The organism is Bartonella sp. AP21QHHD (assembly GCF_042196205.1).
In the GTDB taxonomy this organism is placed as follows: domain Bacteria; phylum Pseudomonadota; class Alphaproteobacteria; order Rhizobiales; family Rhizobiaceae; genus Bartonella.
On sequence record NZ_JBHIPT010000100.1, the window covers coordinates 1 to 57,671 of the forward strand.

General features: G+C 37.2%; 48 protein-coding genes (1 of these 48 running past the window's edge). 34 read left to right on the plus strand and 14 right to left on the minus strand.

Annotation, left to right across the window (positions count from 1 at the left end):
- From ACFIMC_RS05905 to ACFIMC_RS05980, 16 genes are all read left to right on the plus strand, one after another.
- Positions 1–1,027: Vomp family autotransporter (locus ACFIMC_RS05905; protein ID WP_375685710.1), on the plus strand; the 1,027-nt coding region annotated here is incomplete at its 5' end.
- Entirely contained in the window at positions 1,024–1,626 is a 603-nt protein-coding gene (locus ACFIMC_RS05910) for an invasion associated locus B family protein (protein ID WP_375680806.1), read from the plus strand. The genes ACFIMC_RS05905 and ACFIMC_RS05910, both read left to right, overlap by 4 nt.
- A gap of 909 nt (positions 1,627–2,535) precedes the next feature.
- Positions 2,536–3,846, plus strand: coding sequence for a Ppx/GppA phosphatase family protein (locus ACFIMC_RS05915; RefSeq protein WP_375671907.1), 1,311 nt, complete (start codon positions 2,536–2,538; stop codon positions 3,844–3,846).
- Between the two features lie 29 nt (positions 3,847–3,875).
- Positions 3,876–4,613, plus strand: coding sequence for an RlmE family RNA methyltransferase (locus tag ACFIMC_RS05920; RefSeq protein WP_375618088.1), 738 nt, complete (start codon positions 3,876–3,878; stop codon positions 4,611–4,613).
- A 160-nt stretch (positions 4,614–4,773) separates the two neighbouring features.
- Positions 4,774–5,799, plus strand: a complete 1,026-nt coding sequence (gene obgE / locus ACFIMC_RS05925; protein ID WP_375671908.1) for a GTPase ObgE — start codon at positions 4,774–4,776, stop codon at positions 5,797–5,799.
- A gap of 1 nt (position 5,800) precedes the next feature.
- Positions 5,801–6,940: a glutamate 5-kinase gene (proB, locus tag ACFIMC_RS05930; protein WP_375671909.1), complete on the plus strand. Its 1,140-nt coding sequence runs from the start codon at positions 5,801–5,803 to the stop codon at positions 6,938–6,940.
- Between the two features lie 45 nt (positions 6,941–6,985).
- The gene (locus ACFIMC_RS05935) at positions 6,986–8,242 is read left to right on the plus strand and encodes a glutamate-5-semialdehyde dehydrogenase (protein ID WP_375629989.1); all 1,257 of its coding nucleotides are present in this window, start codon (positions 6,986–6,988) and stop codon (positions 8,240–8,242) included.
- Between the two features lie 29 nt (positions 8,243–8,271).
- A complete protein-coding gene (locus tag ACFIMC_RS05940) occupies positions 8,272–8,865 on the plus strand; it encodes a nicotinate-nucleotide adenylyltransferase (protein WP_375629990.1) in 594 nt (197 codons plus the stop codon).
- 111 nt (positions 8,866–8,976) lie between these two features.
- Positions 8,977–9,363, plus strand: coding sequence for a ribosome silencing factor (gene rsfS / locus ACFIMC_RS05945; protein ID WP_375610572.1), 387 nt, complete (start codon positions 8,977–8,979; stop codon positions 9,361–9,363).
- Position 9,364: 1 nt separating this feature from the next.
- A complete protein-coding gene (rlmH, locus tag ACFIMC_RS05950; protein WP_375611861.1) occupies positions 9,365–9,847 on the plus strand; it encodes a 23S rRNA (pseudouridine(1915)-N(3))-methyltransferase RlmH in 483 nt (160 codons plus the stop codon).
- A 133-nt stretch (positions 9,848–9,980) separates the two neighbouring features.
- Positions 9,981–11,225 (plus strand): murein hydrolase activator EnvC family protein, encoded by a 1,245-nt coding sequence (locus tag ACFIMC_RS05955; RefSeq protein ID WP_375671927.1) that lies wholly within the window; start codon positions 9,981–9,983, stop codon positions 11,223–11,225.
- Entirely contained in the window at positions 11,215–12,525 is a 1,311-nt protein-coding gene (locus ACFIMC_RS05960) for a S41 family peptidase (RefSeq protein ID WP_273790634.1), read from the plus strand. The genes ACFIMC_RS05955 and ACFIMC_RS05960 overlap by 11 nt, the downstream gene beginning before the upstream one ends.
- A gap of 39 nt (positions 12,526–12,564) precedes the next feature.
- Positions 12,565–13,092, plus strand: a complete 528-nt coding sequence (locus tag ACFIMC_RS05965; protein WP_375611860.1) for an RNA pyrophosphohydrolase — start codon at positions 12,565–12,567, stop codon at positions 13,090–13,092.
- A gap of 99 nt (positions 13,093–13,191) precedes the next feature.
- Positions 13,192–13,752: an invasion associated locus B family protein gene (locus tag ACFIMC_RS05970; protein WP_273790632.1), complete on the plus strand. Its 561-nt coding sequence runs from the start codon at positions 13,192–13,194 to the stop codon at positions 13,750–13,752.
- A gap of 326 nt (positions 13,753–14,078) precedes the next feature.
- Complete coding sequence (locus tag ACFIMC_RS05975; protein ID WP_375671910.1) at positions 14,079–14,372, plus strand: YggT family protein; 294 nt, start codon at positions 14,079–14,081, stop codon at positions 14,370–14,372.
- Between the two features lie 22 nt (positions 14,373–14,394).
- Positions 14,395–14,709 (plus strand): DUF167 domain-containing protein, encoded by a 315-nt coding sequence (locus ACFIMC_RS05980; RefSeq protein ID WP_375646378.1) that lies wholly within the window; start codon positions 14,395–14,397, stop codon positions 14,707–14,709.
- A gap of 53 nt (positions 14,710–14,762) precedes the next feature.
- Here ACFIMC_RS05980 and ppa read toward each other — a convergent pair whose 3' ends face one another.
- The 3 genes from ppa to mgtE form a co-directional block, all read right to left on the minus strand.
- Positions 14,763–15,293, minus strand: a complete 531-nt coding sequence (gene ppa, locus ACFIMC_RS05985) for an inorganic diphosphatase (RefSeq protein ID WP_375671911.1) — start codon at positions 15,291–15,293, stop codon at positions 14,763–14,765.
- Between the two features lie 68 nt (positions 15,294–15,361).
- Positions 15,362–17,188: a translational GTPase TypA gene (gene typA / locus ACFIMC_RS05990; RefSeq protein ID WP_375671912.1), complete on the minus strand. Its 1,827-nt coding sequence runs from the start codon at positions 17,186–17,188 to the stop codon at positions 15,362–15,364.
- A gap of 1,268 nt (positions 17,189–18,456) precedes the next feature.
- Positions 18,457–19,833, minus strand: a complete 1,377-nt coding sequence (mgtE, locus tag ACFIMC_RS05995; RefSeq protein WP_375636692.1) for a magnesium transporter — start codon at positions 19,831–19,833, stop codon at positions 18,457–18,459.
- 549 nt (positions 19,834–20,382) lie between these two features.
- Between mgtE and ACFIMC_RS06000 the strand changes: the two genes are divergently transcribed.
- Complete coding sequence (locus ACFIMC_RS06000) at positions 20,383–22,407, plus strand: M3 family metallopeptidase (RefSeq protein ID WP_375613278.1); 2,025 nt, start codon at positions 20,383–20,385, stop codon at positions 22,405–22,407.
- 162 nt (positions 22,408–22,569) lie between these two features.
- On the opposite strand, the gene ACFIMC_RS06005 is transcribed toward ACFIMC_RS06000, so the two are convergent.
- Both ACFIMC_RS06005 and ACFIMC_RS06010 read right to left on the minus strand, forming a co-directional pair.
- On the minus strand, positions 22,570–23,646 hold the full coding sequence (locus ACFIMC_RS06005; protein ID WP_375613279.1) for an SGNH family hydrolase: 1,077 nt from the start codon (positions 23,644–23,646) through the stop codon (positions 22,570–22,572).
- A gap of 14 nt (positions 23,647–23,660) precedes the next feature.
- The gene (locus tag ACFIMC_RS06010; protein WP_375613280.1) at positions 23,661–24,917 is read right to left on the minus strand and encodes a lytic murein transglycosylase; all 1,257 of its coding nucleotides are present in this window, start codon (positions 24,915–24,917) and stop codon (positions 23,661–23,663) included.
- A 265-nt stretch (positions 24,918–25,182) separates the two neighbouring features.
- Here ACFIMC_RS06010 and ACFIMC_RS06015 point away from each other — a divergent pair, with 265 nt between their 5' ends.
- Positions 25,183–26,073 (plus strand): UTP--glucose-1-phosphate uridylyltransferase, encoded by an 891-nt coding sequence (locus tag ACFIMC_RS06015; RefSeq protein WP_375613281.1) that lies wholly within the window; start codon positions 25,183–25,185, stop codon positions 26,071–26,073.
- Between the two features lie 39 nt (positions 26,074–26,112).
- Positions 26,113–27,105 carry an SIS domain-containing protein gene (locus ACFIMC_RS06020; RefSeq protein WP_375613282.1) on the plus strand — a complete coding sequence of 331 codons (993 nt, stop codon included), beginning with the start codon at positions 26,113–26,115 and terminating at the stop codon, positions 27,103–27,105.
- A 278-nt stretch (positions 27,106–27,383) separates the two neighbouring features.
- Here ACFIMC_RS06020 and ACFIMC_RS06025 read toward each other — a convergent pair whose 3' ends face one another.
- Positions 27,384–27,743 (minus strand): hypothetical protein, encoded by a 360-nt coding sequence (locus ACFIMC_RS06025; RefSeq protein WP_375611849.1) that lies wholly within the window; start codon positions 27,741–27,743, stop codon positions 27,384–27,386.
- A gap of 253 nt (positions 27,744–27,996) precedes the next feature.
- Here ACFIMC_RS06025 and ACFIMC_RS06030 point away from each other — a divergent pair, with 253 nt between their 5' ends.
- From ACFIMC_RS06030 to guaB, 3 genes are all read left to right on the plus strand, one after another.
- The gene (locus ACFIMC_RS06030) at positions 27,997–29,382 is read left to right on the plus strand and encodes a sigma-54-dependent transcriptional regulator (RefSeq protein WP_375611848.1); all 1,386 of its coding nucleotides are present in this window, start codon (positions 27,997–27,999) and stop codon (positions 29,380–29,382) included.
- A 402-nt stretch (positions 29,383–29,784) separates the two neighbouring features.
- The gene (locus ACFIMC_RS06035; RefSeq protein WP_375680807.1) at positions 29,785–31,356 is read left to right on the plus strand and encodes a phospholipase D family protein; all 1,572 of its coding nucleotides are present in this window, start codon (positions 29,785–29,787) and stop codon (positions 31,354–31,356) included.
- A gap of 149 nt (positions 31,357–31,505) precedes the next feature.
- Positions 31,506–33,005, plus strand: a complete 1,500-nt coding sequence (guaB, locus tag ACFIMC_RS06040) for an IMP dehydrogenase (protein WP_375671914.1) — start codon at positions 31,506–31,508, stop codon at positions 33,003–33,005.
- A gap of 178 nt (positions 33,006–33,183) precedes the next feature.
- Here guaB and ACFIMC_RS06045 read toward each other — a convergent pair whose 3' ends face one another.
- The gene (locus ACFIMC_RS06045; protein WP_273722522.1) at positions 33,184–33,330 is read right to left on the minus strand and encodes a hypothetical protein; all 147 of its coding nucleotides are present in this window, start codon (positions 33,328–33,330) and stop codon (positions 33,184–33,186) included.
- Between the two features lie 466 nt (positions 33,331–33,796).
- Here ACFIMC_RS06045 and ACFIMC_RS06050 point away from each other — a divergent pair, with 466 nt between their 5' ends.
- The 7 genes from ACFIMC_RS06050 to ACFIMC_RS06080 all read left to right on the plus strand — a co-directional run bounded on the left by ACFIMC_RS06050 (position 33,797) and on the right by ACFIMC_RS06080 (position 42,841).
- Positions 33,797–35,083 (plus strand): RsmB/NOP family class I SAM-dependent RNA methyltransferase, encoded by a 1,287-nt coding sequence (locus ACFIMC_RS06050; protein WP_375627664.1) that lies wholly within the window; start codon positions 33,797–33,799, stop codon positions 35,081–35,083.
- Between the two features lie 132 nt (positions 35,084–35,215).
- Complete coding sequence (gene guaA, locus ACFIMC_RS06055) at positions 35,216–36,772, plus strand: glutamine-hydrolyzing GMP synthase (RefSeq protein ID WP_375611844.1); 1,557 nt, start codon at positions 35,216–35,218, stop codon at positions 36,770–36,772.
- A gap of 169 nt (positions 36,773–36,941) precedes the next feature.
- Positions 36,942–37,664 carry a glycerophosphodiester phosphodiesterase gene (locus ACFIMC_RS06060; RefSeq protein WP_375611843.1) on the plus strand — a complete coding sequence of 241 codons (723 nt, stop codon included), beginning with the start codon at positions 36,942–36,944 and terminating at the stop codon, positions 37,662–37,664.
- Positions 37,665–38,615: 951 nt separating this feature from the next.
- Positions 38,616–39,950 carry a sn-glycerol-3-phosphate ABC transporter substrate-binding protein UgpB gene (gene ugpB, locus ACFIMC_RS06065; protein WP_375618067.1) on the plus strand — a complete coding sequence of 445 codons (1,335 nt, stop codon included), beginning with the start codon at positions 38,616–38,618 and terminating at the stop codon, positions 39,948–39,950.
- Between the two features lie 95 nt (positions 39,951–40,045).
- Complete coding sequence (ugpA, locus tag ACFIMC_RS06070) at positions 40,046–40,930, plus strand: sn-glycerol-3-phosphate ABC transporter permease UgpA (RefSeq protein WP_375627662.1); 885 nt, start codon at positions 40,046–40,048, stop codon at positions 40,928–40,930.
- Between the two features lie 10 nt (positions 40,931–40,940).
- On the plus strand, positions 40,941–41,792 hold the full coding sequence (ugpE, locus tag ACFIMC_RS06075; RefSeq protein WP_375613289.1) for a sn-glycerol-3-phosphate ABC transporter permease UgpE: 852 nt from the start codon (positions 40,941–40,943) through the stop codon (positions 41,790–41,792).
- A 2-nt stretch (positions 41,793–41,794) separates the two neighbouring features.
- Positions 41,795–42,841, plus strand: a complete 1,047-nt coding sequence (locus ACFIMC_RS06080) for a sn-glycerol-3-phosphate import ATP-binding protein UgpC (protein ID WP_375613290.1) — start codon at positions 41,795–41,797, stop codon at positions 42,839–42,841.
- A gap of 1,923 nt (positions 42,842–44,764) precedes the next feature.
- Here ACFIMC_RS06080 and ACFIMC_RS06085 read toward each other — a convergent pair.
- From ACFIMC_RS06085 to ACFIMC_RS06095, 3 genes are read right to left on the minus strand one after another with little or no spacing between them, the layout of a single operon-like run.
- A complete protein-coding gene (locus ACFIMC_RS06085) occupies positions 44,765–45,682 on the minus strand; it encodes a metal ABC transporter solute-binding protein, Zn/Mn family (protein WP_375671916.1) in 918 nt (305 codons plus the stop codon).
- Positions 45,683–45,692: 10 nt separating this feature from the next.
- Positions 45,693–46,562 carry a metal ABC transporter permease gene (locus ACFIMC_RS06090; protein WP_375613292.1) on the minus strand — a complete coding sequence of 290 codons (870 nt, stop codon included), beginning with the start codon at positions 46,560–46,562 and terminating at the stop codon, positions 45,693–45,695.
- A 3-nt stretch (positions 46,563–46,565) separates the two neighbouring features.
- Positions 46,566–47,318: an ABC transporter ATP-binding protein gene (locus ACFIMC_RS06095; protein WP_375671917.1), complete on the minus strand. Its 753-nt coding sequence runs from the start codon at positions 47,316–47,318 to the stop codon at positions 46,566–46,568.
- 680 nt (positions 47,319–47,998) lie between these two features.
- Between ACFIMC_RS06095 and nrdH the strand changes: the two genes are divergently transcribed.
- From nrdH to nrdF, 4 genes are read left to right on the plus strand one after another with little or no spacing between them, the layout of a single operon-like run.
- Positions 47,999–48,223, plus strand: a complete 225-nt coding sequence (gene nrdH, locus ACFIMC_RS06100) for a glutaredoxin-like protein NrdH (protein WP_005774163.1) — start codon at positions 47,999–48,001, stop codon at positions 48,221–48,223.
- Positions 48,223–48,621, plus strand: coding sequence for a class Ib ribonucleoside-diphosphate reductase assembly flavoprotein NrdI (gene nrdI, locus ACFIMC_RS06105; protein ID WP_375613294.1), 399 nt, complete (start codon positions 48,223–48,225; stop codon positions 48,619–48,621). Before nrdH ends, nrdI begins: the two co-directional genes overlap by 1 nt.
- Positions 48,603–50,753, plus strand: a complete 2,151-nt coding sequence (gene nrdE / locus ACFIMC_RS06110) for a class 1b ribonucleoside-diphosphate reductase subunit alpha (RefSeq protein ID WP_375611834.1) — start codon at positions 48,603–48,605, stop codon at positions 50,751–50,753. Before nrdI ends, nrdE begins: the two co-directional genes overlap by 19 nt.
- 11 nt (positions 50,754–50,764) lie before the next feature.
- Positions 50,765–51,739, plus strand: coding sequence for a class 1b ribonucleoside-diphosphate reductase subunit beta (nrdF, locus tag ACFIMC_RS06115; RefSeq protein ID WP_375611833.1), 975 nt, complete (start codon positions 50,765–50,767; stop codon positions 51,737–51,739).
- On the opposite strand, the gene prmC is transcribed toward nrdF, so the two are convergent.
- The 4 genes from prmC to secA form a co-directional block, all read right to left on the minus strand.
- Complete coding sequence (gene prmC / locus ACFIMC_RS06120) at positions 51,736–52,602, minus strand: peptide chain release factor N(5)-glutamine methyltransferase (RefSeq protein ID WP_375613295.1); 867 nt, start codon at positions 52,600–52,602, stop codon at positions 51,736–51,738. The two genes, nrdF and prmC, sit on opposite strands and share 4 nt — an antisense overlap.
- The gene (gene prfA, locus ACFIMC_RS06125) at positions 52,599–53,675 is read right to left on the minus strand and encodes a peptide chain release factor 1 (RefSeq protein ID WP_375613296.1); all 1,077 of its coding nucleotides are present in this window, start codon (positions 53,673–53,675) and stop codon (positions 52,599–52,601) included. The genes prmC and prfA overlap by 4 nt, the downstream gene beginning before the upstream one ends.
- Positions 53,676–53,897: 222 nt before the next feature.
- Entirely contained in the window at positions 53,898–54,389 is a 492-nt protein-coding gene (locus ACFIMC_RS06130) for a Fur family transcriptional regulator (protein ID WP_375611830.1), read from the minus strand.
- A complete protein-coding gene (gene secA / locus ACFIMC_RS06135) occupies positions 54,328–57,045 on the minus strand; it encodes a preprotein translocase subunit SecA (RefSeq protein WP_375671919.1) in 2,718 nt (905 codons plus the stop codon). The genes ACFIMC_RS06130 and secA overlap by 62 nt, the downstream gene beginning before the upstream one ends.
- A 435-nt stretch (positions 57,046–57,480) precedes the next feature.
- On the opposite strand from secA, the gene ACFIMC_RS06140 reads away from it, so the two are divergent.
- A protein-coding gene (locus tag ACFIMC_RS06140) for a peptidylprolyl isomerase (protein WP_375611828.1) crosses the window boundary here: on the plus strand, positions 57,481–57,671 show its beginning. The gene runs 763 nt beyond the window's last position; only the first 191 of its 954 coding nucleotides appear in the window; it begins with the start codon at positions 57,481–57,483; its stop codon lies off the right edge, out of view.

The window sequence follows — 57,671 nt, forward strand, 5'->3', positions numbered from 1 at the left end:
AGAAACATCGACGGATGCGGTGAATGGTTCACAGCTTTATTCTATGAGTAATGTCTTAGCGTCCTATTTAGGAGGAGGAGCCGGCTATAAGGATGGGAAATGGAGTGCACCGGAATTCAAGGTTGCACAATTTAAGAGTGACGGTAGTTCAGATGAGAAGACGAGCTATGATAATGTTGCGGCTGCGTTTGATGGTGTGAATACAGGTATGACCAATATCAACAATCGTATTCATGATGTTGAGAAGAATGTTGCGTCCAATGGTTTAAATTGGAATGAAACTGAAGGAGCGTACGACGCGAAGCATGATGACAAGTCGAGCAAGATTAAGAATGTCTTAGCTGGTAAAGTTGAAGAGAATTCACAAGAAGTTGTGAATGGAGGTCAGCTATGGGAGACGAATGAGAAAGTGAAAGAGGTTGAAAAGAAAGTAGATACGATTGATCAACATGTAAAAGATATTACAACAACGGTTATGGATGGAGCGGTTAAATATGACAAAGATGATGATGGTAAAAAGACGAATAAGGTTACGTTAGTAGGAGGCAATGACAGCGAACCTGTTATGATAGATAATGTAGCGGATGGAAAGATTGAAACAGGTTCTCAGCAAGCTGTTAATGGTGGTCAGTTGCATGATTATACTGAAGAGCAGATGAAGATAGTTCTTGAAGATGCCAATAAGTATACGGATGAGAAAGTTAGTGGTCTTGTCAATGATGCTGTTAACGAGTCGAAATCCTATACGGATATGAAGTTTGAGACATTGAATTATGCTATTGAGGATGTTCGCAAGGAAGCAAGACAAGCTGCTGCTATTGGTCTAGCGGTGTCCAACTTACGTTACTATGATATACCAGGATCTTTAAGTGTTTCATTTGGGAGTGGTTTATGGCGCAGTCAATCTGCATTTGCTATTGGTGCTGGTTATACATCTGAAGATGGAAATATTCGCTCGAATGTATCTGTGACAAGTGCTGGAGGTCATTGGGGAATAGGCGCTGGAATTACTCTGAGGTTGAGATGATAATAGAAAAAATAGCTGTTATTGTAAAAACGAGAAGTATGTTAGTAAAGGTTCTGTTTGCTCTTGCCTTAATAGGCAAGAGCGAAAGCTTTGCCAACGAGAACAATAATATTTATACAGTGCATCCACCGCGCTTATCGATACCTAAGGGAGAACTTGGCGAAACACGTCGAATTATTATGCAGTTTTATGATTGGACTTTGATTTGTGACGAAAAACAAAAGCTGAAACATAAGCAAGGTATATGTAATGTGACACAGACGGTTCATGATCAAGAAGGAAATACCATTTTTAGTTGGTCTCTTGTTTCTACGACAAGTGGTCAAGCAGTGATGCTTTTTCGAACATTGCCAAATTCTGATATAAATGTTCCGATTCAAATGTTTGTAAAAGGTGTTAAAAAACCTGTTCTTATTAATTATACGCAATGTAATGAAACGGTTTGTTTGGCACAATCACCTGTAGGTCCGGTTTTGACTAAACAAATAGAGCAGAACAATAAGGTACGTATTTCCTATAAAACTAAAGAAGGTAAGGTATTTTCTTTTACTGTACCATTTAAAGGGTTAAATGCAGCACTTAATTCTTTCCGTCCTTAGAATCCATCGAGTATTTTTAACAAGAGTCATTTTTCCATAAATTGTTGTATTATATTTCTGAGTGTAAATTATAAGGTCAAATAAGTAAGAAGTTTTATATAATATGATATCGAGGTGATTTGTTGGAAAGAGTGAGAGTTTTATGAATATAAAGTTACAGTAAGTTCTTTATATGTAATAGAAAATCAAGTTAGTGTTTTCCATAATGCTTAAAGAATGATTTCGTTAGTTATTAAAAGTAAAAAAGATTAGAAACACTCGATTTATTCCTTACAATAATGAGTAGACTAAATTCTTTTTTTAAGCTTCAAATGGATTTTTAAAGCGGTCTGATTATGCATTAATATTTTTCAGATAAATTTATAATTCTAGAGATTTTTTTGAACGATAGTTTTTATTGGTATTCACAAAATAACAGCTATTGTAATTGCAGTTTGTGGTACTACAGAACTTTTATTTCAGCATAATCAAAGCTATTTCATTGCATATAACAAACGAGGCTCGTGTGTGGATAACGAGATTAAAAAAATTTTTCTTATAAACCGTACTAATGTATAGGTTGTTGTAACCTTAAGAGTCAGCAAATAGTATGATAGTGTAGGTTTGTTACAATAGAGGTGTGCTCCGTGTAAATGGTATAAAGAAAAGAGCATAATTTATAAAAATTGATGTGAACGTAAACGATTAATTTATAGTTTTAAGTTCATAAAGAGAAACATGATTTTACGGAAACAACCGAAAGATTATACAAAAATCTGAATGATGCTAGTGTAGAAAATTTTAATGATAGGAAAAGAAAGAGTGATTTCTTGTATTTATCATTTGATGCTGCATTATTGCTTTATTTAGAAATGAGCAGAAGAGTTTTCGCGTTTATTTATTGGGGGGAACGCTCAAGGGATAAGGGAAATGACCCCGTTAAATTATGGTTCAAAAGAGTTGAAGCGAGGAGAAATATACGATACCAAAGCAGATCAGTTGTATGATCAGTGCGGTAGTAATACAAATAATCATTCTGCATTGTCACGAACAGAGGCATATTCTGTCCTTGTTGATATAAAGAGACAACAGAGAAAAAAACATTATGAACAGAAACAGATTTTTGTTCAATCTGAGGCAGCTTTTGAGTTTCATAGTCAGATAATGATAGGTGCTCAAAAAACAAAAAAACTCAAAACACCTTTTCTTCGACGGTTCCATCCAGTAAAATCTCCACCTCTTTATGCGGCACTTGATCTCGGAACAAATAATTGTCGTCTTCTTATCGCATCTCCCAGTAAACTTGGATATTTTCGTGTTGTTGATGCTTTTTCTCGTATTGTACGATTGGGAGAAGGTTTAATAAATAACGGTTTTCTTAATACACAAGCTATGGATCGTGCGATTGAAGCATTAAAGATTTGTCATTTAAAGCTAAAACAAAGGCATATTAAGCGTTATCGCTTGATTGCAACGGAAGCTTGTCGTTCTGCAGAAAATGGTAGACATTTTATTCAGCGTGTTTTGGAGGAGACAGGTCTTGAATTGGAAATTGTTGATCGGCAAACAGAAGCGCGTTTTGCTGTTACAGGGTGTAGTACACTTGTTGAACCCAATACTGACGCAATTGTGCTTTTTGATATTGGAGGAGGATCATCAGAAATTGTGCTACTTGATGTTTCTCAAAAGCGTTCTTTTCGTTTAGCTCGACAAATTATCGCTTGGACTTCTCTTCCTGTTGGTGTTGTTACGCTTGCTGAACGTTTTGGAGGGAATGATATTAGCTTAGACGATTTTGAAAAAATGAAAAGTTATGTGCGAGGGTTATTAAATAATTTTTCAGATCGTCATAAATTAGGAGAGTTAGCACAAGGTTCGAAGTTTCATCTTTTGGGAACCTCCGGTACGGTTACAACTTTAGCAGGAATGTATCTTAATTTAGAGCGTTATGATAGGAAAAAAGTGGATGGCATTTGGATGAATGATGCAGACATTACACTTATGACACAACGCCTATTATCATGGGATATAGAAAAACGTGTCATAAGTCCTTTTATTGGACGCGAGAGAGCAGATTTAGTTTTAGCTGGTTGTGCAATTTTAGATGTTATTCGGGAAGTTTGGCCAAGTCAGCGTTTAAGAGTTGCTGATCGTGGATTAAGGGAAGGAATTTTGATAGAGCTGATGTTACGCGATGGAGTATGGTGTCGTCATAGAAAGAGCAGAGATTTCAAGCGTTAGAGAATTAAATATGGAGACAATGAATAACGATGAAAAAAATAACAAAAACACCGAGAGGTGGCTATGGAGGCTCAGGGTCACATGAATTATATCAGCGCGTAAAAAAGAAAGCAGGAACCATTAAAGCTTCATCACGACGATGGTTAGAGAGGCATCTGAATGATCCTTATGTCCATCAATCAAAAGTAGATGGTTATCGTTCGCGTGCGGCTTATAAACTCATTGAAATTAATGAGCGCTATAGGTTTTTGAAAAAAGGTCAAAAGGTTATTGATCTAGGAGCAGCACCTGGGGGGTGGTGTCAGGTGGCTGAGCGTATAGTAGGGTCAAGTGATGAAGATCCTAGCGTTGTTGGTATTGATTATTTACATGTTGATCCATTACCTAGAGTTGCCATGTTGGAAATGGATTTTTTGCATACAGATGCACAGCAGAAATTAATTGAAACTTTAGGGACAAAACCGGATGTGGTTCTTTCTGATATGGCAGCGCCAACAACAGGTCATCGTCAGACGGATCATTTAAGAACGATTTATTTATGTGAAGTTGCGGCTGATTTTGCTCTTTCGGTTCTCAAGCCTGGGGGATATTTTTTAGTAAAGGCTTTTCAAGGGGGAGCAGAAAACACTCTTCTTGCAAGATTAAAACAGCATTTTAAAAAAGTCTACCATGTTAAACCACCCGCAAGCCGATCAGAATCAGTAGAGCTTTATCTTCTAGCGCTTGAATTTAAGGGAAAAAAATACAAGAATAGCACCTTCTTTTAAGAAGACTTAACTTTACTTAACCTATTTAAATGTGATGATTTTTTTCTCAAAGAGTTATCAGCGATAGCGACAGTTTTTCTGTTATCAATGATGAAAAACTGGTAAAATTAATGTATTGCCTATAGAGGTAGAGAGATTGATTCCTCAGTGAGTGTTTCCAATGAAATTTCTTGATCAAGCTAAAGTTTATATTCGTTCTGGTAATGGAGGTTCTGGAGCAGTATCATTTCGCCGTGAAAAATTCATAGAATTTGGGGGGACTGATGGAGGGAATGGAGGACGGGGTGGTGATGTCTGGGCTCTTGTTGTTGATGGGCTTAACACGCTGATTGATTATCGCTACCAACAGCATTTTAAAGCAAAAACAGGGGGACATGGCAAGGGGCGTAATATGACGGGTGAGAAGGGTGATGATGTCATCCTTAAAGTTCCGGTTGGGACGCAAATTTTTGAAGAAGATAATACAACGTTAATATGTGATTTAACGGAAGTGGGACAGCGCTATCGCCTTGCAAAAGGAGGGAATGGCGGTTTTGGCAATCTTCACTTTACAACATCGACAAATCGGGCACCGCGTCGTGCAAATCCAGGTTTGGCTGGAGAAGAGCGTGCAATATGGCTTCGTTTGAAGTTAATTGCTGATGCGGGGCTTGTTGGTTTACCAAATGCCGGAAAATCAACTTTTTTAGCTTCTGTAACGGCGGCAAAGCCAAAAGTTGCAGATTATCCTTTTACTACTCTACATCCTCATCTTGGTGTTGTACGAATTGATGGTCGTGAATTTGTTTTGGCTGATATTCCGGGGTTAATCGAAGGAGCCCATGAAGGGGTGGGAATTGGAGACCGTTTTTTAGGACATGTGGAACGTTGTCGTGTCCTCCTTCATTTGATTTCTGCTCAAGAAGAAGATGTTGCAAAAGCATATCAAATTGTGCGTCATGAACTTGAGGCATATGGAAATAATCTAAGTGATAAAACTGAAATTATTGCTTTAAGCCAGATAGATACGCTAACGATTGAAGAGCGTAAAACGAAACAGGAAGCTTTGCAAAGAGCTGCGGACCAACCTGTTATGATGTTTTCTGCCGTTAGCCGCGAAGGTTTAGAAAATGTGCTGCGTGCTGGTGCACATATTATTGAAATGTCACGCAAAGAGGAGATTAGTGGGGATAGCAAGGTTGATTGAGATGGCTGTTGGATCGCAAAAACTTACACACTATAAACGTATTGTGGTCAAGATTGGATCTGCCCTTTTGGTTGATCCTCAGGCAGGTTTACGGGTTGAATGGCTTAAAAGCTTGATTAGTGATGTTGTTGAATTGCACAAAAAAGGTGTAGAGATATTGTTGGTGTCTTCAGGTGCTATTGCTTTAGGAAGGACATTGCTACAGCTTCCTAAGGGGGCTTTGAAATTGGAAGAAAGCCAGGCATGTGCTGCTTTGGGGCAAATTGAGTTAGCTAAAACCTATGGTGATGCGCTTGCTCAACATGGGCTCAAAACAGGCCAAATTTTGCTCACTTTATTTGATACGGAAGAGCGAAGGCGTTATCTCAATGCACGTGCAACGATTAATGTACTTTTACGTTTTAGAGCAGTACCTGTTATTAATGAGAATGATACTGTTGCGACAAATGAAATTCGTTATGGTGATAATGATCGTTTAGCTGCACGTGTGGCAACAATGATGGGGGCAGATCTTTTAATACTTTTATCTGATATTGATGGTCTTTATACAAAGTCTCCCCATAGTGATCCTACGGCTGAATTTATACCTTTTGTTGCATCCATTACGCATGATATCGAAAAAATGGCAGATGTTGCTGCTTCAGAGTTTTCACGGGGAGGAATGAAGACTAAGCTTGAAGCCGGAAAAATAGCTAATGCTGCTGGAACGGCGATGATTATCACCTCAGGCAAGCGTATGAATCCCCTTGCTGCAATTGACAAAGGTGAACGCAAGAGTTTTTTTGCGGCAAGTAAGAAATCTGTCAATGCTTGGAAAACATGGATTTCTGGTCATTTAGATCCATCTGGTGTTTTGACGATTGATCAAGGAGCCATTAGGGCTCTTGAATCAGGAAAATCATTATTAGCTGCAGGGGTTATTGGCGTTGAGGGAAGTTTCCAGCGTGGGGATACGGTTGCAATTGTTGATACAGATGGAGTTGAGATTGCGCGTGGACTTGTAAGCTATGACAAAGATGAGGCTGTACGCATTATAGGACATAAAAGTGAAGAAATCGAAGCTATTCTTGGGTATGAGGCGCGCTCTGCTATGGTGCATCGTAATGATATGATTGTACGTTTCTTGATCAATTCTGTTTAAAAAAGTTACTTTTGTTTTTATTGTTTTGGCAGAGTGGATGTTACGATGACTTTAGAAGAAAAAATGAAAGATATGGGACAAAAAGCACGCTATGCCGCTGCAGCATTGGCTGTTGCTTCTTCTGAGCAAAAGAACAATGCATTAGAAATGATCGCTTTAAGTTTAGAGGCTCAGTCAGATGAAATTTTACGGGCGAATTGTCAAGATTTAGAGAATGCTGCTCAGAATAATTTGAAAGCTGCAATGATTGATCGGCTAAAATTAGATGATTTGCGTTTACGTGCAATGATAGACAGTGTTCGCCAAGTTGCTCGTTTATCTGATCCTGTTGGGCAAGTGATGGATGAATGGACGCGTCCAAATGGGCTTCATATAAGTCGTGTACGAACACCTCTTGGTGTGATTGGCATTATTTATGAAAGTCGTCCAAATGTTACAGTTGATGCGAGTGCTTTGTGCTTAAAAGCTGGCAATGCTGCGATTTTGCGCGGTGGTTCGGATAGCTTTCATTCTTCTCATGCTCTTCATTTAGCTTTGGTACAAGGTTTAGAGCGCTCTGGTTTACCTAAAGATGCCATCCAAATGGTTGGAACGACAGATCGTGCTGCCGTTGGGGAAATGCTCAAAGGATTGGATGGAGCGATTGATGTGATCGTACCACGTGGTGGAAAGAGCCTTGTTGCCCGCGTTCAGTCTGATGCACGTGTTCCAATTTTTGCTCATTTGGAGGGACTTTGTCATATTTATATTGATAAATCGGCAGATTTAGATATGGCACGCAATATTGTTTTAAATGCAAAGCTGCGGCGAACAGGGATATGCGGTGCTGTTGAGACAGTTCTCATTGACGGCCAAGCATTAAAAAAATTTCTTCCTGTTTTAACTGCTTTACAGGAAAAGGGGTGTGAAATTCGTGCCACAGAAGATATTGTTTTTCTTATGCCAGATGTCAAATTAGCTTCTGAAGAAGATTGGTCGCATGAATATCTTGATGCTATTCTTTCTGTTAAAACGGTTGAGGGTGTTGAGGGAGCCATTTCTCATATCAAGCGTTATTCATCAGGACATACGGAATCGATTATTGCTGAGGATTTAGAAGTGGTGAAGAATTTTTTTAATCATTTAGATTCAGCTATTTTATTACACAATGCATCTACACAATTTGCTGATGGAGGTGAATTTGGTTTTGGAATGGAAATTGGTATCGCAACAGGAAAAATGCATGCACGTGGTCCCATAGGTGTTGAACAGCTAACATCATTTCAATATCACGTTAAAGGAAATGGTCAGGTTAGAGCTTGAGAACACCATTTTTTCCATGGAAAAATTGTATGCCACATGTTGAAAGATCTAATGTTGTGGGTCTTTTTGGTGGTTCCTTTAATCCACCGCATGCGGGGCATCTTCTTGTTGCAAAAATTGCCATTCGGCGTTTGCATCTTGATCAGTTATGGTGGATGATCACTCCAGGAAATCCTTTAAAGGATTGTACACATTTGCTCTCTTTAGAGGAGAGAATGCAATTAAGTTTTAAACTTATTGACCATCCAAAAATTCGCTTAACAGGTTTTGAACAGGCTATAGGGAGCAAAGTATCAGTAGATACGATTTTTCATATTCTTACCCATTACAGTGGCGTAAATTTTGTATGGATTATGGGGGCAGATAGTTTTGCGACGATACATCATTGGTATCGATGGCATGATATCGTCTCTATGCTTCCTATTGCGATTATTGATCGTCCTTTAGGCAATTGGTCAGCACTTTCCTCTCCTATGGCACATATTTATCGCCGTTTTCGTTTGGATGAGAGAGAAAGTAAGCGATTACCTTTTATCAAGCCACCAGTTTGGACTTATTTGCATGGACCTTTATCTTTTCAATCTTCAACAAACCTTCGTTTGAAGAAGAATGATTTTTCTTGAACATTTCATAAGATTCTGCTTCTCTTTAGAGAAGTCTCTTTTTTAGATTCCACAACGATAAGAAAGGATATTGATCTGAAAAACATTGCACACAAACACTCTTACGATATTATGCCTTCAAAAGAAAAAAAAGTTTTTTCTGTTAGTGAGAGTCTTGAAGTTATTCTCAAGAGTTTAGAAGATACAAAAGCAGAAGATATTGTTGCTATTGATATTCGAGGGAAGTCATCTTTGGCTGATTATATGGTCATAGCTTCAGCAAATTCGCAGCGTCATGTATCGTCTGTTGCTGATCATTTATTACATACTTGGAAAGATAGTGGGCAGGGGCTTGCGCGTGTAGAAGGGCTTGCTGGAGGTGACTGGGTATTGATTGATACAGGTGATATTATCATTCATCTTTTTCGTCCAGAAATTCGTCTTTTTTATAATTTAGAAAAAATATGGATGACGCCGGATTTAAACGATACGGCTTTGCTTCTCTTCGGAGATCATTAAAATGCAAATTTCTATTTTTGCGGTTGGTCGTATGAAAAGTGGGGCGGAGCAAAAATTAGTTCAGCATTATTTGGATCGTTTTTCTAAAATTTCTGGAGATGTAGGCTTTCATTTAAAAAAGTTACAAGAGATACCAGAAAGTCGTGCTCAAACAGTTTATCAACGTATGGAGGAAGAGGGGAGAAAACTTATTGAATTTTTACCTGAAAAATGTCGATTAATTGTGTTAGATGAGCGTGGAGAATCGATTTCGTCAATTTCTTTTTCTGAAAAATTGAGGCGTTATCGTGATGAGGGCATTCGAGATGTCGTCATTGCTTTGGGAGGACCTGATGGGCATAATGAACAAATAAGGAAGCGTGCTGATTTTCTTTTATCTTTTGGTTTGATGACGTGGCCACATCAAATTGCACGTATTCTTCTTACAGAACAACTTTACCGCGCTGTAACAATTGAAAATAATCATCCGTATCATCGTTTTTAATATTTTTGTTCAATTTTTAGCACTTATTTATATGTTTATTAATATTGTTTTAGCTGACACCATTTAAAGCATCTCTAATGTATACGATGAGGTGTCATGGTTTTTGCAAATGAAAAAGCTTCTTCATAGAAAGATGCTATATTTATATGAGGAGTGCGTCATATTTGTCATTCTGCTCTTGAGTATATTTTTTTGCTTTTCTGTATCGCATGCGGAAGATACAATGAGGAGTACGGAAGTCCATAAAGAATTAGGAGAAATTCGCCAAAATATTTCACTTTCGCGTGAGCGTGTTGCTTTTCTTATGCATCAAGTTGAGCATTTAAAAAAAGATCAACGTGTTTTGAGTGATGCACTCATAAAGGCGGCTAAAGAAGAACGTATAGTAGCAGATGATATTGCTAAAAGGGAAGAAAAGCTTAAAAAAATGATAGAAAAGCGGGTACAAGTCTATCAAAGTTTAAAAAATCGTCGTGCTGAATTTGCGGAAGTTCTTGCAATTTTGGAGCGTATGGGATTGAATCCGCCTCCTGCTCTTATGATACAGCCAGAGGACGCGTTGGCTTCTATACGTAGTTCTGTTTTATTAGGTACCGTTATTCCTCAAATGCAAGAGAAAACACGAGATTTAACAGAAAAACTCAAGGAGTTGACCAATTTGAGTAATTCCATTACTACGGAATATAAGGCATTAAAGACAAAGCTGCAAAATCAAGCAGAGCAGCGAAAACGTCTAGAGCTTTTATTAGACCAAAAAAACAAACTACAAAAAAAATCAGAAAAAGAACTTACAGAACAGCAACAAAAAAATATTGCTCTTGCTAAAAAAGCGCAGTCTTTAGAAGAATTGATTTTAGAGCTCGACCGTCAGTCAAAACTTAGCTCTGATGCATCAGTACAGGTACGGAAAAGTTTGCAATTGTTAGAACAGTCCAATTTTGAAAGCCGAAAAGGTTCTTTACTTTTTCCTGTTTCAGGAAAAAGAATACATCACTCTAACAAAAGTTCGCATATTACGCGCTTTGGTGAAACGATAGAAACAGAGTCAGGAGCTGTTGTTATATCACCTGTGGATGCTTTTGTTGCTTTTGCTGGGCCATTTCGTTCTTACGGACATTTAATCATTCTCAATGTTGGAAATGGTTATCATATCATTCTTACTGGAATGTCGAGAATTAATGTAAAACAGGGGCAGTTTGTTCTTTCAGGTGAGCCTCTGGGTATAATGGAAATGCAATTTATTTCAAACAGTGTTGCATTGGATATAGGAAAAACTTCTCCAATGCTTTACATTGAGTTTAGAAAGCAGGGAAAACCTGTAAATCCAACTCCTTGGTGGCAGACTGAAAAAATAAGAAGGAGCCAAAATGATTCGTAAAGTTATTCTTTTGGTCGCTGGGGTATTGCTCGGCGCCTGTTCAATGATTATGGTGCAGTCTGTTGCTGCGAATAATGAAGATAATGCATATAAAAAGCTAGCTATATTTGGCGATGTTTTTGAGCGTGTGCGTATGCAATACGTTACAGTTCCAGATGATAAAAAGCTTATTGAAAATGCTATCAATGGCATGCTCACATCACTGGACCCTCATTCATCTTATTTGAATGCTGAAGAAGCCAAGGATATGCGGGATTCTACGAAAGGAGAGTTCGGAGGTCTTGGTATTGAGGTCACTATGGAAAAAAACTTAATTAAAGTTGTTTCACCAATGGATGATACTCCCGCTTCAAAAGCAGGTATTCTAGCAGGAGACCTTATTTCAAAAATTGATGATGTACAAACGAATGGTCAAACATTGAATGAAGCTGTTAATAAGATGCGAGGTGCTCCTGGAACACCAATTACCTTAACAATTATTCGTTCTGGCGTTGATAAGCCATTTGAAGTGAAGATTGTTCGTGATATTATCAAAGTAAAAGCGGTGAAATATCGGGTTGAAGGTGATATTGGATATTTAAGAGTTATCCAGTTTTCTGAACAGACATTAAATAATCTTCTAGCGGCAATTAAAGATATCCAATCTAAAATTCCTGAAGATAAGCTAAAAGGTTATGTCCTTGATTTGCGGCTTAATCCGGGTGGGCTTTTAGATCAAGCTGTTAATGTTTCGAGTGCTTTTCTCAATAAAGGTGAAATTGTGTCGACTCGTGGGCGCAAAAAGAGTGATGTGACAAGATTTGATGCGAAGCCAGGGGATGTCATCAATGGAAAACCGCTCATTGTTCTTATTAATGGTGGTTCAGCAAGTGCTTCTGAAATTGTTGCGGGTGCATTGCAAGATCATCGTCGTGCAACAATTTTAGGGACGCAGTCTTTTGGTAAAGGATCTGTTCAAACAATTATTCCTTTGGGTGAAAATGGGGCTTTACGCTTAACAACAGCACTTTATTACACGCCATCAGGCACTTCTATTCAAGGAACAGGGATCACACCTGATATTATTGTAGAGCAACCACTCCCTGAAAAATATAAAGGTTATGATGTAAAAGTTGGTGAGTCTGCATTAAAAGGACATATCAAAGGAAAACGAGAGAGTAATAAAGGATCTGGTTCAGCTGCTTTTGTTCCCAAAGACCCTAAAGATGATATTCAATTGAATGAGGCTTATAAACTGTTACGAGGTGAAATGGCAAATGCAGCATTTCCACCAGATCCCAATAAGGATGTGTTAAAGTGAGAATTGATATCTATAGCTTGCGATTTTGAGGAATATTAAATGGATGCAGATATTAATTTGAAGATTCTTCCATATCGCAAATGTGTTGGGATTGTTGTCTTTAATCATGAGGGGAAAGTGTGGGTTGGGCGTCGTTTAATGATGCCCATTCATGCAGATGCAGATATTGACATATCTCATCGTTGGCAGCTTCCTCAAGGAGGGATTGATGAAGATGAAAAACCATTAGATGCGGCATATCGTGAACTTTATGAAGAAACGGGTATTCGATCTGTAAAGTTGATTAAAGAAGCACAAAATTGGTTCCATTATGATTTTCCACAAGAACTTATTGGGTGCACATTAACAAATAAATATCGTGGGCAAATACAAAAATGGTTTGCTTTCCAGTTTACAGGAAAGCTTTCTGAAATTGCGATTAATCCGCCACCAGATGGCAATAAAGCGGAATTCGATCAATGGAAATGGATTGATCTAGAAACCCTTCCGTTGATTGCTGTTTCTTTTAAAAAGCACGTTTATACGAAAGTTGTCAGCGAATTTCGAGGTAGCCTTAGACCATTATAAAAGCTATATGATTATGAGAAAGCTTTTTTTATTAAGATGCTTTATATTATAATAAATAATAAACATGTTTATCTTTTATGTAAAGAACAGGAATATAAAATGAAAAAGTTATTTAATTTACTTATAGTTTTTACTCTCTTGAGTATTTCATCTGTTGCATTTGCAACAAGTTCAAAGCCTCCTGCATCAAAAGATGCGGCAGCGACATTGCCAAATGGAGCTTCTTCTTTGACTGAAACCTACGGTTTGTGGACTATTAACTGTGGTATACAAGAAGGGAAAAGAATTTGTTTTATGCACCGTCAAGAAGTAAATGAGCAGGGGCGTGTTGTTGTGGCTATGGGCCTTACTCTCGATGCTGAGGGTGTTGTATCTGGTAATTTAACAGTTCCTTTTGGCATTTTGGTTTCTAAACCTGTTCGTTTACAAGTTGATGAGGGAAAAGCTGTTATCGAAACCGGTATCCGGACTTGTGTACCAGCAGGTTGTGTGGTTCCTGTCGTTTTTGACAAAAATCACGTAGCAGCTTTACGTTCTGGAAAACAGTTAAAGTTGGCGATGACAATTGCTGCTGCAGGTGAACCAGCTTTGAATGATTTATTTGTTCAGCTAGATGGTTTTAGCAGTGCTCTTAATCGTTTGACTGCTTTGCAGAAATAATTTTAAAACTAAAAGCGGCCTTTAAAAGGCCGTTTTTAGTTTGTTTGTTTTTTATAATTAATAATTAAAACGATGAGATTTAAGATTAATCCTATAAGGGATATTCAGATTTTTTGCCGTTTCTTCTATTTTATGTGCTATTTTTAATTTTGATATTTGTTTTCTAACTGCATCGTCATTAAATAGAGAGATGAAGAATTTAGATGTCTGGTTTTTATTCAAGAAAAAAGAGTATTGAAATATAAAACCATTTTTTGATACACAGACCTGCTTTAATGAAGGTTTTCTATACGCTCTTCTGTTTCCTTGATTGAAAGGGATGACGCATGATTTATGCATTGCTTCGAACGATTGATTTGATTTTTGAGATTTATATTGATATTTTAATCGCTAGTGTCATTTTTTCTTGGCTTTATGTCTTTAATATCATAAATTCACGCAATCGCTTTGTTATTTTGATAGGAAGCTTTCTATATCGTCTTACAAATCCCATTCTAAGCCGTATCCGGCAAATTTTACCAAATTTTGGAACAATTGATATTTCACCTATTGTAGTTTTTATTATTATTTATTTTATTCGTACTTTCATGTGGCGTGTTTACGCAAACATGTATGTATAGAAATATTATTTGAGGCGAATACATGTTTTATCAAGTTGATGAAAATAACTTGATTTTGTTTGTATATCTCATACCCAAATCATCCGTTGACAAAATAATAGGGATTGAATGTAGGGATGGTGAAAAACAATATCTGGTTATACGCCTTCGTGCTGTTCCTGAAGATGGAAAAGCGAATAAAGCTCTCATTAAATTTCTTGCGAAGCAATGGAGAATCCCATCTTCTTCTATTTCTCTGAAAAACGGTGCAATATCTCGCTACAAACAACTTTACTTTTCAACACATTTAGAAGAGCTAAAGCAGATATGGCAATCCTTTAGAGATTGCATCTCATAGAAAAAATAAAGAATAAAGCCTATTTTTAAATAGGCTTTATTTTATTAAAATCGTTATATTTTTTTATTGCGCTCAACAGCTTGCTTAATTAATTCATGCGCAAAGTTTTTATCACGCCATCCTTCAATTTTAGCCCATTTTCCAAGTTCCAGATCTTTGTAATGCTTGAAGAAATGTTCAATTTGTTTGAGTGTAATCTCGGGTAGATCTGTATAGTCATGAATATTGATATAGCGTTTTGTTAATTTTGTAGTGGGAATGGCAATAATTTTTTCATCTTTACCACCATCATCTTCCATCATTAGAGCTCCGATGGGGCGAACATTGATAACACAACCAGGCATAAGTGGACGGGTATTACAGATAAGGACATCAATAGGATCACCATCATCTGAAAGCGTATGAGGGACAAAACCGTAATTTCCAGGATAAACCATTGATGTATGAAGAAAACGGTCAACAAATAATGCACCAGACTTTTTATCCATCTCATATTTTATTGGTTGCCCACCAAGGGAGACTTCCACAATAACGTTAATATCTTCTGGTGGATTTTTGCCTACGGGTATTTCCTTAATATTCATAGAGACATCCTTTCTGGAATATAGTGAGGCTCAATACAATTAAATATTTTACCAAAGAGATTATGAAATTAACTTGAAATTGATGCACGTGTTTTTTCAAAACGTTTACGTTCATTAGGATCAAGATAGAGTTTGCGGAGACGAATATTTTTAGGGGTTACCTCCACAAGTTCATCATCTTGTATCCACGATAAGGCACGTTCTAATGTCATTTTAATGGGAGGCGTTAACTTTACGGCCTCATCTTTTCCAGAAGCGCGCATATTGGTAAGTTTTTTCCCTTTTAAGACATTGACTTCTAAGTCATTATCTCGTGAGTGGATGCCAATAATCATACCTTGATAGACTTTCACACCCGCATCGATGATCATAGGACCACGATCTTCAAGATTAAAAAGAGCATAAGCGACAGATTCACCGTTGTCATTTGAAATCATAACACCATTAACACGACCAGCAATGTCTCCTTTATAAGGTTCATAAGCATGGAAAAGGCGATTCATAATTGCTGTACCACGTGTGTCCGTTAAAAGTTCAGATTGATAACCAATGAGTCCTCGGGTTGGTGCATAAAAGACAAGGCGGACACGATTACCTCCAGAAGGACGTAATTCCACCATTTCGCCTTTACGTTCAGACATTTTTTGTACAACAGTACCGGAATATTCTTCATCAACATCGATAACAACTTCTTCGATTGGCTCAAGAGTTATTCCATTTTCATCTTTTTGCATAACAACACGTGGGCGTGAAACACTAAGTTCAAATCCTTCACGGCGCATATTTTCAATGAGAACTGCAAGCTGTAATTCTCCTCGTCCTGAAACGTAGAAAGAATCTTTATCGGCTGATTCTTCAATTTTAAGAGCGACATTGCCTTCTGCTTCTTTTAACAATCGGTCACGAATGACACGGCTTGTTACTTTATCGCCTTCAGTTCCAGCAAGGGGACTATCGTTGACGAGAAAACTCATAGTAACAGTAGGAGGATCAATTGGTTGGGCAGTAAGGGGTTCATTGACAGTAGGATCACAGAAAGTATCAGCTACGGTACCTTTTTGTAGACCTGCAATCGCAACAATATCACCAGCACTTCCTTCTTCAATAGGTTGCCGTTCTAAGCCACGAAACGCTAAAATTTTTGAAATACGCCCAGTTTCTAAAAGTTTTCCATCTTGTCCAAGAACTTTGACATTTTGATTGGGTTTTAGAGAGCCAGAATGAATCCGCCCTGTAATAATTCGTCCCAAAAACGGATCCGCTTCAAGAATAGTTCCAATCATGCGAAACGGTCCTTCTGCTACACTAGGAGAAGGGACATGCTGCGTCACAAGATCAAATAAAGGACCTAATCCATGATCTTTTGGTCCTTCAGGGGCTTCAGCCATCCATCCATCGCGTCCAGATCCATAAAGAATAGGAAAATCAAGCTGTTCATCGGTTGCATCAAGAGCAGCAAAAAGGTCAAAAACCTCATTGATGACTTCATCAACGCGTGCATCCGGTCGGTCAATTTTATTAATAGCAACAATAGGGCGCAATCCTACTTTCAATGCTTTGCCAACAACAAATTTTGTTTGTGGCATTGGTCCTTCAGCAGCATCAACAAGTACAATGGCTCCATCAACCATATTGAGGATGCGTTCAACTTCTCCACCAAAGTCGGCGTGTCCTGGTGTATCAACAATATTAATTCGAGTATCTTTCCAAACAACAGATGTCACTTTCGCTAGGATTGTAATTCCGCGTTCTTTCTCAATATCGTTTGAATCCATCATACGTTCGCTTGTACGCTGATTATCACGGAAGTTTCCTGATTGCTTGAGAAGTCCGTCTACAAGCGTTGTTTTCCCATGGTCAACGTGGGCAATGATGGCAATGTTACGCAATTGCATAAATTTTCTTCTTTTCGTTTAATGAAATTTCATTTGAGGCAAAGTCTTTACATTCTTTGCCTGACTATTAAAAAACCTTTTACATGTTTTTTTATAGTTTTGGAAGATGGAGGCAATATTTTTATGACAAAACTATTTATCCAAGTCTTTAAGGTTCTATTAAGCTTCAATTGCTGGAGCTTCGTAAAAGGATTTTTATAGTGCGTATGTTCTATTCTCGAGCTAAGAATTATCCAAAAAATCACCGTCAACTTGATTTCTATCAATATGACACAAGGAGTTTATATGAGCTCTTGTAAGAGTAAGTAAGTATAAAGCTAGCCATATTATTGTTGTTGTTTTGCAAAGAGATTAATAAAAATCCGGAATATCTCTCAATCCATAGCCAATTTATTGACAATTGTACAACATTCTTATTCTAAATAAAGCTTTTTCTTATTCTGTAACTTGTCAATCAAAATCCAGATCTAATGCAACCGTGTATTTGAGGTAAATATTGAGATGATTAAGAATTTTATAAGAAGTTCTAGCTTTTGTATGCCAGATTGGGGCAAGAGTTATATCTATTTTATTTATTTATGAACCCAGAATACAGTCTTATTTAGAAAGAATATGAAGGCATCCAAAGAAAATTTCCATCTTTGCCGTTAATCCAATTTATGCTTTCAAAGGCATCTAAAGTAATATCTTTTAAACCATGGAGATAGTGCTTTGCCCCTCACACTTTTGTTAATCGTATTCTCTAATAGGAGCATGCTTTTCATGCCAAACAGAACACTTTAAACAGAATATACTTGTTGTTGCATATTCATGTACTTAAGAGAGATTGCTTAACGTATACTACATCCATTCCATGATAGGCTCATAAATGATATAATATACGCGAATAGTATACTATTAACGCCTTTGTGAAAAAATATAAAACTGTTGAGCATTATCATTATCATTCTTTCTCAGCTGTCAATATTGCGTCAGTTTTTGCTACGAGAAAGAAGATATAAGAAGTATTTTATTTTTTTCTTGAATAGTTTTTAGCCATACACCGATCTCGTTTGTGACTGGCAAGAAGATGACTTTAATCGATTTAATATGAGAAGCTTTATGATGAGGTAAATTTACGTTATTCGGAGCTGTTATTCAAAAAAAATAATAAATTATCTATGGAGCGGTGCGCTAGAAAATAAATAATAAAGCTTATTTTCTTATGGAAAGAATCTTAGGTTACATGACAAGATCTTTCCATAAGTAAGAGTTTTTACTTTACATGTTTAAAGAAGAGTTCCTGACAAAATGAGGGAAGCTACAGAAAAATAGATTATAATGCCCATGACATCTACTAAAGTTGCCACAAAAGGAGCAGAAGCACTTGCTGGATCAAATTTTAAACCTTTAAGAATAAAAGGCAACATAGATCCAGAAAGAGAACCAAAGGTAACGATTCCAACTAAAGCTGTACCCACTGTTGTCGAAATAGCAATCCAATGTTGGCCATAGTCGTAGATACCCAGTTTTTGCCAAAGAGCAATGCGCGTAACACCAATAATTCCTAGTAAGAGACCAAGGGATAATCCTGTTGGAATTTCACGAATGATCACTTTCCACCAGTCTTTCAACGTGAGTTCACGTAAAGCCAATGCACGGATAATAAGGGATGTAGCTTGTGAGCCGGAATTTCCTCCTGAGCTCATAATGAGAGGTATGAACAGTGTAAGAATAATCGCTTTTTCGAGTTCTGTTTCGAAATGTTGCATAGCGCTTGCTGTCAGCATTTCACCGATAAAGAGTAAAGCGAGCCATCCGCCACGTTTTTTCATCATTTCAGGAAACTTAATTTGCATATAGGGCTTATTAAGCGCTTCCATACCCCCAAATTTATAGGCATCTTCATTCATCTCATCGACCATAGTATCAAGCACGTCATCAACGGTTACAATGCCAATGACATGGTTACTTTCATCAACTACAGGCACAGAGAGAAGATCATGGCGCTGGAAAAGGCGTGCGATATCTTCATGATGTGTGAAGGGCGATATTGTAATGGGCGAGTCATGGGTAGGGACATTAAGAATTAGTTCATCAGGTGAGGCAAGAATAAGGTTACGCAGGGAAACAGCTTTTAGAAGAGTACCTGTTTTAGGGTCAATTACATAGCTGGTATAAACTGTTTCACGTGTTCGCTCGACCTCACGGATGTGATCCAAAGTTTTTTGTATGGTCCAGTTTGAAGGAACGGCTATAAATTCTGTTGTCATCAGTGCCCCTGCTGTATGGTCAGGATAACTGGTGAGTTTTTTAAGTTCAGCGCGCGTTAAGGGGTTAAGCAAGGCATAAAGTCGTGTACGGGTTTCTTTATCCATTTCTTGAAAGACGTCTGCAGCAGCATCGGCAGACATGCCATCAAGAATTTCAACAGCACGATTTATAGGGAGAAGTTCTAGGATGGCAGCAGGTTGCTCAAGCTCTGGTTTATCAAAAAGTTCGATAACATAATCAAGAGGCAGAAGACTAAGAATAGTTACACGTTCCATGATATCGAGGTCATTTATGATATCAATAGAGTCTGCAAAATGCTGGTTCTTTAACTTTTCAGCGAGAGCTTCAGGAGAAAATTTTTTGAAGTCGAAGGCCGTTTTGATTTCAGTCATGATAAAGTACCTCCTGAAGAGTTGGAGAGTTGTAAATCTAGATAATAGATGAGATAAAAACAAAAGTTTATGGAAGATTTAAAAAAACTCCCCAGCTATATTCCCAATTGTTAATATTTGAAGTAAAGTCAAGGATAAATTATAAGTTATAAACAAGTTTCTGAATCACTAAAACGAGAATACAGCTTAATTTGAGGATAATATAAAAACGTAAATGTAAAAATCAGTTCTGATTTTACCATCATTTCTTTAATGTAGTTTGCGATTTTCAAAAGAATCTAAAGCAATATTTTATAAAGAGTGGAGATTATGCTTTTCTCCAAGTGTTTTTGTTAATATGCAATTCTATTGTGATGTGCGAGCGAATAATCTTTATTGCTTCAATATAATATGGTTTGAATGAAAGAACTTTACGATTTTCAGGTTTTTTTATTCAATAGGGTTTTGAAAGGTAGTTTTGAAACTCACGAAATAGTTTTAGTATGTTATCAATTTGTGTCGTAAAGATAATTGTTACAGTTTAAATTTATAATGGAGACATAAAGTATTATGACAAAAGCAGCAGTGCTGGACTGGAAGGGATTTTTAGGTCTTCCTGATTTTTCTTCTATAAGTGACGAAGATTTTAAACCCGCTTTTGAACAGGCACTTCAAGAAGCAGAAGAAGAACTAGAGGCAATTGCGATGGTGCAAGAACCACCAACGCTTGAGAATTTTTTGCAGCCTTTTGAGCTTTGCGGCAAAGCGCTTGATCGTGTCTGTTCAATATTTTTCTTACGCACCAGTGCTCATACGAATGTATTAATTCAACAGCTAGAGCAAGAGTTCGTTGTAAAACTTTCTCGTTATTCTTCAAAAATGATGATGGATGCGCGGATATTTGCGAAAATAGATGTACTTTATAAACAGTCGCAGCTGGGCACATTTGAGAGTGAAACAACACGTGTTCTTGAATTATGGTGGAAAAAGTTTGTTTGTCATGGGGCAAAACTCGATGAAAAAGCTAAGAAACGGCTTTTGGAAATTAATGAAAGACTTGCTTTTTTAAATGCTACTTTTGGACAAAATGTCTTAAATGATGAAGCTGAATGGATTCTGTTTTTAAAACAAACAGACTTATCTGGTTTACCGCAAGATCTCATTGCTTCAATGAAGGAAATTGCGTGTGAAAGAGGCAATGAAGAAGCGTATGCATTAACACTAGCACGTTCGATTGTTGAACCTTTTTTAAAATTCTCTGATCGTCGTGATTTGCGTGAGGTTGCATTCCAAGCTTGGGCTAAACGTGGTGAAAATAATAACAAGAATGATAATAAAACAATTATTGTAGAGATTGTTGCGCTTCGAGATGAGCAGGCTAAATTATTGGGATATAAATCTTTCGCAGATTTGAAGCTCGATAATACTATGGCTAAAAGTGTTGATTCCGTTATGGATTTGCTTATGCCTGTATGGAAGCGCGCAAGAGCGAAAGCTTCTACTGAGCAAATTGACTTACAAAATTTTGCCAACAATCAGGGCAGCAATGAATCTTTAGCTGCTTGGGATTGGCGTTATTATGCTGAAAAGCTTCGCACTGAAAAACTTTCTTTCGATAGCGCTGAGATTAAATATTATTTTCAGCTTGATCTTATGATTAAAGCGGCTTTTGGGGTAGCCGAAAAACTCTTTAGCATTACATTTGAAGAAAAAAACGCTGTTACACTTTGGCATCCTGATGCACGTTTGTGGGAAGTAAAAAAGTCTGATGGAAGTCTACTTGGGCATTTTATTGGTGATTATTTTGCACGTTCTTCAAAACGCTCCGGTGCGTGGATGAGTAGTTTGCAATCACAACATAAATTGGATGGCGGACAAAAGCCTATTATCTACAATGTTTGTAATTTTGCTAAACCACCTAAAGGGGAAGTTGCTCTTTTATCACTTGATGATGCACGTACGCTTTTCCACGAATTTGGACATGCATTGCATGGTTTGCTTTCTGATGTCACATGGCCATCTGTGTCGGGAACATCTGTTTCACGTGATTTTGTTGAGCTACCTTCTCAACTTTACGAACATTGGTTAACAGTACCAGAGATATTAAAATCTTATGCTATACATACAAAAACAGGCCATCCTATGCCACAAGAGTTGATAGATAAAGTCTTAGTAGCACAGACATTTAATGCAGGATTTTCTGCCGTTGAATTTATCTCATCAGCTTTAGTGGATATGGCTTTTCATCAAGGCGAAACAGTCACTGATCCAACAGTGTTTGAACGCCAAGAATTAGAAAAGCTGCAAATGCCTGATACAATTATTATGCGTCATCGTCCCCCACATTTTATGCACGTGTTTGCGGGAGATGGTTATGCATCTGGTTACTATTCTTATATGTGGTCGGAAGTCCTTGATGCTGATGCTTTTCAAGCTTTTGAAGAAACGGGAGATGTTTTTAATTCAGAGCTTGCTGATAAGTTGAAACGTTTTATTTACTCCGCTGGAGGAAGTCGTGATCCAGAGGAGCTTTATAAAGCTTTCCGGGGACGAATGCCTTTACCAGAGGCAATGATTAACAAACGTGGACTATAAGATATAACGGTATGGTTAACACCATGCCGTTTTCATATTATTCGAAAGGTACAGTTGCGATTTATGCAAATTTTCTCTTCATTATAGCTCTGTAAACAGAGTTTTTTATCTTATTCGCTTTTTGTTTATAGAGGAAAATAGATTTTGTATTTTAAATAGACATTATGGAAAAGAAAAATTATCAGCTCGATCTTTTTGATGCCCATTTGGTGGAAACCATGATTTTTTTATAAAACTTGACTTTCTTTTGCCTAAAAGGTGAGTGTTTTTTTGTGCCATATCATCGAGGCTCATTGGAGGCTGACGCATAATTTTACTCCGCTCTTGATTCTCTGATTCTTGTATAAGTTTTTGAATAACTTGATCGGTTGAGTAAGAATTTTCATGAGAAAAGGCATAAAAATTTGAAATATTTTTCAATGGTTTTTCTAAATAAGAGGCAAGTTTTTTCTTTCCTTCAGGGGTGAAATGCATGCCATTATTGGTGCGTAATTTGGTTATTTTTCCATTAATATCATAGCCTGAAAAAGAAAAATTTCCTGTCTCATCACTAAAGCCGCTCCAGATATCGAGAAAATACCCTCCTGCTGTTTCTGTTTCTTGTTTATAGAGCGCATTAAAAATTTTCATTTTTTGTGTCAAAAGATCATTTCCAAAAGAAGGCTGACCTATCCATATCCATGATTTTCCAGAGGCATGAAGACTTTCAGCAATTTCGATAATTCTTTGTTTGTAGATGCGCATCCATTCTGACTGATTTGTGTTAATCATGTTATGAGAGTTTGTGATGGGTTGATTATCATTTGCACCGATCATCATGATAATAACATCGGGATTATTTTGATTAATGAGTTTAGAAATATTGCCTTGCCAAGAATAATAATCCGTTCGAACTAAGCCGGAAGCTGGTACTGTGTTGTTCATGATAACGATATCGCTATTATTTATAAAAGACTTCTTAAGTGCATCGGCAACAGCAGAAGCTGCAAAATCCCCTATGACAAGAATGCGCTTTGCATTCTCATTTTTTAGCTTTTGTATGTTTTTTTGTGTTACGATCTTTTTTTGCGGCTTGTCTATTTTTTGTTCTATAATTTGCGGTGGCTGCTGTGTCTGTTTGTTTTGTTGTGACAACCATTTGAAGAAGTTCGTTGCTTTACTTGGGGATGGCTGTAAGATCCCCACAATAGAAAGTGAAAACAGCAATAATGTCAAGTATATCAGGCGAAAAGAAGACAAAAATTTAGTCTCCCTTATTGTTTGCGAAGGAGAAAAAGCACTTGAGATGATGGATATCCATTTGCTTTTAGACCGTGACGCAGTTGAAAAGCTTTAATTGCTTTGCGAGAAGCTGTTCCGATTTTTCCATCAACATTCCCTTTATAATAGCCCAGTGCACTTAAGCGAGATTGTAGTTCTTTACATTCCTGGAAAGTAAGAGGTTGAAAAGGTCTTTGCCAATCATTTACCAATCTAGGATGTCCAGCAATGCGATCAGCAAGAAGGCCAACAGCAAACGCATAACGATCTGCATTATTATAATGTTTCAGAACAAAGAAATTTTTTGTGACTAAAAATATAGGTCCTTTTGCTCCATCTGGATATTTTAATATTGCTTGTTCAGCTGATGTAGGAAGAGGGTGCCCATTTGCGTGTTTTACACCTAATTTTTTCCATTGTTCAAAGGAATACCAGCCTTCAGGAAGGGTTTTCCCCTGCGGCACTTTTACCTCTACTCCCCAAATAAGATTAGGTTGCCAGCCATTTTTGTGGAGAAGGTTAGCAGCAGTAGCCAGAGCATCTGGAACAGAGTTCCAGATATCACGCCGTCCATCTTGGTCCATATCAACTGCATAGGCGAGATAACTGCTTGGAATAAATTGTGTATGCCCCAATGCACCGGCCCAAGATCCAGTGAGTTGAGAGCGTTTAATTTCGCCACTTTGTAGAATTTTCATAGCAGCAATCAGCTGTGTATATGCATATTTTGCACGTTTTTTATCAGCATAGGCTAAAGTTGCAAGAGAGCGAATGGTATCACGCATTACACTTTTATTAGCTAAAACCTTCCCATAGTTGCTTTCCATTGACCAAATAGCAAGCAGAATATTGCGATCAACACCAAAACGTTTTTCAATTTGAAGAAGCCATTTGTTCCATTTTTGAGTTTGGCGTCGTCCTTCCTCAATTGCAATATCATGGACACGATTATCGAAATAGTTCCATGAAGGAGCAACAAATTCCGGTTGGTATGCGGCGCTTTTTAGAACTTCTGGATCAATGGCATTAACACCTTTAAACGCCATATGAAACGTAGAGGGGGTAATATTGTGAGCAATAGCTATTTTTTTAAATTCTTTAATCCAGTGTTTAAATCCGCTATCAGCATATGAAAGGGGTGCAAAAAACATTAAAAAAGCAGAAAAAATAACGGCAGAGCCAGTGAGAAGAGTTCTCCAAGCTATTGACTTCTCTAAAAAAGAGAAAGTCTTCAATTCTGTTTTTTGCATTTTGAAATCCCCATTAATATTCAATTCATTAGATGTGCAATAACTTTATTTTGTATTTAGTTTAATCGATAATATGATCAAGAAGAGGAAAAAACTGAAATAAATAATACGTTTTAATCCCTTCAATAAATTCTCAGACTCTTTTTACATTTTTATTGCTCATTATAATGATAATCAAAACAATAAGATATCTTTTTTACCATTTCGTAAAAACATATGATAAATAAAACAAAAAAGTTATATGAATTCATTGAGGAGGGTGAGTGTGCGTAAAATCCGGAAAGCAGTATTCCCAGTAGCAGGTCTTGGTACGCGTTTTCTTCCTGCGACAAAAACGATTCCTAAAGAAATGCTAACAGTTGTTGATAAACCTGTTATTCAATATGTTATGGATGAGGCGAGGGAAGCTGGTATTGAGCATTTTATTTTTGTAACTGGACGTAACAAAGCCGTTATTGAGGATTATTTTGATGAGCAAGTTGAATTATATACGACACTTGCTGAATGTGGAAAGAAAGAAGATCTTGCACATTTATACCGTTTACAGCCATTACCAGGGTCAACTTCTTTCACTCGGCAACAACAACCTTTGGGATTAGGGCATGCTCTTTGGTGTGCACGTGAATTAGTTGCAGGGGAACCTTTTGCTTTGTTATTACCGGATATGTTGATACAAGCGAAAAAGGGCTGTCTTTCTGAAATGATGAGCCTTTATGAAAAGGTGGGTGGGGGAAATATTATAGCAGTTCAGGAATGCGATCCTAGAGAAACACATAAATATGGTATTGTTGGGAAAGGCAAACAGATTGCAAATGGTTTTGAAATCACAAAAATGGTAGAGAAACCAGCACAAGGTACGGCACCATCAAATTTGTACATCAATGGACGTTATATTTTGCAGCCAGAAATTTTTAATATTCTTTCCACTCAAGAACGGGGAACAGGAAATGAAATTCAATTAACAGATGCTATGATACGGCTTTCAAATGAGCAAGATTTTTGGGGTTTGCAAGTAAAAGGGCGCACTTTTGATTGCGGTTCTAAAGCTGGTTTTATTGAAGCCAACGTTGCATTTTCTTTGGCACGCGCTGATATGCACAGCCACGTTTCTGCTTCATTGAAAAATTTACTAGAAACCATTAATGTCGAAAAGTGATATAGATCTCTCACTTAATTTTATTGGTCGAATTTGATTATGACAATATCGTCTCCTCATATGGCTTTGCAAGGTGCAGTAGCATCAGCGCTTAAAACACTTGCTAGTGAAAAGCAGGGGCTTGAAGCTCTTGAAAAAGCTCTTCTGGAAAGTCTTTCTTCTTCTTTTGAAGCGGCTGTTCAAACTATTAGAAATGCTCGTGGACATGTGGTTATTACTGGTCTTGGAAAAAGTGGTCATATAGGGACAAAAATTGCAGCAACCTTAGCCTCAACTGGAACACCTGCCTTTTTTGTTCACGCTGCAGAAGCCAATCATGGTGATCTTGGTATGATTGGCTCTGATGACGTTATTCTTGCTTTATCATGGTCTGGTGAAACTCAAGAGTTAAGTGGTATTATAAGTTATGCGGCGCGTTTTCGTATCCCCCTTATTGCGATGACATCAAGTAAGCACTCTGTGTTAGGACGACAAGCTGATATTGTACTATTATTACCAAAGATAGAAGAGGCTTGCCCCCATGGTTTAGCCCCTACAACTTCAACAATTATGCAATTGGCAATGGGAGATGCATTAGCGGTTTCTCTTTTAGAAATGCGTGGTTTTACCGCAACGGATTTCAAAATATATCATCCTGGTGGTTCTCTTGGTGCAAGCCTTAAATACGTGTGTGATATTATGCATGAGGGTGATAATATTCCTTTGGTTATGCAGGGAACAGCTATGACTGAAGCGATGAATGTTTTGGTGGAAAAACATTTTGGTTGTGTTGGTGTTGTGAATCAAGAAGGTGAACTAATCGGAATTGTAACTGATGGCGATCTTGCACGTAACATTCATTTTAATTTATCAAAATTTAATGTTGACGAGGTGATGACCAAAGCTCCTAAAGTTGTAAAGCCAAATACACTTGTTGGTGCAGCAACAGCTTTTATTAATGATCATCAGATTGGTGCATTTTTTGTGGTTGAAGATAAAAAACCGATAGGAATTGTTCATTTTCATGATCTTTTGCGCATTGGCGCTGCTTAGATTAAAGTTCCCTATCAAATAAAATGTTATTTTAGGTTGAAATAGATTGAATGATACAAAGTTACAATTTTATTGTGAGGTGGCTTTACTGATATTTTGTGGAAGAAAATGATTATTTTACGCATTTCATAATATTTAGAAAATTTTCAGGGTAAAGATTATACCAGCCTCTTTGCGTATTTTAGAGAGGATTTTCTATCAGGAGGAGAAAGGATATCGCCTCCTGCTTAATGTGTGTGCTCCCTCTGTTCTTAAGAGAGGTTTCCCTTGTACTTTGTTTAAGATTTCCGCTTAAGGAAAAACTGTGCTCCTGTATGTGAGGTGCAGAGAAGTTGTGTGGCGTCATATGACATTGTACAATTGACTCTAGAAATTGTTCCACGGAGAATAGAGCGTATTTCAATTTCTATATTTTGGGCATTGAGATAATTATATGCTCCTTCTGATAGTTTTTCTTCTGTATCTGCTGCATGCGTTTCAAAAACACCATTGTGGAAAGAAGAAATAATACCATTCTCATCAACCCATTTTCCATCAATTCCAGTTGGCATATTTGAGTTATAATATCGCGAAAAGTTACAGGCACTTAACAGCAAGGCGGTAATTGTAAGACATAAAATATGATAGGTATGTTTCATTTATTGCACTCTATTTAGATTATTTTGCTCTCTAGTTTCTATAACATTATTAAATTACCCCATGAGTCAATATGAAAAATTTGATAAAAATCAATGAAAAAGCAAAAAAATGGAAAAAAATGCCTTAATGTTGTATTTAATTGACAGCTTGATGAATTTCGTAAGTGAAACACAAGAGGTAAAATATTTCTTATGGTTTACAACAATTTTTATATTAAGCTGCTAAGTAGTCTCAAAGGAGATTATTGACATTATGGTTGGTCCCATTCTTGTTGCGAGTGAAGATTATGGAAGACGTATAGAACTTTCTTCTATGCTGCGAGGTTTTGGTTATCGTGTCATTGAAGCAGAAAATGGTCTCCGTACGATTGATCTTTTACACAGGCGTAAAAACATTGTGCTTGCACTCCTTGATGTCGTTATGAGTGATTTGAGTGTGAGCGATTTGATTAAAATGATTAGAGTTGCTGGTGTTTCTGTTCCTATTGTCGTTATAGCACAACAAGAGAATCAGCATTTACTCCAGAAAGCTTTAACAGCTGGAGCTATTGATTATTGGATCCATCCAGTAACATTATTACGTGTAAGAGTTACTTTGGATATCCTTGCTCTTATTTCTGCCTTGGAGCATGAGGTTCGAGATATTCGGCGAAAAAAAGAGAATCATTTACGGTTTTCTGATCTTTGCGTAAAAAGTAGAGCTATGCAGATAGTATTAGAACAATCGAGACAAGCAGCAACTTCTTTACAGAATCTTTTGATAGAGGGAGAAGCTGGAACAGGACGTGAGACATTAGCTCGGATTATTCATCATGAGGGATTATTTTCGGAGGGTGTTTTTGTTCGCTTTCAATGTTCAGCCATCGTTGATCCAGAAGAAGAAAATCAGCAGTGGTTTAAAGAATTCCTACCATTGGTTTCTTCTCTTGAAAAAGGGACACTTTGCCTTTGTGATATTGATCGACTTGAGCCCATACAGCAAAAACGGTTTGCTCATTACCTTAAAGAAAGGGAAAGGGATACAAAAGGAGATTTTTTTCCTTTTCGGATCATCGCTATTTCAACATCGCGTTTAAAGGACTTGGTTAATGAGAACTTTTTTTTGCATAGTTTGTTTGAACAATTTTCTCACTTGTCTATTAGCGTTCCTGCTTTACGAGAATTAAGGGATGATTTTCCAGAGATCACACAACGTTTGATTGATCGCATTATCACAGAAACAGGGCGATCACATGTCCATGGTTTAGCAGGCTCTGCTCTTTCCTTGCTTATGCAGTATGATTGGCCTGGCAATAGAAATGAGCTTGAAACCTTTTTATTTCGTGCGATTTTACTCAGTGAAGGACCGTTATTAACTGTTCGAGATTTTCCGCAATTAATGGGAAATTCATTAATGAATGTTCCCAATATCATTGAGGGTAATATGCAAGAAGATAATGAGCAAGAATCGATAAAATTTTTGAATACTGATGGGCATGTACGTACTTTTGCAGAAATGGAGCATGATATTATAGAGAAAGCGATTAAACATTATAAAGGACATATGAGTGAGATTGCGCGTCGCCTTCATATTGGTCGCTCTACACTTTATAGAAAAATGGAAGAATTGAGAGCAATAAGAAATCAAGAACGAAAGTAAATTCATAACAAATTTCTCTTCATGACAAGCAAGCGTTTCAAAAAATAGAGTGAATTTTGATAAAGTCCGTGGGGGAAAGCTGAAGAAAACAATCATTTATTGTAAAATTTATCTATAGTGGATGATTTTGTTGATTTAAATCAAATATAAATTTTATGTGACTATTTTAATCGTTTGTTTCAATTTATACAATTTTAGTTAAGTTTACATTTATTAAAACAGAGAAGCATTTTTAAAAACTTTTAAATACTACCGCTAAAATTTTTGTATCATCAATATTAAATTTATACTCTCTTAAGCAAGAAGTGGCATTTTATCTGCTATACGATTAAGATAAAGTGATTAGTGTTATCGTTTGCATTACTGATGATGTGATAGTTTAAAATAGAAAGTTTGCCCTCTTTGACTCTTTTACAGATTGTTATTGGTTTTGTCCTCTTTTTTTTTATTGCATCTATGTTGGCAATCTACACCTATGGGCGTTTTGTGAAAAATGCTAGGGGAAAATGTTCTTATGCGTTACCTCTTCAGAAAGATGAAACTAAGCTTGATCGTATCGTCAGTCAATTAGCTGAGAAAGAAAATGGATTGGGGATTGATAAAGATGCCCTTTCCCTCATTATCAGCAATTTGGATGCGTTTTGTGTTCGGGCAATAGGAGCTGCAGAGGCTGGGCGTAGCCTTGATCTGATGTATTATATTTGGGATGATGATTTAACGGGGCGCCTATTATTAAGTGAAATAGTTGAGGCAGCTGATCGAGGGGTTCGGGTACGGCTTCTTTTGGATGATATTAATGCTCAGGCACGTGATCCAGCTTATATTGCGCTAGATAAACATCCTCACATTGAGGTGAGAATGTTTAATCCAGGGCGATCGCGTAAAGGTGGTTTACGCCGTGGTTTAGAAATTATATTACGGGCAATTACTGTAACACGTAGAATGCATAATAAAGCTTTTATTGTTGATGGCAGGGTCGCTTTTGTAGGAGGACGTAATCTTGCAGATTCTTATTTTGATGCTGGTAAAGAATCCCATTTTCGAGATTTAGATTTGATGTTAATCGGTCCTTCTGTTAAAAAGGTAGAAAGTATCTTTGATGATTTTTGGAATAGTGCTGTTGTTTTGCCAATTCATACTTTGGTTGTTCCTAAAAGCGCAAGTGATCTTAGCTATTGGAAAGATAAATTACGAAAGTTTCGTGATTCCAAAGTTGCAAAAGTTTATTTAGATTATGTCAAAGAGCACATTAACTTTAATTGTTTTATCCAAACAGGAAAGCGGTTATTTTTAGCAGACAAAGTTGTTGTTCTTTCTGACCCTCCAGAAAAAGCATTGCGTAAAAAAGCAAGTAATTGGCTTATGAAGGCACTTTCAAAGGTTATTGGAAATGCCCAAAAAACGGTCCAGATTACGTCACCTTATTTTGTTCCTGGTAAGGTTGGCACGCAGAATTTTAGTAATTTGGTTTCAAAGGGTGTTGATGTCAAAATTCTGACAAATTCTTTAGCAGCTACTGATGTAGCATTAGTGCATGGTGGTTATGTACCTTATCGTAAGGCATTGTTGAAAAGTGGTGTTAATCTTTATGAATTAAAAGTGGAAGGCAATACTCATGGGTTACGATTGTTTCGATCGAGTAAGGCAAGTCTACATGCCAAAGCTTTTTTAATTGATCGTAAAACAGCTTTTATTGGATCTTTAAATTTTGATCCAAGATCAGCATCATTAAATACAGAAATGGGCATTCTTTTTGAATGTGCTCCCATTACAGCAAGATTAGATTTGTTGTTTTCTGAAGAAACCACAGGGGAAATGAGCTATCATCTGCGTCTTGGTGATAATAATCGTATTTATTGGGATTTTATTGAAAATGAAAAAAAATATAGCATTGACTATGAGCCAGAAAGCAATTTTTGGCGTCGCGCATTTGCAAAAATAATAAGTTGGTTACCTATTGAATCACAATTGTAAATTTTTATAAACCACACTTAAAAAAATATTTATTTTTCTTTTCATTTTGTTTGTAGCATGGCATAATTTTTTGCCAATCTACCATGTATGAGAACCGCAGTTGTATTTTAAAGCTTCTTGCGGTGTTTTATTATAAAAGGAATTTTGATATGGCAAAGATTGTTGAAACGGGGACAGGTGCATTGGCACTGACTTTTGATGATGTACTTTTACAACCCGGTCATTCTCTTGTTATGCCTAGTCAAGTGGATCTCAGTACGCGCATTGCAGCGGATATTAAGCTCAATTTGCCATTGCTTTCTGCGGCAATGGATACGGTAACAGAATCGCGTTTGGCAATTGCTATGGCTCAAGCTGGTGGTCTTGGGGTTATTCATCGTAATATGTCTCCTGCAGAGCAGGCAGAAGAAGTTCGCCAAGTAAAAAAGTTTGAATCTGGTATGGTTGTTAATCCAGTCACCATTGGACCAGATGCAACACTTGAAGAAGCAAAATCTTTGATGCGCTCTCATGGTATTTCCGGTATTCCGGTTGTTGAAAATGGTGCTAAAGGTGAAACTGCTGGACGGCTTGTTGGCATTTTGACAAATAGGGATGTGCGTTTTGCATCGGATCCTAAACAAAAAATTTATGAATTAATGACGCATGAAAATTTAATCACAGTGCGTGAAAATGTTCAACTCAATGAAGCGAAGTATCTTTTACATCATCATCGTATTGAAAAATTATTAGTTGTGGATGAACAGAATCGTTGTGTCGGACTGATAACAGTTAAGGATATTGAAAAAGCAAAATTAAATCCAAACGCTGCCAAAGATTCACAAGGTCGCTTGCGTGTTGCAGCTGCAAGTAGTGTAGGGAACGATGGGTTTGAGCGGGCTGAACGATTAATTGATGCAGGCGTTGATATTCTAGTAATTGATACTGCACATGGACATTCTCAGCGTGTATTAGACACTGTTGAGCGTATTAAAAAAATGACGTTTTCTCCAGCTATTATTGCTGGTAATGTGGCGACTGCTCAAGCAACACAGGCTTTGATTGACAGTGGTGCGGATGCTATAAAAGTTGGGATTGGTCCTGGTTCTATTTGCACAACGCGAATTGTTGCAGGTGTTGGTGTTCCTCAGCTTGCAGCCATTATGAATGCTGCAGAAATTGCTGAAAAAGCGGGCATTCCCGTTATTGCTGATGGGGGGATAAAAGCTTCGGGTGATTTTGCTAAAGCCTTAGCAGGTGGGGCTTGTGCTGCTATGATTGGCTCTCTTTTAGCGGGTACAGAAGAAAGTCCTGGCGAAGTTTATCTTTATCAAGGACGATCCTTTAAAGCTTATCGCGGCATGGGATCTGTTGGTGCTATGGCACGAGGATCGGCAGATCGCTATTTTCAAGATGATGTTCGTGATGAACTTAAGTTGGTTCCTGAGGGTGTGGAGGGGCAGGTGGCTTATAAAGGTCCTATAGCATCAGTTCTACATCAGCTTGCTGGTGGACTTCGTGCTTCGATGGGGTATGTTGGAGCAAAAGATCTCGTAGAGTTTCGTGAAAAAGCAACGTTTGTACGTATTACGAATGCGGGACTCCATGAAAGTCATACGCATGATGTTTCTATCACACGAGAGAGTCCAAATTATCGTGGGCCAGTTTAAAGATACAAGAGCCTAATATCATATTGCATAAATATAAAATTTGCCGAGAACAAGAAAGAGAGACTGCGCTTTTTCTGTTTGTAATTTGGTGTAATAATCCCAAAAAGGAAAGAATTAGAGGTTAAAACTCTAATTCTTTCTGTTAAGACTATATGAAATAAGTTATATAAAATTAGAATTAACTTTTTGTTGTCTTCCGTCCAGTCTTTGACGCACGTTGGCGAGTGTTTGTCTGATCACTTTGAACGGATTTCTTTCCGTTGTTTGAGGGCATTGTATTATGACGGCTTTTAGACGAAGTTGTTTTTCCATTATTATAAGTCATTATTTTCTCCTTTAAAATTGTCTGGCAGTTGCCATTAGAGTAAAAACGGTCATGCCAAATAGTGGTTCCAAGCATTTTCTAAAAAGTTAATTTTTTGTTGAACGTAAGATGAGCTTGTTTAATTTTATGAGAAGATTTTTTCTATTGTTCAGACAATCCTCGTAAACTTTATTTTACGCCAATAAATTAAAGAGTTTGTTTTTTTCGTAATGCATGGCGGAAATAAGTTTTTTATGGATGGCTACGTATCTTTTAGTATAAGAGGTAGAAGGATAAAAAACGAATGGGCAGAAGATGAAAGGAAAAATTTAGATACTCTAAATTGGATCTTATAAAAAAGTATGATCAGATCGTTTTAAGATTGAATGTAAATTTTTTATGGCGTTGAGAAGGTTTCATTGGCAAGAAGGCGATAATATTATTTTTTAGATGATTTAAAATTTTGTTATTTTAATGGGAGAAATGAATGCGATTAGGTGGGCGTTTGCAAGCAGCAATAGATGTTCTCACAGAGATAGAAATGAAGCATCGCCCAGTAGGAGAAGCTTTAAAGGATTGGGGTCTTTCTCATCGCTTTGCTGGAGCAGGTGATCGTGCAGCTATTGGTACAATCGTTTATGATGTTTTAAGACGACGTTATTCTTTACAATGGCGTATGGAGAGTGATGATATCCGAGATATCGTTTTTGGTGCCTTATTAGATTCTGGAAAAATGACGCTGGAGCAAATTGACGGTGAGTTGACAGAAGATCGGTTTGCACCGCAGTTATTAGGGGCTAAACAGCGTAAATCGTGGCAAGGTCAGCAATTAGTGGATGCTCCAGACTATATTCGTGGTGATATTCCGCAATGGTGTCAAGCGCATCTGCGTCCTTTATTTGGTGATAATTGGATCACTGAAGCGGCTGCGTTAGCAACGCGTCCTTCTTTAGACCTACGGGTAAATAACCTAAAGGCAACACCAGAAAAGGTGCTGAAAGAATTAGCAAAAACCAAACTTAAATCTTTTCCATGGTTTGGGCAAGCTTTAAGAATTGCACCGATTGAAAAGTTTAATCGTCATCCCAATGTTCAAGTGGAACCAGCTTTTCAAAAAGGACACTTTGAAATACAGGATTTAGGATCTCAAATTGTTGCTCACCTTGTGGAAGCGCAAGAGAGCATGCAGGTATTAGATTATTGTGCAGGTGCTGGTGGCAAAACATTAGCTTTAGCTTCCGATATGAACAATCGTGGGCAAATTTATGCTTATGATTCCGATAAAGCGCGCTTAGCTCCTATTTTTGATCGTCTTCGACGCGCTGGTGTTCGTAATGTACAAACACGAGCACAAAAAGAAGAATTGAAGCCATTAATAGGCCAGATGGATAGAGTTCTACTAGATGCACCATGTAGTGGGACAGGAACATGGCGTCGTCGTCCAGATGCGAAATGGCGTTTAACATTAGAACAAGTGAAACAACGCCAAACAGAACAGAGGGATATTTTGAATGAAGCGATAGCTTATCTTAAGCCAAATGGGCGCTTAATCTATATTACCTGTTCTCTTTTTACAGATGAAAATGAGGAACAAATTTCCCATTTCCTTCAACAACATTCTCATTTTTCTCCAATAGATATGCCAGCGCTTTGGCAGAAACATTTTAGTTTTTCTCCTGTGCAACCAGTTTTTTCAAATTATGGACTTACTTTGTCGCCAGCCACAACACAAACAGATGGGTTCTTTTTATCTGTGTTGCAAAAAAAACATTGATCCATATTTTTGCACTTTTTATCATAAACTTTACGAGAATAATCTTTTTCGTAAGAAAATAGGCTTGTGAAAAGAGAAAGATTAAATCATAACTCTCATGAGTTTTCTTTTACAATTGTTGATTGGTTTTCTATGAGCATATCACATCCAGACACTGTTCTTATTATTGACTTTGGTTCACAAGTTACACAACTTATTGCACGACGGGTACGAGCAATGGGGGTATATTGTGAAATTGCTCCTTTTCAATTGGCTTTAGAAGCTGTGCGCCGCATAAATCCTAAAGCTATTATTTTATCAGGGAGTCCTTATTCCGTTATTGATGAGGGCTCTCCGCGTGCACCAATGGAAATTTTTGAGGCGGGTGTTCCGATTTTGGGTATTTGCTATGGTGAACAAGTCATGTGTGTTCAGCTTGGAGGAAAGGTTGAAGCTGGACATGAGCGTGAATTTGGGCGTGCTTTTTTGGAAGTTCAAGAAGAGAGTGCCCTTTTTGATGGAGTGTGGGAAAAAGGTTCTCGTTATCAAGTATGGATGAGCCATGGTGACCGTGTGGCAGCTTTACCAGAAGGTTTTCGTGTCATAGGAACCTCAAAAGGAGCTCCCTATGCGGCTATTGCGGATGAAAAAAGACATTTTTATGCGGTACAGTTTCATCCTGAAGTTATCCATACACCGGATGGTACAAAACTTTTGCAAAATTTTGTTCATAAGATCTCTGCTATTAAAGGCAATTGGTCAATGGCTTCTTATCGTGAGCAGGCAATTGCTACGATACGACAAAAAGTTGGGAAAAGTCGTGTGATTTGTGGTCTTTCAGGGGGAGTGGATTCATCTGTTGTAGCGGTACTCCTTCATGAAGCTATAGGAGATCAACTGACATGTATTTTGGTAGACCATGGGCTGATGCGCAAGAATGAAGCTGAAGAAGTTCTCACGCTCTTTCGTGATCATTATAATATAGAGCTTATTCACGTTAATGCTGCTGATGTGTTTCTTAATGCTTTAAAAGGTGAGACAGATCCAGAAAAAAAACGCAAAACAATTGGTCGCCTTTTTATTGAAGTTTTTGAAGAAGAAACGAAAAAAATAGGAGGTGCAGAGTTTTTAGCACAAGGAACACTTTATCCAGATGTTATTGAGAGTGTGTCTGCTATTGGTGAAACGGTAACCATTAAAAGCCATCATAATGTGGGTGGGCTACCAGAACAGATGAAGATGAAACTTGTAGAACCGTTACGTGAGCTCTTTAAGGATGAGGTTCGCTCGCTAGGACGAGAGTTAGGGCTACCGGAGCAGTTTATTGGTCGCCATCCTTTTCCAGGTCCCGGCCTTGCAATTCGGTGTCCAGGTGCTGTAACACGTGAAAAATTAGAAATTTTACGCGAAGCAGATGCTATTTATCTTGAGGAAATCCGTAAGGCCGGTCTTTATGATGAAATTTGGCAAGCTTTTGCTGTTCTTCTTCCAGTTCAAACTGTTGGTGTTATGGGGGATGGTCGCACTTATGAATTTGTTTGTGCTCTTCGCGCCGTCACATCTGTAGATGGAATGACTGCTGATTTTTATCCTTATGATATGGCGTTTTTAAGTAAGACAGCAGCACGTATTATTAACGAAGTTAGAGGGATTAATCGTGTTGTATATGATGTAACCTCAAAGCCTCCTAGTACTATTGAATGGGAATAATTAAAATGAAGGATAAGTCTTTTAAGAATAAAATATGACTGAGGGTTTGATATTCGAAAAGTGTAGAAAAAATCATTTAAAAATGATTGTGTATTTTCATATGATATAAGCTTTTATCTGGCAATCTGTACGTCAATATCGTTTAAAATTGAGAAGTGTGGGATTTTGCATGTCTGAGAAAAAAATTGTTGCACACCGTGGAGGAGCTCATCTTTATCCTGAAAATACCCTTTCGGCATTTAATAATGCTATAGCGTTAGGTGTTGATGAAGTTGAATGCGACGTTCATTTGCTAAAAAGCGGTGAAGTGGTTGTCTTTCACGACTTCCGTCTAGACCAATTGGTTGGAAAAAAGGGGTATATTCACGACATTGATAATGAAACACGCAAACAACTCTGCGTAAAAGGAAGCCAAGAAGCACCTCCCTTATTAGAAGAAGTGCTTGATCTTTTAGCACCAACGAATGTTGCATTGCATCTTGAAATCAAGACATGCGGTGAAGTGGAGCGCGAAACAATATTATCCCAAAAAGCGCTTGCGCTAATAAAAAGCCGAAATTTATCAGAACGGGTTTCTGCTATTAGTTTTGATCCTTTTATCCTTCGTCCTTTTATTGAAGCAGGAATACCATCTGGTCCATGTGTTGATAATTTCGAAGGTGATATGTACCGTCATTTTTCTGAATGGAAGCAATTAGGTTATTCTGATCTAAGTTTAGATGGCTCTATTGTTTCACAGAACTTTATTGAATCAGCTCTTGAGGCTGGTTTTACTGTAGGGGTATGGACAATTAATGGAAAAGCTCGGTTATCATATTGGCTTGATATGCCTGTACATTATATTACGACAGATCAACCTGATCTCGCATTGCAATTGTGTGCACAAAGGTAAAAATACATCAACACAAAAGGAACTATATATCTTCATAAAGTTAGCGTAATGAAAGAAGAAAAATTATCTAATATACGACAATAATACATTGATTTATAATTATAATTAATATTTTATTCATGTGAGTAAGAGACCTTAATACGTAAGATTCTCTTATTTCAAATATTTTTACAATGAATCAATCAAAATCATTCGTTTGCACATTACAAGCAGGGTTGGTGTGTGGATAAAAAATGATTGAGAAAAGAATAAAAATATTCATTTAACGTATTTTAAATGCAAGATTTGTTGAAGCATTAGGATCGCACATGATGATGTCGTTTTGCACTTTTATGAAGTGTAAAAATGATGGCATACAAAAAGTCTTATATACTTTAATGGAGAGGCTTTAGGGCTTATTTTATAGGTGCTATCATGAAATGTAGATGTATTGAAAGATTTTTTAACAGCATGGAAATTGGTTATACAGTGTCATTTTGTTTTGCGTGAGGGGTGTGATCTTGTTACAGGGAAAGAGACTATTAAGCGCTTCAAAATGATTTTCTTAATTTTAAAAAAATTCTATTTGTCTCTTCTTTAAATTCAGTAGCAACATCGTGTTAAAGTTATAAGACAAATAATAAAAGAATAAACAATTCTTTTTAAAAAAGTAAATCCAGATATTAAAATAGTCATTGAAATGATATTTACGATCTATATCTTTTTACCAAGTGACTTTTCTTATTTAAGCCATCTCACTTTTTTCAGATAGTTACAAACGCGTATTTCGTGAATACATAAGAAAGCTTATAAAAGAAAATAAATAAATTTAAACAAATTCATTTGACCTTTAGGTGGTTCCTGTTTAAATGAGAGAATATGTTTCTGAAATAAAACTGTCATAGCATGTTCATGTGTAATACTATAAATTTAGGGGTAGTTTGTATTCCATCACTTCAGAAAGGGTGAAGCATGAGTCGTTTTTATCTTTCCATAGCGGCCACGGTTGCTATCATAATGTCCACAGCGGGGATGACAGAAAGTTTTGCACAGACAAAAATCAGCTTTTGGCATTCTATGAGTGGTGAATTAGGAAAGCAAACTGAAAGTCTCATTAACGATTTTAATGCAAGTCAATCTGAGTATAAAGTTGTTTCTTCATTTCGCGGTGAATATGAAGAGGGATTGATTTCACTCATTGCAGCATTTCGTGGAAAGAAACAGCCAGTACTTGCTCAAATTTATGACGTTGGTACTGGAACTATGATGGCTGCAAAAGGTGCAATCTACCCATTTTATCAACTTATGGCTGATACAAAACAAGAATTTGATCCTACAGATTATTTCCCTGCTATTAGTGGTTATTACTCCGATGAACAGGGACGTATCGTCTCTATGCCATTTAATATTTCAACACCCATCCTTTATTATAACAAAGATATCTTTAAAAAAGCAGGGCTTGATCCAGAACAGCCTCCTAGAACGTGGCAAGATATAGAAAACTTTTCCAAGAAAATTCTTGAGACTAAAGCGGCAACTTGTGGTTTTACAATGGCTTATGCCGCTCAATGGATTGGTATAGAAAATTTTTCAGCGTTGCATAATGTTCCTTTTGGAACGAAGGAAAATGGCTTTAAAGGACTTGATTCAGAACTTACATTTAATGGACCTTTACAAGTGCGTATGTGGACTGACCTGAAAAAGTGGTCTGATCAAGGTATTTTCCGTTATGGTGGTCCAGCAGGTGCATTAGATTCAACACCAATGTTTATGGCACAAAATTGTGCAATTTTTATGCAATCTTCAGGATCACATGCTGGAATTGTTTCTGAAGCTCAGTTTAATGTGGGGGTTGGTATGCTACCGTACTATAAGGATACAGAAGGAGCACCACAAAATTCAGTTATTGGGGGAGCTTCTATTTGGGCGTTTAAGGGCCATACTCCAAAGGAATATGCAGGGGCAGCCGCTTTTCTTAAATTTCTTTCAAAAACAGAAAATCAAGCAAAATGGCATCAGGAAACAGGTTATCTCCCAACCACAAAAGCGACTTATGAATTGAGCAAAAAACAACATTTCTATGAAAAAACGCCAGGTGCGGATATAGCTATCAAACAGATTAATCTTAATCCACCAACAGTTAACTCAAAAGGGATAAGATTTGGTAATTTACCACAAATTCGTGCCATTCTTGATCAAGAGTTGGAAGCTGTTCTTAGTGGTTCAAAAACGCCGAAAGATGGTTTAGATGAGACCGTTGAACGTGGAAATAAACTCTTGCGTGAATTTGAAAGATCTAATCATTAATTTCGTTTTATTGTTAAACATTAAAGACTCAACAAAAACGGTTGAGTCCTTTTTGTTTACTTTTTTAAAGTCTCTACATTTAAAGAGCCCTATGAATGCAAGAAAAACATGCATATTTTAAAAATAGTCTACTTTCTTACGGACTGCTTTTTCCTCAGCTTCTTGTGACTTTTTTGTTTTTCTTTTGGCCTGCTGCTCAAGCAATAAAATCATCTTTTGAGCGTGAAGACCCTTTTGGCTTTACAACAACCTTTATTGGTTTTGAGAATTATCTAACCGTTCTTTCTGATCCTACTTATCGGCAATCGCTTTTTACAACCGCAGTATTTTCCATCTCAGTTACTGTCGCTTCAATGACAATATCACTTCTCTTAGCTGTCTGTGTTGATCGTGTCATCCGTGCAAAAAAGGCTTATACAATGCTTTTGCTCTGGCCCTATGCTGTTGCTCCAGTATTGGCAGGTATATTGTGGCTGTTTATCTTTCATCCCACCATCGGAATTATCCCTTTTTTTCTCGAGAAAATAGGGGTGCTATGGAATTATCGTATTAATGGCACTCAAGCAATGATTCTTATTGTCATTGCGGCTAGTTGGAAACAAATTTCTTACAATTTTCTCTTTTTTCTTACAGGTCTTCAATCTGTTCCGCGTTCTCAAATAGAAGCAGCCGCCATTGATGGTGCTGGTCCCTTTAAACGATTTTGGACAGTGGTTTTCCCGCAAATTTCACCAACGACGTTTTTCCTTCTTATTGTCAATGTCAATTATGTTATGTTTGATACTTTTGGTATTATTGATAATACAACTTCTGGAGGTCCTGCGCGTGCAACGAGCATCCTCGTCTATAAAGTATATGACGATGGCTTTAGAAATCAAATAATCGGTGCATCAGCAGCACAATCAACAATATTGATGTTGATGGTTATTGTCTTAACGTTTATCCAGTTTCGCTGGATTGAGCGCCGTGTACAATATTAGGAAACAAATTATGGTTGAAAATCGCCCTGTTTTGAAATTTCTAACCCATATTATTCTCATTGTTGGTATTATCATTATTTGCTTTCCAGTTTATGTTGCTATCATTGCATCAACTCATAGTTCAGCAGCATTTAACTCAGGAACACTTCCTCTTTTGCCTGGGAAATATGCTCTGGAAAATTATAAAACAATCTTTGGTGATGGCCTTGCACAGCTGGGTTTGCCCAACCTCTGGCCACTCTTAATGAATTCATTCATTATGGCTCTTGGGATTAGCGTTGGAAAAATTATTATTTCACTTTTGTCTGCTTATGCAATTATTTACATGCGCTTTCCCTTCCGAAAAACTGCTTTTGTTCTTATTTTTGTTACATTGATGCTCCCTGTCGAAGTTCGTATTCTTCCAACCTATGAGATTGTTGCAAAATTGGGGATGGTCAACACCTATAGTGGAATGATTATTCCACTTATTGCATCTGCGACCGCTACATTTTTATTTCGCCAGTTTTTTTTGACTGTTCCAGATGAACTCTTAGAGGCGGCACGTGTTGATGGTGCAGGTCCAGTTAAATTTTTTAAGGATATTCTTCTTCCTCTTAGTAAAAGCAATATTGCTGCTTTATTTATCATTATGTTCATTTATGGATGGATACAATATCTCTGGCCTCTTATCATCACAACGGATCAAAATCATCAAACGATCCTTATTATTTTAAAACAGCTTATTGTCGAATCACTTCAACATGATCCTCAATGGAATATACTCATGGCAGTATCGGTTGTTGCCATGGTTCCCCCTGTTCTTGTTGTTATCTTCATGCAGCGGCTTTTTATCAAAGGCCTTATTGAAACGGAGAAGTAATTGTGGCCATAATCCAGTTATCAAATATAAAAAAACAGTATGACAACGGCATTCTGGTCATTGATGATTTAAACTTAACTGTTGCCGATAAAGAACTTCTTGTTCTTGTCGGTCCTTCAGGGTGCGGAAAATCGACCTTATTACGTATTATAGCAGGACTTGAACAAGTTACCTCAGGTGAATTATGCATTGATAACGAATGTATCAATGATCGTGAACCAGCTGATCGTGATATCGCTATGGTTTTTCAAAATTATGCCCTTTATCCCCATATGACAGTTCGTGGAAATTTAGAATATGGTCTTAAAAATCGTAAAACTCCTAAAGAAGAAATTAAAAAACGTATCGCACATGCTGCAAAGCTTTTGGAGATAGAACCATTTCTTGATCGTAAACCACGACAATTATCAGGAGGACAACGTCAGCGTGTTGCAATGGGGCGTGTGATTGTACGTCAACCCCGTGTTTTTCTCTTTGATGAACCTCTTTCAAATCTTGATGCAAAATTACGGGCGCAAATGTGTATTGAAATAAAAACACTACAGCGTTCATTAGGAACAACGAGCCTCTATGTTACCCATGATCAACTAGAAGCTATGACATTAGCTGATAGAATAGTCGTTTTGAATAAAGGAGCTATCGAGCAAATTGGAACACCAATGGAAATTTACGATACTCCAGCAACAACATTTGTTGCTGATTTTATTGGTTCTCCTCCTATGAATTTTCTTGATCGCTATGTCTTAGAACAACATTTAGGGCATTCATTTTCTTATGGTGAAGAAACTGATCTTTTAGCATTCAGACCTGAAATAATCTTATTGGGCGAACATCCAGATAAAGGGCCTGTCTTTCACACAAAAATTGAGCTTATCAAGCTTATTGGAACAGGTTGCCATGTTTTAACGCGTTGGAATGGTATCATCTTTACGATTGAAATAAAAGAACGCTTGACACACGACTATGGTCAAAAACTAAGTTTCACTGTTGCTCATCAGAATTTTCATACTTTTAATAAAAACACAGGAAAGCGCACAAATAATAAGTAAGCATTAATTGATGTGATACGACTCTCTTTTATGCTGCGTCATGATAATGGTGTGTTTTGACTTGCTCAATTACATTTACAAACTCAGGTTGTAACCGATGGGATTAAAAACAAAATTTTAACAGTTTTGGTAATGATCTATTGTCCCATAGCGCTGAGAATGTCAAAACATTTATATGAAGAAATTTTGCATTTTCACGGTCTGTAAGAAGAATATAATTTTCAAACATCATTTTCATTATAAAAAAATATCAATATAGAATAAATCTTTATTAACCATATTTTTACTCATTTATAATTTTGTTATAAAAAACAACATATTATCATATGTTTCTTGATGTAATAATTTATGTGTATTATAAAAGTAAATGAGAGAAATAGAGAGAAAAAATGAGTCACAGATAAGGGAGGATGCGCCCCATATCTGAGCTTTGATCCCTAACATAAGAAGTCTATTTGATGCACAAAATACGATGCTGTTCTAAATAATCTCTACGAGAATAGGCGCATTCTATTTTACCGCTGGCCATATGATCTAAAATAGTTTCAGAGCTCCTATAAGAAGCATTTGTTTTTTTTACCAATCACATAAATTAGAGAGAAACCTATGCGCGCATGCTGCAAGTTTATTTTTTCTCATGTAAATCACTATGCAATTCTCAACAAGGGTATCTGATAAGTTGCAAAAAATCACTGAGAGATAGAAGGCGTGCTTGTTTTAGAATTTTCATTACTTTTAGCGATAAAAGCAGATGAAACACATCTGTAACATCTCATCGATCTTTTCTATATTCTTGAGTTAAAAATTGCCTATAGATCATCCTCAAACAGATCTTTATGAATATAACATAAAGGATCGATGCGAATACCTATAAGAATCAGCAGAGACAAAGACAGTTATGTTATTGTTTTACAAAGCATTGTATAAAATCTGGTATATTTTTTCAATATATTGCCAGTTTATTAATGGTTTTATGATATTACTTTCTTATAAAGCGCGTGCTTTTTGTTGCTTATAAATCAACCTAAACTTTATACAGCAGTATGTTTGAGACAAATATGAAGACGGTTCAGTGCTGTATTCAGTTTTGTATGCCAAAGTAGAATAAGCTTATCTGCTTGTGTAATTTCTAAAATGAGGAGACAGCTTAATTTAGGGAGAATATGAAAGCATCAAATAAAAAATAGATTCTGTCTTTAGCATCATCTTTTAATTTAGTATTGCAATTTTCAAAAACATCTGAGCCAGTGTCTCTTACATAATGGCGATTAAGTATTGCCGAACACATTTTTTTACGTAATAGAATTGCATCTCTCATACAAAACAGAATACCTAAACAGAAGGCTATTGGGTTGCCAATTTACGCACTTTTTTAAAAAAATATCTTGCAAGGTTGTTCCAACTATTTTTTCACGCAGTCGTTTATAAGTAGTATAACATAAAATCCATTGTGTATCGCCATCTTTATGCTTATAAAAATGCAAGCTGGGGCCATCATCATACTCTCTTTCAGTCTCCAACATTGCAACAATTATTGTGTTGAGACTCTTCATAAGAGGCATTTTTTCTTCAAGTGGTTTTTATTCATACACTAATTCTACTTGCATGTTATAAATGAAGTTGGATAGATAAAAATACTTTAAGAAAGAGACACCAAATTCTTCTTATGAATCGTTTCAAGTGTCGAGAGTTATTGTAAAAGAAGCATTGAAAAATAGAATGCTACTGCTGACAGTTTGGGCACCATGAGGCAATAAATCCACTTACTTTATCTATCTTAGAATCTATAGAGTATAAATTTCTCTGTAAAAGTAACTTTATTTCATATCAATGTTATCAATTATAGCTGTTGGGGTATCATTAGTAACATAATCATAGACTTACGATTTTATGAACTCTTTTTTATCTCTTTTATAGAAGATCTTAATGTTTTGTGATAGCGTCAATGATGGTATTTACATTATGTTCCATCATATCGAGATAAGTTGCTGCAGGGCCATTTTTGTTTGACAATGCATCAGAATAAAGTGTTCCACCAATTGTTAAACCTGTTTCTTTTGCAATCTGTTTTATGAGACGGGGATTAGAGATATTTTCAACGAATAGGGCAGTTGCTTTATTCGCTTTAATTTGTTTTATAAGTTTAGCAACATCGGCTGCGGTTGCTTCAGTTTCTGTTGAAGCACTTTGAGGGGCAAGGATAGTAAAACCATATTCCTTGGCAAAATAGCCAAAGGCATCATGAGATGTGATAATGATACGTTTATCTTTAGGAATGGTAGCAATTTTTGTTTTCAGGGTATCTTGTGCTATTTTAAGTTTTTGGATGTAGGTTTCGGCATTTTTTTTGTAGCTGGTACAGGATTGTGGATCGATTTTACAAAAAGCAGCAGCGATATTCTTCACATAGATTTTGACATTGGGAATTGTTTGCCAAGCGTGTGGATCAATAACGCTGTGGTGGTGATGGGCATTATGTTCTTGATTTTTCATTTTGAGGGAGGGAATGTTAGCGCTAACTTCGACAAGAAGTGCTTTTGTACCACTTGCTGTAATGAGGCGATCAATAAATCCGTCTAAATGAAGCCCGTTGATGAAAATAATTTGAGCATTTCTAAGAGCCTGAGCATCATGGGGGGTAGGTTCATAAGTGTGAGTATTCGCATTGGGACCTACAAAAGTGGTCATAGAGATATGGTTGTCTCCTACATTTTTTACGAGATCTGCAAGAATAGAAAAGCTCGCAACAACTTTGATTTTATTGTGTGCAGAAGCAGAAAATGGAGAAAGGGCAAGCAATAAAGCTCCAAGAAGAACAAATTTTTGAGCAAACTTAGGCACATTTTTTTCCTTAAAGTGAGGAGGTATAAAAGAGGTGGGGAAACCATGTTACAATAAAGCCACGTGGACTTATCAAACAGGAAACAAGATAAATAAATCCTGCGGCAATGATGATAGCAGGGCCGGAGGGAAGTGAAAGATGAAAAGAAAGCAGGAGACCACATACGCTAGAAATGATTCCAAAAAGAGTGGAAAGCGCGCAAATAGGGCCTAGCCGTGAAAACCAAAAACGGGCTGTAATGGCTGGAATCATCATAATACCAACGGAAAGTAATGTTCCTAGTGATTGAAAGCCTCCAACCAGATTCAGCACCACAAGTCCAAGCAATGAAATATGAATATATTTACTCAATGGAGAGAGTGATTTAAAAAAGAGGGGGTCAAAGCTTTCTAAAACGAGTGCACGCCAAAAAATACAAAGGCTGCAGAGTGTAATCAGCATTATAGTAGTGATTAACCAAAGGGCTTGTGCATCAAGTGCAAGAACCGATCCGAATAAGAGATGAAGCAGCTCAATTGTTGAGTCTTTCAGTGAGATAATAATAACACCTGCCGCGAGTGCAATAAGATAAAAGACGGTCATGGATGCATCTTCTTTCTGAAAGCTGTTTCGTGAAATCAAAATGGTTGCTAAAGCAACAATAAGACCAGCGAAGATACCACCAAGTGTCATAGATATGAGGGAAAAACCACAAATCAGAAAAGCAATTGCAACACCAGGAAGAATGGCATGAGAGATAGCATCTCCTGTCAAGCTCATTCCACGGAGCATCAAAAACACACCAACAGGACAAGCGCTAATAGACAGAAAAATAGAACCGATAAGGGCGTTTTGCATAAATTGGAAATCAACAAAGGGGGCAAGAAAAAATGCATACACGTCTTATAACCTAAGAAAGAGAGGATCATTGATGAGAAGATTTTGTTTTTGTGCGCTAATAGGTAAAGAATTGGATGTGAGAGGTGGCATAACGTGATGAAGGGTGTTGTTTAAAAACTGTGTTGTTTCTCCATAAAAGGCGTTTTGTTGATCAATTTGAATCATTTGGGGGAAAAATTCTTGCACGATGAGAGGGTTATGGAGTGCGGTGAGAATTGTGCGTCCTTGCTGTTGCCAGTATGTGATCAGAGCAAGAAGGTCTTTTTGGGTATTATGATCTACACCATTGAAAGGTTCATCAAGTAAAATAATATTGGCATCTTGTACAATGATACGTGCAAAAAGAGCGCGTTGTAATTGCCCGCCTGATAATGTTTCAAGCGAACGGGGTGCGAGTTCTGTAAGCCCAACCATTTTAAGAGCATTTTGAATCTTAGAATCATAAGGGCGCTGATTCTTCCATAATCCACAAAAAGACCACAGTCCTGTTTTTACAAGCGTTTTCACATCAATTGGAAATGTTTGATCTATATTACATTGCTGAGCAAGATAAGCAATGCGGCTTTTTTTTGGTTTTGTAATTTTTCCTTTAAGAGGTTTAATCAATCCGGCGATGGCTTTTAGCAGTGTCGATTTTCCAGCGCCATTATCACCTGTTATTGCAACCAATGAACCAGCTTTTAACTTTGCTGAAAAGTTCTTTATTGCTATTCTATTCCTATAGCCTAATGTTGTTTTATTGAAGTGCAGATCCATATTTTTTACCATCGTTGCTTATTATTTTGGAAACTATGTAATAATATAACGTTTGTCAACAAAATGTTATATTATTACATAGTTTTGAGTACTGAAAATTTTAGTGGGAAGATCGTGGAAAATTAAAAATAATAATTGAATTCACCTTGACGAAAGAGAGAGAGTATATACTATATATAGTATCAAAATGATTGGTGATTCTAAATAAGCACAAGAGAGGGTGTTAGTGTGTTTCGTTTGGTATCTAAGTTATTTCCATTATTGTAAAGAGTTTATTGGCCAAAGGTATAGCAGTATTTTTACTGAAGGGTCTCTTTTGGAAGGATTTCCTTTCGTTTTTGTAATTGATTTTTGCCGTAAAAGAGCAAACAGAGCTCTTGAAAAACGGTAGTTTAGAACATTAGTTTTTTAGACAGCAGGAGGGAATTGTAATGCAAGCAAAAGATTGTTTTATAACTAGGGGGCTTTGCCATTTAAGTTGTAGAATAATCGCTTATTCTCATCATAGTTTTTGAAGTTATTTGATGAGGAATTCTGTTATGTTCAGGAAGCTGTGTATTATTTGAAAATAACCACATGTTTTGCGTACAATTTCTATTTTTTGTTATTCTTGAGTACCTATAAAATTATTAGATTGACCTTTCAGGGTTGATTGTTTGGAATTGTGAAAGTTGAAGAAAATGTCGATCACTATTTATAGCAAACCATCTTGTGTCCAATGTGATGCTACACGCCGCGCTTTTGATGCAAAAGGCATTCATTATCGTGTTGTTGATATTTCCTGTGATGAACAAGCATACAGTTTTGTTCAATCTCTGGGGTATCGTCAGGTTCCTGTCGTTGTTTGTGGTGAAAATCATTGGTCTGGTTTTAGACCAGATATGATTAGTGGTCTTTGTGCTTAATGGGGCTTATTGTTTATTATTCGAGTGCAACGGGTAATACAGAACATTTTGTCTCGCAGCTTGGGCAAAGACTCTTCAAAATTGATAAAAGAAAGCCTTCTGCATTGGTTGGTGAACCTTATGTATTGGTTGTTCCTACATATGCAGATGGTGAAGGAAGAGGGGCCGTGCCGAAAGCCGTTGTCCAGTTTCTTAATGAAGCTGAGAACCGAAAATTAATTTGTGGTGTTATTGGCGGTGGGAATCGTAATTTTGGTCGCTATTATAATCTAGCAAGTAAAATTATTGCTGAAAAATGTTGTGTACCTTGCCTTTATCGTTTTGAGCTGCGTGGAACTGATGAAGACGTTATTTATGTAAAAAAGGGATTGGAAAGATTTTGGAAACAATTGGTATAGGACAATCGCAGAAATCGGATCAGATTACTGATTATCATGCGTTGAATGCAATGCTTAATCTTTATGATGAAAATGGTCATATTCAATTTGATATGGATCGGCTTGCTGCGCGGCAATATTTTCTTCAGCATGTTAATCAAAATACAGTTTTTTTTCATAACCTGAAGGAAAAAATAGATTACTTAATAGAGGAAGGTTATTATGAAAAAGCTTTATTTGAGCTTTATGATTTTTCTTTTATTAAAAAGCTTTTTAAACGTGCTTATGCATTTAAATTTCGTTTTCCTACCTTTTTAGGCGCATTTAAGTATTATACCAGCTATACACTGAAGACTTTTGATGGGAAACGTTATCTTGAACGTTATGAAGATCGCGTTTGTCTTGTAGCTTTATATTTGGCACAAGGGAATAAAGCTCTTGCTGAAAGTTTTGTGGATGAAATTATTACAGGACGTTTTCAACCGGCAACACCAACATTTTTAAATGCTGGGAAAAAACAACGAGGTGAATTGGTTTCGTGTTTTTTGCTACGTGTTGAAGATAATATGGAATCGATAGGTCGTTCGGTTAATTCGGCTTTGCAGCTTTCAAAACGTGGTGGAGGTGTGGCGCTTTGTTTAACGAATTTGCGGGAAGCAGGGGCGCCAATTAAGCAAATAGAAAATCAGTCCTCAGGTGTTTTACCGGTGATGAAACTCTTGGAAGATTCTTTTTCTTACGCCAATCAGCTTGGGGCACGACAGGGGGCGGGAGCTGTTTATTTGCATGCTCATCATTTAGATATTATGAAGTTTTTGGATACAAAGCGTGAAAATGCTGATGAAAAAGTTAGAATTAAAACGCTTTCGCTTGGTGTCGTTATTCCTGATATTACTTTTGAGCTTGCACGGAATAATGAGGATATGTATCTCTTCTCATCGTATGACATCGAGCGTGTGACAGGTAAGCCCTTTAGCGATATTTCTTTAACGGAGCATTATCGTTCTTTTGTTGATAATGCAAAGATTCGTAAAAAGAAAATAAGTGCACGCGTTTTTTTCCAGACATTAGCGGAAATTCAATTTGAGTCGGGTTATCCCTATATTTTATTTGAGGATACTGCTAATCGATCGAATCCGATAGCTGGGCGCATAAGTATGAGCAATTTATGTTCAGAAATTTTGCAGGTGAGTGAGGCGAGTGAACTGGAGACAGATTTAACTTATCGCACGATTGGAAGTGATATATCCTGTAATCTTGGATCCATGAATATTGCCAAAGCAATGGAAAGTCCTGATTTTGGACAGACCGTGGAATCTGCTGTTCGCGCTCTGACTGCTGTTTCGGATATGAGCAATATTGATTGTGTGCCTTCCATTGCGAAAGGCAATGCTGAAAGTCATGCGATTGGTTTGGGACAAATGAATTTGCATGGGTTTCTAGCGCGTGAGCAGATCTATTATGGGTCTCCAGAAGCGATTGATTTTACCAATATCTATTTTTATATTGTGACATATCACGCCATACGTGCTTCCAATTTAATTGCGCACGAACGTCAAGAAATGTTTGCAGGGTTTGAAAAATCAGCTTATGCAGATGGACGTTTTTTCGAGAAATATATTGAAAAAGAATGGAAACCGCAATTTGCGCTTGTGCAAGAGCTTTTTGCACGGAATAATATTGTTATTCCAGATCAAAAGGATTGGCAGGAACTCAAAAAATTAGTTATTGAGTACGGGCTTTATAATCGCAATCTACAGGCAGTTCCTCCCACGGGATCTATTTCCTATATTAATCATGCCACTTCCTCCATTCATCCAATTGCTTCAAAAATCGAAATTCGCAAAGAGGGAAAAATTGGGCGCGTTTATTATCCTGCTCCTTATATGGATAATACGAATTTGAATTTTTACCAAGATGCTTATGAGATTGGCCCTGAAAAAATTATAGATACCTATGCTGCGGCAACACAGCATGTTGATCAAGGTCTTTCATTAACATTATTTTTTCCTGATACAGCGACCACACGTGATATTAACCGCGCACAAATTTATGCTTGGAAAAAGGGTATCAAGAGTATTTACTATGTACGATTACGGCAAGTAGCATTAAGTGGAACAGAAGTTGATGGCTGTGTTTCGTGCAGTTTATAGGAGATCATCATATGACAAAGATTACAACCAAAAATCCTGTTGTGTGCGCTGTTAATTGGAATAGATTACATGATGAGAAAGATCTTGAAGTATGGAACCGCTTAACTGGGAATTTTTGGTTACCTGAGAAGGTTCCACTTTCCAATGACATTCCCTCATGGTCAAGCTTAACGGATGAAGAACGCAAGCTAACGATTCGTGTTTTTACAGGACTAACGCTTCTTGATACAATTCAAAACACTGTAGGAGCCATTTCGCTTCTGGCTGATGCGATAACAGAGCATGAGGAGGCAGTTTTGACGAATATTGCCTTCATGGAAGCGGTTCATGCACGTTCTTATTCCTCTATTTTTTCAACCCTTTGTTCGACGGTAGAAGTTGATGATGCGTTTAGATGGTCAGAAGAAAATATTCATTTGCAGAAAAAGGCTAGATTAGTACTTGAGCGTTATGAAGCAAATGATCCACTTAAGAAAAAAATTGCTTCGACTTTGCTGGAAAGCTTTTTATTTTATTCTGGTTTTTATTTGCCCATGTATTGGGCCAGTCGCGCTAAGTTAACCAATACAGCAGATCTCATTCGACTGATCATTCGTGATGAAGCGGTCCATGGTTATTATATAGGTTATAAATTCCAATTGGGCTTTGCAAAGCTTGATGAAGCCAAAAGACAAGAAATTAAAAATTTTGCTTTTAACCTGCTCTTTGATCTTTATAACATCGAGTGCAAATATACTGAAGATCTTTATGATGCGCTTGGATTGACAGAAGATGTTAAAATTTTTCTTCATTATAACGCTAACAAGGCTTTAATGAATTTAGGTTTTGAAGCTCTTTTCCCCCCTGAGGTTTGTCGTGTTAATCCCGCTATTTTGGCAGCTTTATCACCAAACTCTGACGAAAATCATGACTTTTTTTCAGGGGCAGGTTCTTCTTATGTCATTGGCAAGGCGGTTGCTACCACGGATGATGATTGGGAATTTTAATGTTTGCATGCAAATAGAAGTGCGCGGGGTATTCCACTGAGGTCTTTGCGCATTTCTAAACATTGGAAGCCATTTGTTTCAAACAAATTGCAAACTTCTTTTTCTTGAGAGTAACCAATTTCAACAGCGATAGTGCCGTTTTCTTTTAAGTAGTTGGCTGCTTCATGGGCGAGCTTTCGATAAAAATCAAGACCATCTTTTCCACCGACAAGAGCGCGCAATGGATCATGTAAGCGCACTTCTTTTGCAAGTTTTTTGATATCTTTTGCGGGGATATAAGGTGGATTGGAAACAATAAAATCAAAGCGATCTGTGACAGAATCAAACCAGTCGCTAAGAAGGGGTGTGAAGCGGTGTGCTACTTCAGCATTTTTTGCATTTTTTGTCGCTGTTTTAAGGGCATCTTCAGAAATATCGACAGCGACTGCATAGGATTGGGGAATTTGTTTAAGAATGGCAATGGCAATGGCGCCACTTCCTGTTCCCATATCAAGGAATGTTGTTCTTCTCGAATTTTCGATCTGTTTTTGGAGAAAAGGGAGAACAAGATCTATCAGCGTTTCTGTATCAGGGCGTGGTTCTAACGTCTCTTGAGATAATGTAAAAGATATACCATAAAATTCTCGTGCTCCTATAATACGGTAAACGGGTTCGCCTGCAATACGCCGTTGTAAAGCCTGTTCTATTTGTATAATATGCTCAGAAGATAGATGCATATCTGGTTTAGAAACTCTTTCAGCAGCATTTATTCCTGTTATCCATTCAATGAGTATTTTCGCATCGAGATTGGCTTCAGAAATTCCTTTCATGCGCAATTTTTCTTGAGTTTGTTGGATGACATTTTTGAAAGAATATTTGTTCAATTATTGTCCATTTCCATCAGGAGTGCTGTTTGGTGATCTGAGATGAGTGCATGAATAAGCTCATCAAGATCTCCCTCTAGAATGCGATCAAGCTTATACAAGGTTAGATTAATACGGTGATCCGTGACACGTCCTTGTGGAAAATTATAGGTACGAATACGTTCTGAGCGATCACCAGAACCAACTTGGCTTTTACGAGAAGCTGAACGTTCACTTTCCGCTTTTTGTCGTTCGATATCGAATAAGCGTGCCCGTAAAATTTGAAGGGCTCGTGCTCGGTTTTGATGTTGTGATTTTTCTGCTTGTACGACCATAATTCCTGTTGGAATATGCGTGATACGAACAGCTGAATCCGTTGTATTAACATGCTGTCCTCCTGCTCCAGATGCACGCATTGTGTCGATACGAATATCTTCAGGACGAATATCAATATCAATATCTTCAGCTTCTGGAAGCACAGCAACGGTAGCAGCAGATGTATGGATACGCCCACCTGTCTCTGTTTCTGGGATACGTTGCACACGATGAACCCCTGATTCATATTTCAATTTAGAAAAGACACCTTTTCCTGAAATGGTAGCAATAATCTCTTTATATCCGCCAACTTCCCCCTCACTAAGTGAAATAACTTCTACTTTCCAATTGTGAGCATGGGCATAACGTTCATACATGCGGAAAAGATCACCGGAAAAAAGTGCTGCTTCTGAGCCACCCGTTCCTGCTCGAATTTCAACAATAGCGTTTTTTTCATCAGCAACATCTTTAGGCAAAAGCAGAATCTGGAGTTCTTTTTCAAATTGCTCTACTTTTTTATATAACGATGGTAGCTCTTCCTGGGCAAGATTACGCATCTCTATATCTGTTTGTTTATCGTTGATAATCGTTTCTAATTCTGTAATCTCTTCGTAAAGAGCATTTAATGCGCGTATAGAGGTAATAACGGGTTGTAGTTCTGCATATTCAGAAGCTAATTTGACATATGTTTCAGCATTTGGATTCGTCGTCATTTGGCTTTCAATTATTTCAAAGCGCTTTTCAAGCTGTCTCATACGATCTTGTGGCAAGGAAACCATGATAATATTGGCCTAATTTTTCATAATACAATTTTTATAATATTTTGTTGCAATGATTGTTTGTTATAATATTGGCAATGAATTACCGTATAGCATCATACAAAGAGGGGTAATAAAGCAATTCTTTTTTTTTGCCAATGAAAACTATTATATTTTAAAGGTAAATTTTTATAAAATTTGATTTGCCTGAGGTATTTTATCTAATGATATATGATCACTTTTTTAAGAGTTTTTTTTTCCGTAAAGTTCAAGGCGGTGATGAATAATATCATAGCCAAGGGATTTTGCAATTTCCTCTTGCAGCTTTTCAATAACATCAGAATGAAACTCGATAACTTGTCCTGTTTCTATATCAATTAGATGATCATGATGTTGCCCATCTGCTTGCTCAAAACGAGATGGACCACCACTAAAGCTATGGCGATGAATTGTTCCATTTCCTTCTAATATTTTCATGGTTCGATAAACAGTTGAGAGTGAAATATTCGAATCTATTTTGTTTGCACGCTGAAAAATTTCAAATGCATTAGGATGATCATTTGTATCAGTCAAAATATCAAGAATAACTCGTCGTTGACGTGTTACTCTTAAACCAGCTGTGCGCAATTCTTGCTCATAATTTCGCTTTTTATTCATTTGCATAGTTTGCTTTTCAAACAAAGGCTCCATGACAGTGTTTGTATTTTTTCTCTGAACCGCAAGGACAACGCTCATTACGTCCAACTTTTCCCCATGTGGTTATATCGTTAGGGTCACGATCTTGTGGATTAACAAATCTATTTTCTTGTGATCGTGCCCATAAGGTGGGAGCATTTTCTTGACTTTGATCATTAAAGACAGAAGAAGCAGCATCAGTTTGCTCAGGTATGGTCGGTTCTGTGGGGTGTTGAATGATTTCAAAGCGCATAAGCTTAGAAGTGACAATTCGGCGCAAATTTTTCAACATACTTTGAAAGAGTTCAAATGATTCTGTCTTATATTCATTGAGCGGATCCCGCTGCGCATAACCACGAAAACCAACAACAGAACGCAAATGGTCTAAACTCACCAGATGTTCACGCCATAACGTGTCAATAGTTTCGAGCAATACTGCTTTGTGAAAATAAGCCATAACTTCTGGAGAATATCGTTCAGTACGCTCATTTTCAAGTTTTGTAACAGCATTTGATACACGCTCTAGAATTTGCTCCTCGGCAATTCCATCTTCTTTTGCCCATTCTTCCACTGGAAGCTCAAGATTAAAGAGTTGTTGAAGCTCTTCTTCAAGAGTTTTTGCATCCCATTTTTCAGAATATGTCCCTGAAGGAATATAAGCCTCTACGAGATCCTCTACGACTTCATTGCGCATTTCAAGGATCATTTCTGATAAATCATCTGCGTTCATGACCTCCATACGCTGTTCAAAAATAACCTTGCGTTGATCATTCATGACATCATCATATTTTAGCAGATTTTTACGAATTTCAAAGTTTCGTGCTTCAACCTTTTTTTGTGCTTTTTCAAGGGCTTTATTAATCCATGGATGGATAATAGCTTCATTTTCTTTCAATCCAAGTTTTTGCAGCATACCATCCATACGGTTAGAGCCAAAGATACGCATAAGATCATCTTGAAGAGAGAGAAAGAATTTTGAGCGACCAGGATCGCCTTGGCGACCAGAACGTCCACGAAGTTGGTTATCAATACGACGGCTTTCATGACGTTCAGTAGCGATAACGTAAAGCCCTCCAGCCGCTAAAGCTTTTTCTTTAAGCTTCTGAACATCTTTTTTTATTTCTTCAATTTTAGCTGTCCGCTCTGGACCTTCTGGGATATCCTGTAACTCTTGTCGGATGCGCATTTCAACATTACCACCAAGCTGTATATCCGTACCGCGTCCTGCCATGTTGGTTGCAATGGTGAGAGCTCTAGGAACTCCTGCTTGCGCAATGATATATGCTTCTTGTTCGTGATAGCGAGCATTTAAGACTCTAAAATCGGTAATGCCTTCTTTTCGCAAACGCTCTGCCAATTGTTCTGACTTTTCAATAGAGGTTGTTCCAACAAGAATAGGCTGTTCTTTTTCATGAGCTTGACGGATATCACGCACAATTGCCCGATATTTCTCTTCTGCTGTTCGATAAATCTCATCATCTTCATCAATACGTTGTATTGGCAAATTTGTAGGGACTTCGACAACGTCAAGACCATAAATATTTCTGAATTCTTCGGCTTCTGTTGTTGCAGTTCCAGTCATGCCAGATAATTTTCTATACATACGGAAGTAATTTTGGAAAGTGATGGAAGCAAGTGTCTGGTTTTCTGGTTGAATAGCAACATGCTCTTTAGCTTCTAACGCTTGATGAAGTCCTTCAGAATAACGCCGCCCAGGCATCATTCGCCCTGTAAATTCGTCAATAATAACGATTTCATCATTGCGAACAATATAATCTTTATCGCGAGCAAACAGTTTATGAGCTTTTAGAGCATTATTGACATGATGAACGATAGCGACATTTTCTATGTCATAAAGACTCTCACCTTTAAGATGTCCAGCTTGTTCGAGCATTTTTTCAATTTTTTCAGTACCAACTTCGGTAAAGGTCGTTGTTTTTTGTTTTTCGTCTATTTCATAGTCTTCTGGAGTTAAGGCAGGAATAAATGTATCAATAAGGTTATAGAAGTCAGTACGATCTTCTAGAGGACCAGAAATAATAAGGGGGGTACGGGCTTCATCAATAAGAATCGAATCAACTTCATCAACAATTGCGTAATGATGTCCACGTTGGACCATTTGACTATGATCGAAGGCCATATTATCACGCAAATAATCAAAACCTAGTTCATTATTTGTGGCATAGGTGATGTCGCATGCATAGGCCTCTCGGCGGGCATCACTATCAAGATCATGAAGAATCACGCCTGTTGTAAGCCCTAGAAAACTAAAAATTTTCCCCATTGTTTCAGCATCACGACTGGCGAGATAATCGTTTACTGTCACAACATGAACGCCTTTACCTTCCAATGCATTGAGATAAATTGGTAGAGTTGCCATTAATGTTTTACCTTCACCAGTACGCATTTCAGCTATGCCGCAGTCGTGAAGGACCATTCCACCAATAAGTTGCACGTCAAAAGGACGCATGTCATAAACACGTTTTGCGGCTTCACGAACAGTCGCGAAAGCTTCTGGTAAGAGCAAATCAACACTCTCACCTTCACTAAGACGTTTACGAAAGGCATCTGTTTTTTGGCAAAGCTGCTCATCACTTAATTTTACGAATTGTTCTTCCAAAGCATTAATTTGTGCAACTTTTTGGCGGAGTGCTTTGAGATGTCGCTCATGAGCTGAACCAAAAAACTTACGGGCAAAAACACCTAAACTGACCATCTCTGGCCCTTTCTTTTAATTGTTGTCACTCTTGTTGGGTAATTCATACGCTCTCCCCATACTCTACATTTTCTTCAAATTATCTGATATCATTAGTGACATCATGAAATGCAGATGGTACCATTATACTTGCTGGTGTGCAATTTTTCACTCTAATTGTAAAGTAGAGATAAGAGGCTAAGCGCTTTATGTCAACTTTAAGTATGCTATTTAACTGATACAATACAAAGTAATTTAAGATACAATATGTCATTTTTCTCTATTATCATGTTTTTCATCTGCATTAGATAGGATTGGAGAAACTGAGATAAAAGGATAATTTTATACTTTTTTTAAATAAAATTACTAATTTATTTCTCTATGTTTAAAGATTAAAGTGTTATGGTAAAGAAAATTGGAATCTTGAACCTGCCTTCATTTTTAAGGAGTATATTTATGAAATTTAACTTTATCACGCTTTTTTTAGCATCAACTTTATTGGCAAGTACAAGTTTAGGGGTGAGTGCTCAAGAAGGTTTGAATTCATCGTCGAGTGATTTAAAGACTTTAGAGAAAGCTTCTGAAAAAGCCGTTTCTCCTTCTCATGTTATGGCGGTTATTGATGGGAAAAATATTACAGCAGGCCA

Bases quoted from the DNA above. Each gene is read 5' to 3' on its own strand.
- ACFIMC_RS05965 (WP_375611860.1), top strand. From the start codon at position 12,565: ATGGATGCAGATATTAATTTGAAGATTCTTCCATATCGCAAATGTGTT.
- rsfS (WP_375610572.1), top strand. From the start codon at position 8,977: ATGCCTTCAAAAGAAAAAAAAGTTTTTTCTGTTAGTGAGAGTCTTGAA.
- ACFIMC_RS06095 (WP_375671917.1), bottom strand. From the start codon at position 47,318: ATGGATCTGCACTTCAATAAAACAACATTAGGCTATAGGAATAGAATA.
- ACFIMC_RS06050 (WP_375627664.1), top strand. From the start codon at position 33,797: ATGCGATTAGGTGGGCGTTTGCAAGCAGCAATAGATGTTCTCACAGAG.
- ACFIMC_RS05910 (WP_375680806.1), top strand. From the start codon at position 1,024: ATGATAATAGAAAAAATAGCTGTTATTGTAAAAACGAGAAGTATGTTA.
- ugpA (WP_375627662.1), top strand. From the start codon at position 40,046: ATGCAAGAAAAACATGCATATTTTAAAAATAGTCTACTTTCTTACGGA.
- ACFIMC_RS05935 (WP_375629989.1), top strand. From the start codon at position 6,986: ATGACTTTAGAAGAAAAAATGAAAGATATGGGACAAAAAGCACGCTAT.
- ACFIMC_RS06025 (WP_375611849.1), bottom strand. From the start codon at position 27,743: ATGAAACATACCTATCATATTTTATGTCTTACAATTACCGCCTTGCTG.
- ACFIMC_RS05975 (WP_375671910.1), top strand. From the start codon at position 14,079: ATGATTTATGCATTGCTTCGAACGATTGATTTGATTTTTGAGATTTAT.
- obgE (WP_375671908.1), top strand. From the start codon at position 4,774: ATGAAATTTCTTGATCAAGCTAAAGTTTATATTCGTTCTGGTAATGGA.
- ACFIMC_RS06130 (WP_375611830.1), bottom strand. From the start codon at position 54,389: ATGAGCGTTGTCCTTGCGGTTCAGAGAAAAAATACAAACACTGTCATG.
- rlmH (WP_375611861.1), top strand. From the start codon at position 9,365: ATGCAAATTTCTATTTTTGCGGTTGGTCGTATGAAAAGTGGGGCGGAG.
- ACFIMC_RS05940 (WP_375629990.1), top strand. From the start codon at position 8,272: ATGCCACATGTTGAAAGATCTAATGTTGTGGGTCTTTTTGGTGGTTCC.
- ACFIMC_RS06060 (WP_375611843.1), top strand. From the start codon at position 36,942: ATGTCTGAGAAAAAAATTGTTGCACACCGTGGAGGAGCTCATCTTTAT.
- nrdH (WP_005774163.1), top strand. From the start codon at position 47,999: ATGTCGATCACTATTTATAGCAAACCATCTTGTGTCCAATGTGATGCT.
- typA (WP_375671912.1), bottom strand. From the start codon at position 17,188: ATGCAATTGCGTAACATTGCCATCATTGCCCACGTTGACCATGGGAAA.
- ACFIMC_RS05960 (WP_273790634.1), top strand. From the start codon at position 11,215: ATGATTCGTAAAGTTATTCTTTTGGTCGCTGGGGTATTGCTCGGCGCC.
- ACFIMC_RS05955 (WP_375671927.1), top strand. From the start codon at position 9,981: ATGCTATATTTATATGAGGAGTGCGTCATATTTGTCATTCTGCTCTTG.
- ACFIMC_RS06045 (WP_273722522.1), bottom strand. From the start codon at position 33,330: ATGACTTATAATAATGGAAAAACAACTTCGTCTAAAAGCCGTCATAAT.
- ACFIMC_RS05970 (WP_273790632.1), top strand. From the start codon at position 13,192: ATGAAAAAGTTATTTAATTTACTTATAGTTTTTACTCTCTTGAGTATT.
- ACFIMC_RS06010 (WP_375613280.1), bottom strand. From the start codon at position 24,917: ATGCAAAAAACAGAATTGAAGACTTTCTCTTTTTTAGAGAAGTCAATA.
- ACFIMC_RS06030 (WP_375611848.1), top strand. From the start codon at position 27,997: ATGGTTGGTCCCATTCTTGTTGCGAGTGAAGATTATGGAAGACGTATA.
- ugpB (WP_375618067.1), top strand. From the start codon at position 38,616: ATGAGTCGTTTTTATCTTTCCATAGCGGCCACGGTTGCTATCATAATG.
- prfA (WP_375613296.1), bottom strand. From the start codon at position 53,675: ATGGTTTCCTTGCCACAAGATCGTATGAGACAGCTTGAAAAGCGCTTT.
- secA (WP_375671919.1), bottom strand. From the start codon at position 57,045: ATGGTCAGTTTAGGTGTTTTTGCCCGTAAGTTTTTTGGTTCAGCTCAT.
- ugpE (WP_375613289.1), top strand. From the start codon at position 40,941: ATGGTTGAAAATCGCCCTGTTTTGAAATTTCTAACCCATATTATTCTC.
- ACFIMC_RS06020 (WP_375613282.1), top strand. From the start codon at position 26,113: ATGACAATATCGTCTCCTCATATGGCTTTGCAAGGTGCAGTAGCATCA.
- nrdI (WP_375613294.1), top strand. From the start codon at position 48,223: ATGGGGCTTATTGTTTATTATTCGAGTGCAACGGGTAATACAGAACAT.
- ACFIMC_RS05915 (WP_375671907.1), top strand. From the start codon at position 2,536: ATGACCCCGTTAAATTATGGTTCAAAAGAGTTGAAGCGAGGAGAAATA.
- ppa (WP_375671911.1), bottom strand. From the start codon at position 15,293: ATGAATATTAAGGAAATACCCGTAGGCAAAAATCCACCAGAAGATATT.
- mgtE (WP_375636692.1), bottom strand. From the start codon at position 19,833: ATGACTGAAATCAAAACGGCCTTCGACTTCAAAAAATTTTCTCCTGAA.
- ACFIMC_RS06000 (WP_375613278.1), top strand. From the start codon at position 20,383: ATGACAAAAGCAGCAGTGCTGGACTGGAAGGGATTTTTAGGTCTTCCT.
- ACFIMC_RS05980 (WP_375646378.1), top strand. From the start codon at position 14,395: ATGTTTTATCAAGTTGATGAAAATAACTTGATTTTGTTTGTATATCTC.
- ACFIMC_RS05920 (WP_375618088.1), top strand. From the start codon at position 3,876: ATGAAAAAAATAACAAAAACACCGAGAGGTGGCTATGGAGGCTCAGGG.
- guaA (WP_375611844.1), top strand. From the start codon at position 35,216: ATGAGCATATCACATCCAGACACTGTTCTTATTATTGACTTTGGTTCA.
- nrdF (WP_375611833.1), top strand. From the start codon at position 50,765: ATGACAAAGATTACAACCAAAAATCCTGTTGTGTGCGCTGTTAATTGG.
- guaB (WP_375671914.1), top strand. From the start codon at position 31,506: ATGGCAAAGATTGTTGAAACGGGGACAGGTGCATTGGCACTGACTTTT.
- proB (WP_375671909.1), top strand. From the start codon at position 5,801: ATGGCTGTTGGATCGCAAAAACTTACACACTATAAACGTATTGTGGTC.